52 protein-coding genes, 2 rRNA genes and 1 pseudogene (1 of these 55 only partly in view) are annotated in these 56,352 nt (G+C 67.8%); 30 read left to right on the top strand and 25 right to left on the bottom strand.

What is annotated here, in order from left to right:
* Positions 1-1,406: the 3' portion of an NAD(P)-binding protein gene (locus AC6LKG_RS11385; protein ID WP_498164471.1), read on the top strand. It extends 232 nt beyond the left edge of the window; 1,406 of the gene's 1,638 nt are visible here — the last part of the coding sequence; its start codon lies off the left edge, out of view; it ends in the stop codon at positions 1,404-1,406.
* 147 nt (positions 1,407-1,553) lie between these two features.
* Entirely contained in the window at positions 1,554-2,804 is a 1,251-nt protein-coding gene (locus tag AC6LKG_RS11380) for an NAD(P)/FAD-dependent oxidoreductase (protein WP_498164469.1), read from the top strand.
* 26 nt (positions 2,805-2,830) lie between these two features.
* Here AC6LKG_RS11380 and AC6LKG_RS11375 read toward each other — a convergent pair whose 3' ends face one another.
* From AC6LKG_RS11375 to AC6LKG_RS11365, 3 genes are all read right to left on the bottom strand, one after another.
* Positions 2,831-3,625, bottom strand: coding sequence for an ABC transporter ATP-binding protein (locus AC6LKG_RS11375; RefSeq protein WP_175141872.1), 795 nt, complete (start codon positions 3,623-3,625; stop codon positions 2,831-2,833).
* A gap of 1 nt (position 3,626) precedes the next feature.
* Entirely contained in the window at positions 3,627-4,517 is an 891-nt protein-coding gene (locus tag AC6LKG_RS11370) for an ABC transporter permease (protein WP_498164468.1), read from the bottom strand.
* A gap of 390 nt (positions 4,518-4,907) precedes the next feature.
* A complete protein-coding gene (locus tag AC6LKG_RS11365) occupies positions 4,908-5,879 on the bottom strand; it encodes an ABC transporter substrate-binding protein (protein WP_498164466.1) in 972 nt (323 codons plus the stop codon).
* Positions 5,880-6,121: 242 nt separating this feature from the next.
* Here AC6LKG_RS11365 and AC6LKG_RS11360 point away from each other — a divergent pair, with 242 nt between their 5' ends.
* The gene (locus AC6LKG_RS11360; RefSeq protein ID WP_498164465.1) at positions 6,122-7,078 is read left to right on the top strand and encodes an aldo/keto reductase; all 957 of its coding nucleotides are present in this window, start codon (positions 6,122-6,124) and stop codon (positions 7,076-7,078) included.
* Between the two features lie 25 nt (positions 7,079-7,103).
* Here the strand turns inward: AC6LKG_RS11360 and AC6LKG_RS11355 are convergent, their stop codons facing one another.
* The 7 genes from AC6LKG_RS11355 to bktB all read right to left on the bottom strand — a co-directional run bounded on the left by AC6LKG_RS11355 (position 7,104) and on the right by bktB (position 14,862).
* Entirely contained in the window at positions 7,104-8,078 is a 975-nt protein-coding gene (locus AC6LKG_RS11355; RefSeq protein WP_498164464.1) for a Bug family tripartite tricarboxylate transporter substrate binding protein, read from the bottom strand.
* A 157-nt stretch (positions 8,079-8,235) separates the two neighbouring features.
* Complete coding sequence (locus tag AC6LKG_RS11350; protein WP_498164463.1) at positions 8,236-9,777, bottom strand: malonate--CoA ligase; 1,542 nt, start codon at positions 9,775-9,777, stop codon at positions 8,236-8,238.
* A 5-nt stretch (positions 9,778-9,782) separates the two neighbouring features.
* A complete protein-coding gene (locus tag AC6LKG_RS11345) occupies positions 9,783-10,574 on the bottom strand; it encodes an enoyl-CoA hydratase/isomerase family protein (protein WP_498164462.1) in 792 nt (263 codons plus the stop codon).
* Between the two features lie 46 nt (positions 10,575-10,620).
* A complete protein-coding gene (locus AC6LKG_RS11340; protein ID WP_498164461.1) occupies positions 10,621-11,934 on the bottom strand; it encodes a malonyl-CoA decarboxylase domain-containing protein in 1,314 nt (437 codons plus the stop codon).
* Positions 11,885-12,631: a GntR family transcriptional regulator gene (locus tag AC6LKG_RS11335; RefSeq protein WP_498164460.1), complete on the bottom strand. Its 747-nt coding sequence runs from the start codon at positions 12,629-12,631 to the stop codon at positions 11,885-11,887. Before AC6LKG_RS11335 ends, AC6LKG_RS11340 begins: the two co-directional genes overlap by 50 nt.
* Before the next feature lie 118 nt (positions 12,632-12,749).
* Complete coding sequence (locus tag AC6LKG_RS11330; RefSeq protein WP_498164458.1) at positions 12,750-13,520, bottom strand: class I SAM-dependent methyltransferase; 771 nt, start codon at positions 13,518-13,520, stop codon at positions 12,750-12,752.
* A 160-nt stretch (positions 13,521-13,680) separates the two neighbouring features.
* Positions 13,681-14,862 (bottom strand): beta-ketothiolase BktB, encoded by a 1,182-nt coding sequence (gene bktB, locus AC6LKG_RS11325; RefSeq protein ID WP_498164457.1) that lies wholly within the window; start codon positions 14,860-14,862, stop codon positions 13,681-13,683.
* 182 nt (positions 14,863-15,044) lie between these two features.
* Here bktB and AC6LKG_RS11320 point away from each other — a divergent pair, with 182 nt between their 5' ends.
* Both AC6LKG_RS11320 and AC6LKG_RS11315 read left to right on the top strand, forming a co-directional pair.
* Positions 15,045-16,196, top strand: a complete 1,152-nt coding sequence (locus tag AC6LKG_RS11320) for an acyl-CoA dehydrogenase family protein (RefSeq protein WP_498164455.1) — start codon at positions 15,045-15,047, stop codon at positions 16,194-16,196.
* A gap of 11 nt (positions 16,197-16,207) precedes the next feature.
* The gene (locus AC6LKG_RS11315) at positions 16,208-17,221 is read left to right on the top strand and encodes an acyl-CoA dehydrogenase family protein (protein ID WP_498164453.1); all 1,014 of its coding nucleotides are present in this window, start codon (positions 16,208-16,210) and stop codon (positions 17,219-17,221) included.
* Positions 17,222-17,269: 48 nt separating this feature from the next.
* On the opposite strand, the gene AC6LKG_RS11310 is transcribed toward AC6LKG_RS11315, so the two are convergent.
* Positions 17,270-18,166: a LysR family transcriptional regulator gene (locus AC6LKG_RS11310; RefSeq protein ID WP_498164451.1), complete on the bottom strand. Its 897-nt coding sequence runs from the start codon at positions 18,164-18,166 to the stop codon at positions 17,270-17,272.
* Between the two features lie 71 nt (positions 18,167-18,237).
* On the opposite strand from AC6LKG_RS11310, the gene AC6LKG_RS11305 reads away from it, so the two are divergent.
* The 3 genes from AC6LKG_RS11305 (at position 18,238) to AC6LKG_RS11295 (ending at position 21,004) form a co-directional block, all read left to right on the top strand.
* The gene (locus AC6LKG_RS11305) at positions 18,238-19,482 is read left to right on the top strand and encodes a CaiB/BaiF CoA transferase family protein (protein WP_498164449.1); all 1,245 of its coding nucleotides are present in this window, start codon (positions 18,238-18,240) and stop codon (positions 19,480-19,482) included.
* Complete coding sequence (locus AC6LKG_RS11300) at positions 19,479-19,952, top strand: MaoC family dehydratase (protein ID WP_498164447.1); 474 nt, start codon at positions 19,479-19,481, stop codon at positions 19,950-19,952. Before AC6LKG_RS11305 ends, AC6LKG_RS11300 begins: the two co-directional genes overlap by 4 nt.
* A gap of 86 nt (positions 19,953-20,038) precedes the next feature.
* Complete coding sequence (locus AC6LKG_RS11295) at positions 20,039-21,004, top strand: Bug family tripartite tricarboxylate transporter substrate binding protein (protein ID WP_498164445.1); 966 nt, start codon at positions 20,039-20,041, stop codon at positions 21,002-21,004.
* 28 nt (positions 21,005-21,032) lie between these two features.
* On the opposite strand, the gene AC6LKG_RS11290 is transcribed toward AC6LKG_RS11295, so the two are convergent.
* The 5 genes from AC6LKG_RS11290 to AC6LKG_RS11270 all read right to left on the bottom strand — a co-directional run bounded on the left by AC6LKG_RS11290 (position 21,033) and on the right by AC6LKG_RS11270 (position 26,640).
* Entirely contained in the window at positions 21,033-21,407 is a 375-nt protein-coding gene (locus AC6LKG_RS11290) for a tautomerase family protein (protein WP_498164444.1), read from the bottom strand.
* Positions 21,408-21,551: 144 nt separating this feature from the next.
* A complete protein-coding gene (locus tag AC6LKG_RS11285; RefSeq protein WP_498164443.1) occupies positions 21,552-22,832 on the bottom strand; it encodes a quaternary amine ABC transporter ATP-binding protein in 1,281 nt (426 codons plus the stop codon).
* Positions 22,829-23,686: an ABC transporter permease gene (locus tag AC6LKG_RS11280; RefSeq protein WP_498164442.1), complete on the bottom strand. Its 858-nt coding sequence runs from the start codon at positions 23,684-23,686 to the stop codon at positions 22,829-22,831. The genes AC6LKG_RS11285 and AC6LKG_RS11280 overlap by 4 nt, the downstream gene beginning before the upstream one ends.
* Before the next feature lie 262 nt (positions 23,687-23,948).
* A complete protein-coding gene (locus AC6LKG_RS11275) occupies positions 23,949-24,950 on the bottom strand; it encodes an ABC transporter substrate-binding protein (RefSeq protein WP_498164440.1) in 1,002 nt (333 codons plus the stop codon).
* Between the two features lie 415 nt (positions 24,951-25,365).
* Positions 25,366-26,640 (bottom strand): class I SAM-dependent methyltransferase, encoded by a 1,275-nt coding sequence (locus AC6LKG_RS11270; RefSeq protein WP_498164439.1) that lies wholly within the window; start codon positions 26,638-26,640, stop codon positions 25,366-25,368.
* Positions 26,641-26,828: 188 nt separating this feature from the next.
* Here AC6LKG_RS11270 and AC6LKG_RS11265 point away from each other — a divergent pair, with 188 nt between their 5' ends.
* From AC6LKG_RS11265 to AC6LKG_RS11240, 6 genes are all read left to right on the top strand, one after another.
* Positions 26,829-27,998: a Bcr/CflA family multidrug efflux MFS transporter gene (locus AC6LKG_RS11265; protein ID WP_498164506.1), complete on the top strand. Its 1,170-nt coding sequence runs from the start codon at positions 26,829-26,831 to the stop codon at positions 27,996-27,998.
* 431 nt (positions 27,999-28,429) lie between these two features.
* Complete coding sequence (gene rpmB, locus AC6LKG_RS11260) at positions 28,430-28,666, top strand: 50S ribosomal protein L28 (RefSeq protein WP_006385639.1); 237 nt, start codon at positions 28,430-28,432, stop codon at positions 28,664-28,666.
* A gap of 37 nt (positions 28,667-28,703) precedes the next feature.
* Positions 28,704-28,871 (top strand): 50S ribosomal protein L33, encoded by a 168-nt coding sequence (rpmG, locus tag AC6LKG_RS11255; protein ID WP_003810296.1) that lies wholly within the window; start codon positions 28,704-28,706, stop codon positions 28,869-28,871.
* A gap of 209 nt (positions 28,872-29,080) precedes the next feature.
* A complete protein-coding gene (locus tag AC6LKG_RS11250; RefSeq protein ID WP_498164438.1) occupies positions 29,081-30,310 on the top strand; it encodes an ABC transporter substrate-binding protein in 1,230 nt (409 codons plus the stop codon).
* Positions 30,310-32,187 carry an ABC transporter permease gene (locus AC6LKG_RS11245; protein ID WP_498164436.1) on the top strand — a complete coding sequence of 626 codons (1,878 nt, stop codon included), beginning with the start codon at positions 30,310-30,312 and terminating at the stop codon, positions 32,185-32,187. Before AC6LKG_RS11250 ends, AC6LKG_RS11245 begins: the two co-directional genes overlap by 1 nt.
* Positions 32,184-32,948: an ABC transporter ATP-binding protein gene (locus AC6LKG_RS11240; RefSeq protein ID WP_498164435.1), complete on the top strand. Its 765-nt coding sequence runs from the start codon at positions 32,184-32,186 to the stop codon at positions 32,946-32,948. Before AC6LKG_RS11245 ends, AC6LKG_RS11240 begins: the two co-directional genes overlap by 4 nt.
* 7 nt (positions 32,949-32,955) lie before the next feature.
* On the opposite strand, the gene AC6LKG_RS11235 is transcribed toward AC6LKG_RS11240, so the two are convergent.
* The 4 genes from AC6LKG_RS11235 to AC6LKG_RS11220 all read right to left on the bottom strand — a co-directional run bounded on the left by AC6LKG_RS11235 (position 32,956) and on the right by AC6LKG_RS11220 (position 37,470).
* Complete coding sequence (locus AC6LKG_RS11235; protein WP_498164505.1) at positions 32,956-34,740, bottom strand: SulP family inorganic anion transporter; 1,785 nt, start codon at positions 34,738-34,740, stop codon at positions 32,956-32,958.
* 41 nt (positions 34,741-34,781) lie between these two features.
* The gene (locus tag AC6LKG_RS11230) at positions 34,782-35,654 is read right to left on the bottom strand and encodes a phosphonopyruvate hydrolase (RefSeq protein ID WP_498164434.1); all 873 of its coding nucleotides are present in this window, start codon (positions 35,652-35,654) and stop codon (positions 34,782-34,784) included.
* Positions 35,655-35,748: 94 nt separating this feature from the next.
* Positions 35,749-36,297, bottom strand: a complete 549-nt coding sequence (locus AC6LKG_RS11225) for a hemerythrin domain-containing protein (protein ID WP_498164432.1) — start codon at positions 36,295-36,297, stop codon at positions 35,749-35,751.
* Between the two features lie 12 nt (positions 36,298-36,309).
* Complete coding sequence (locus tag AC6LKG_RS11220) at positions 36,310-37,470, bottom strand: D-alanyl-D-alanine carboxypeptidase family protein (protein WP_498164430.1); 1,161 nt, start codon at positions 37,468-37,470, stop codon at positions 36,310-36,312.
* 375 nt (positions 37,471-37,845) lie between these two features.
* Between AC6LKG_RS11220 and AC6LKG_RS11215 the strand changes: the two genes are divergently transcribed.
* From AC6LKG_RS11215 to AC6LKG_RS11170, 10 genes are all read left to right on the top strand, one after another.
* Positions 37,846-38,322, top strand: coding sequence for an HU family DNA-binding protein (locus AC6LKG_RS11215; protein WP_498164428.1), 477 nt, complete (start codon positions 37,846-37,848; stop codon positions 38,320-38,322).
* Between the two features lie 216 nt (positions 38,323-38,538).
* The gene (locus AC6LKG_RS11210; protein WP_498164427.1) at positions 38,539-39,051 is read left to right on the top strand and encodes a MarR family winged helix-turn-helix transcriptional regulator; all 513 of its coding nucleotides are present in this window, start codon (positions 38,539-38,541) and stop codon (positions 39,049-39,051) included.
* Between the two features lie 35 nt (positions 39,052-39,086).
* A complete protein-coding gene (locus AC6LKG_RS11205; protein WP_498164425.1) occupies positions 39,087-40,301 on the top strand; it encodes an MFS transporter in 1,215 nt (404 codons plus the stop codon).
* Positions 40,302-40,387: 86 nt separating this feature from the next.
* Complete coding sequence (leuS, locus tag AC6LKG_RS11200; protein ID WP_498164424.1) at positions 40,388-43,045, top strand: leucine--tRNA ligase; 2,658 nt, start codon at positions 40,388-40,390, stop codon at positions 43,043-43,045.
* Positions 43,046-43,056: 11 nt separating this feature from the next.
* Positions 43,057-43,719, top strand: a complete 663-nt coding sequence (locus AC6LKG_RS11195; protein WP_498164422.1) for an LPS-assembly lipoprotein LptE — start codon at positions 43,057-43,059, stop codon at positions 43,717-43,719.
* A gap of 3 nt (positions 43,720-43,722) precedes the next feature.
* Complete coding sequence (gene holA, locus AC6LKG_RS11190; RefSeq protein ID WP_498164420.1) at positions 43,723-44,781, top strand: DNA polymerase III subunit delta; 1,059 nt, start codon at positions 43,723-43,725, stop codon at positions 44,779-44,781.
* Between the two features lie 91 nt (positions 44,782-44,872).
* The gene (locus tag AC6LKG_RS11185) at positions 44,873-46,153 is read left to right on the top strand and encodes a glutamate-5-semialdehyde dehydrogenase (RefSeq protein ID WP_498164419.1); all 1,281 of its coding nucleotides are present in this window, start codon (positions 44,873-44,875) and stop codon (positions 46,151-46,153) included.
* Between the two features lie 53 nt (positions 46,154-46,206).
* Complete coding sequence (locus tag AC6LKG_RS11180; RefSeq protein ID WP_498164418.1) at positions 46,207-46,587, top strand: hypothetical protein; 381 nt, start codon at positions 46,207-46,209, stop codon at positions 46,585-46,587.
* Between the two features lie 5 nt (positions 46,588-46,592).
* Complete coding sequence (locus AC6LKG_RS11175; RefSeq protein WP_498164416.1) at positions 46,593-47,375, top strand: 2-keto-4-pentenoate hydratase; 783 nt, start codon at positions 46,593-46,595, stop codon at positions 47,373-47,375.
* Positions 47,376-47,404: 29 nt separating this feature from the next.
* On the top strand, positions 47,405-47,938 hold the full coding sequence (locus tag AC6LKG_RS11170) for a GNAT family N-acetyltransferase (protein ID WP_498164415.1): 534 nt from the start codon (positions 47,405-47,407) through the stop codon (positions 47,936-47,938).
* Between the two features lie 90 nt (positions 47,939-48,028).
* Here the strand turns inward: AC6LKG_RS11170 and AC6LKG_RS11165 are convergent, their stop codons facing one another.
* Together AC6LKG_RS11165 and AC6LKG_RS11160 are read right to left on the bottom strand one after the other, a co-directional pair.
* Positions 48,029-49,432: an amidase family protein gene (locus tag AC6LKG_RS11165; RefSeq protein WP_498164413.1), complete on the bottom strand. Its 1,404-nt coding sequence runs from the start codon at positions 49,430-49,432 to the stop codon at positions 48,029-48,031.
* A gap of 112 nt (positions 49,433-49,544) precedes the next feature.
* Positions 49,545-50,411, bottom strand: a complete 867-nt coding sequence (locus AC6LKG_RS11160) for a LysR family transcriptional regulator (protein ID WP_498164411.1) — start codon at positions 50,409-50,411, stop codon at positions 49,545-49,547.
* Between the two features lie 132 nt (positions 50,412-50,543).
* Here AC6LKG_RS11160 and AC6LKG_RS11155 point away from each other — a divergent pair, with 132 nt between their 5' ends.
* The 4 genes from AC6LKG_RS11155 to AC6LKG_RS11140 all read left to right on the top strand — a co-directional run bounded on the left by AC6LKG_RS11155 (position 50,544) and on the right by AC6LKG_RS11140 (position 53,726).
* Positions 50,544-51,944: an MFS transporter gene (locus AC6LKG_RS11155; RefSeq protein ID WP_498164410.1), complete on the top strand. Its 1,401-nt coding sequence runs from the start codon at positions 50,544-50,546 to the stop codon at positions 51,942-51,944.
* Between the two features lie 82 nt (positions 51,945-52,026).
* Entirely contained in the window at positions 52,027-52,971 is a 945-nt protein-coding gene (locus tag AC6LKG_RS11150; RefSeq protein WP_498164408.1) for a 3-hydroxyacyl-CoA dehydrogenase NAD-binding domain-containing protein, read from the top strand.
* Between the two features lie 78 nt (positions 52,972-53,049).
* Positions 53,050-53,334: a GNAT family N-acetyltransferase gene (locus AC6LKG_RS11145; RefSeq protein WP_498164406.1), complete on the top strand. Its 285-nt coding sequence runs from the start codon at positions 53,050-53,052 to the stop codon at positions 53,332-53,334.
* Positions 53,331-53,726 (top strand): YchJ family protein, encoded by a 396-nt coding sequence (locus AC6LKG_RS11140; RefSeq protein WP_498164405.1) that lies wholly within the window; start codon positions 53,331-53,333, stop codon positions 53,724-53,726. Before AC6LKG_RS11145 ends, AC6LKG_RS11140 begins: the two co-directional genes overlap by 4 nt.
* On the opposite strand, the gene AC6LKG_RS11135 is transcribed toward AC6LKG_RS11140, so the two are convergent.
* Complete coding sequence (locus AC6LKG_RS11135) at positions 53,718-54,428, bottom strand: LysR substrate-binding domain-containing protein (protein ID WP_498164403.1); 711 nt, start codon at positions 54,426-54,428, stop codon at positions 53,718-53,720. The genes AC6LKG_RS11140 and AC6LKG_RS11135 overlap by 9 nt on opposite strands.
* On the opposite strand from AC6LKG_RS11135, the pseudogene AC6LKG_RS11130 reads away from it, so the two are divergent.
* Together AC6LKG_RS11130 and AC6LKG_RS11125 are read left to right on the top strand one after the other, a co-directional pair.
* Positions 54,378-54,707 (top strand): annotated as a pseudogene (locus AC6LKG_RS11130) (HAD family hydrolase); the annotation flags it as partial. The gene AC6LKG_RS11135 and the pseudogene AC6LKG_RS11130 overlap by 51 nt on opposite strands.
* A gap of 117 nt (positions 54,708-54,824) precedes the next feature.
* Complete coding sequence (locus AC6LKG_RS11125; protein WP_498164401.1) at positions 54,825-55,589, top strand: aldolase; 765 nt, start codon at positions 54,825-54,827, stop codon at positions 55,587-55,589.
* Positions 55,590-55,744: 155 nt separating this feature from the next.
* Here the strand turns inward: AC6LKG_RS11125 and rrf (AC6LKG_RS11120) are convergent.
* Positions 55,745-55,857 (bottom strand): 5S ribosomal RNA (rrf, locus tag AC6LKG_RS11120).
* Between the two features lie 174 nt (positions 55,858-56,031).
* Positions 56,032-56,144: ribosomal RNA gene (gene rrf / locus AC6LKG_RS11115) — 5S ribosomal RNA — on the bottom strand.
* Positions 56,145-56,352 lie beyond the last annotated feature (208 nt).

Below are 56,352 nucleotides of genomic sequence, written 5' to 3'. Positions count from 1 at the left end.
CGCGCGAGGGCTTCACTGATTTCGTGGTGGTCGAAGGCCCCGAGTACGGCGGCAATGCCGCCGCCGGCACGCGCGACGGGCTCGACTATCCGCTGGGCGCGCACTACCTGCCGCTGCCATCGATGCAGTCCACCCACGTGCGCGAGATGCTGGGCGACTTCGGCATCGCCGAACGCGACGCCTTCGGCGAGCGGCCCTACTACGACGAAGCCATCCTGGCGCACTCGCCGCAGGAACGCCTGCTGCGCGACGGCCGCTGGGAAGACGGCCTGCTGCCGATGCACGGGCTGCCCGAGGCCGATATCGAACAGCACCGCAAGTTCCTGGCGTTGGTCGACCGGCTGCATGGCGCGGCCGGCAACGACGGCCGCAAGGTCTTTGCCATCCCGATCGTGCTGTCCTCGCGCGACCCGGCCTGGCGCGCGCTGGACGCGCTGACCTTCAGGCAATGGCTGGAGCGCGAGGGCTATACCTCGCCCGCGCTGCACTGGTACCTGAACTACTGCTGCCGCGACGACTACGGCGCGCCCTACGACCGGGTCTCGGCCTGGGCCGGCCTGCATTACTTCGCCAGCCGCGACGGCCATGCCGCCAACGCCAACGACGGCGCCGTGCTGACTTGGCCGGGGGGCCTGGCGCCGCTGGCGCGGCGGTTGCGCGACGCCATCAGCGCCCGCCTCGGCCATGCGCGCTGGCTGGTGTCCGGCACCGCGGTGCGGCTGCGGGAAAGCGCCATGGGGCCGCACATCGATTGCCTCGCCCCCGGCGCGGCCGCGCGCGTATTCACCCTGGAAGCGCAACGCGCCGTCTGCGCCATGCCGCTGTTCGTGGCGCAGCGCATTCTGCCGGACATCCGCGCCTATGGCTACGATCCGGCCACGCATGCCTCACCGCACGCGCCCTGGCTGGTATCGAACTTCGTCATGGACGGCTATCCCCGCGAAGCGCCGGGCGAACCCCTGTCCTGGGACAACGTGGTCTACCAGGGCCAGGCGCTGGGCTACGTGGTCTCGACCCACCAGTTGCTGCGCGTGGCGCGTTCGCCGCGCACGGTGTTCACCGCCTACCACGCCCTCAGCAACCAGACGCCCCGGGCCGCGCGGCAATGGCTGGCCGACGCCCGCCCCGAGGCGCTGCGCGACGAGGCCGCCGCCGACCTGATTGCCGCCTATGGCGACGAGTTCTGGCGCCGCGCGCGGCAGTTGGAGATCACGGTGCGCGGCCATGCCATGGCCTCGCCCTATTGCGGCTATCTGTCGAACGCCGGCCTGGCGGCGCTGCGCGAGGTCGACGGCCCGGTGCTGTTCGCCCATGCCGACCTGTCCGGCTATTCGGTGTTCGAAGAGGCCGCCTGGTGGGGCGTGGCGGCGGCCGGCCGCATCCTGGGGCAGCGGCCCGCGGCCTGATGCAATGGCCCGGCGCCATGGCCCGCCCCCGCGGCGGCCAAACGGCGGCGCGTGGCCGGCCGCCGCTCGTCGACCGCGGCCGTCGCGCGGCGCCCATCCGTGCCCTACAATCGGCCGCTACCCCCTGGACTCGCCGTAACAACCACGATGGGAAAGCAAGTCATAGTGCTCGGCGCCGGCATCGTCGGCGTCTGCTGCGCGCTGGAACTGCAGCGGCGCGGCATGGACGTCACCCTGGTCGACCGCCAGGAGCCCGGCCGGGAAACCTCGTCCGGCAATGCCGGCGTGCTGGCCCGCAGCTCCCTCATGCCCTTCAACCATCCCGGCCTGTGGCGCCAGTTGCCCCGACTGCTGCGCAATGACACGGTTCAATTCCGCTATCGCGCCTCTTACCTGGCCCGCAACGTGGGCTGGGCGGCGCGCTTCCTGGCGCGCGCCCGGCCGTCGGTGTTGCGCGAGACGACGGCGGCACTCGACGGCCTGATCCGGCTTTCGGCGTCCGAACACCTGCGCCTGCTGGACGCGGCGGGCGCGCGGCAGCGCCTGCGCGACAGCGGCTGGATCTTCCTGTTCCGCAGCGAGCAGGCCTGGCAGGGCGGCGCCCTGGCGCGCGAGGCCTACGCCCGCCACCAGGTGCCGACCCAGGCGCTGGCCCCGGCCGAACTGGCGCAACTGGAGCCGGCGCTGGCACCGATCTTCCCGCGCGCGCTGTGGATCCAGGGCTCTTATTCGGTGGACGATCCGGGCGCCGTGACCTCGGCCTATGCCGACCTGTTCCAGCGCTCGGGCGGCGCCTTCCGGCGCCTGCGGGCCGCCGCCATCCGCCACGACGGCGGACGCGGCTGGATCGTGCAAGGCGAGACGGATTCGGAAACGCTGACAGCGCCCGACCTGGTCGTGGCGCTGGGCCCGTGGTCCAAGGCGCTGCTCAAGACCACCGGCATCGACCTGCCACTGGCGTTCGAGCGCGGCTATCACATGCATTACGGCGCCGCCGATGGCCCGGCGCTGGGCCGCCCCATCTACGACACCGGCGGCGGCTACGTGCTGTCACCCATGGCGCGCGGCCTGCGGCTGACCACCGGCGTCGAGCTGGACGACTGCGACGCGCCCGCCCGCCCCGTGCAACTGGACCTAGCCGAGACGCGGGCGCGCGAGGCCATCGGCCTGGGCGAGCGGTTGGACCCGCAGGCCTGGCTGGGCCGACGCCCGACGCTGCCGGACAGCCGCCCGATGATCGGCCAGGCGCCGCGCCATCCGGGCCTGTGGCTGGCGCTGGGCCACCAGCACATCGGTTTCAGCACGGCGCCAGGAACGGCGCAGATACTGGGCGAATTGATGACCGATGGCGGCGCCGCCAGCCGCCATGGCGCCTTCCGTCCGGAACGCTTCCTCTAGGCCGCCCCGGCGCCCGGATCGTCCGTTCAACCCAGCAGCAAGGCGTCGTCCGACAGCTTCTCGCCGCGCACGCGCTCGAACATGGCCAGCAGGTCGGGCACGTCCATGCCGCGGCGCTCATCGCCCGACACGTCCAGCACCACCTGGCCCTGGTGCAGCATCACGGTGCGGTCGCCCACATCCAGCGCCTGACGCATGCTGTGCGTGACCATCATGGTGGTCAGCTTGCTTTCGGCCACGATGCGCGCCGTCAGTTGCAGCACGAAGTCGGCGGTGCGCGGGTCGAGCGCAGCGGTGTGTTCGTCCAGCAGCAGGATGCGCGACGGCTGCAGCGCCGCCATCAGCAAGCTCACGGCCTGGCGCTGGCCGCCCGAGAGCAGGCCGATGCGGTCGCTCAGGCGGTTTTCCAGCCCCAGGCCGAGCGTGGCCAGGCGTTCGCGGAACCCTTCCTTCATCGAAGCCTTGACCGCGCGGCCGTAGCCGCGGCGCGCACCGCGCAATTGCGCCAGCGCCATGTTCTCTTCGATGGTCAGGTCTTCGCAGGTGCCGGCCATGGGATCCTGGAACACGCGCGCCACGCGGCCGGCGCGGCCCCACACCGGCTGGCGCGTGACATCGGCGCCGTCGATCTCGATGCGGCCGGAATCGACCGGCAGGTCGCCCGAGACAGCATTCAGGAAGGTCGACTTGCCGGCGCCGTTGGAACCGATGACGGTGACAAACTGGCCTGAGGGGATCTCCAGCGACAGCCCGCGCAACGCGCGCGTTTCGATCGGCGTGCCAGCGTTGAAAGTGATCTTGAGGTCTTTTGCGGACAACATATCAGCGCCCCTTCTTGCCGACCAGCCGGCGCTTGAGCATGGGAATGACCAGGGCGATCGTGACCAGCACCGCGGTGACGAGGTTCAGGTCCTGCGCCTTCAGGCCGATGAAGTCGCTGTTCAGGGCCAGCGCAATGAAGAAGCGGTAGACGATGGCGCCGATGATGACGGCCAGCGTGGCCAGCACCAGCTTGCGCGACGGCAGGATGCTTTCGCCGACGATCACCGCGGCCAGGCCGATGACGATGGTGCCGATGCCCATGGAGATGTCCGAACCGCCCTGGGTCTGCGCGAACAGCGCGCCGGCCATGGCGACCAGCGCGTTCGACAGCGCCATGCCGCCCAGGATCATGCGGCCGGTGTTGACACCCTGCGCGCGGGCCATGCGGCCGTTCGAGCCGGTGGCGCGCACCGCCAGGCCGGTCTGGGTGGCGAAGAACCAGTCCAGCGCCAGCTTGGCCAGGATCACGATGACCACCAGGATCAGCGGCCGGGCCACGTAGTCCGACAGCCATGCCGGCTGCAGGATGGTGAATACGGTGGGCTCGGTGATCAGCGGCACGTTGGGCTTGCCCATGATGCGCAGGTTCACGGAATACAGCGCGATCATCATCAGGATGCTGGCCAGCAGATCCATGATCTTGAGCTTGACGTTGAGCCAGCCGGTGACCAGCCCGGCCGCCGCGCCGGCCAGGGTGGCGGCGATGGTGGCCAGGAACGGATCGGTGCCCGCGGCGATCAGCGTGGCACAGACGGCGCCGCCCAGCGGGAAACTGCCGTCAACGGTCAGGTCCGGAAAACGCAACAGGCGAAAGGAGATAAATACGCCCAAGGCCACCAGGCTGAAGATCAGGCCGATCTCCAGCGCGCCTAACAACGAGAACAATGACATGGGACAAATCCAATCAGGTAAGGAACGAGCATATTAGAGATTTGGAACGTCCAACTTCTTGCGTTTCGGGATCAGTTTTACCCGAGCTTTCGCAATAAACGTTTCCTGCCGTGCGATTTTCTCTCGATTCCTGCCAAGGCGTTGCCGGGCTTGGCGGCCAGGGCCGCAAGCGGGCTGCTTGAGGGACGCTCCGGGGAGCAAAACGCGGCATGCGGCCTGCGGCCGACGTGCCGTTCAAGGCAAACGCCATCGCGCCGGGCCGCGCGCATCTTGTGGATGCTGCGGCCCTGTGGCCCCCGCGTACCGGCGCGGGGCAAACACAAGAAAACAAGATAAAACAAAACCCCGCTCATGCCGGGTGGGCAGGAGCGGGGCCGGACGACTTGCGATTTACTTTACCACCACCGCGGCCGACTTGAGGATCCCGTCGGGCAGCGTCACGCCCTGCTTGGCGGCGGCGCCGGGATTCACGTAGAGTTCCAGCTTGGAGATGGTTTCGGACGGGATCGCGCCGGGCTTCTCGCCCTTGAGGATGCGCACCACGATCTTGCCGGTCTGCACGCCCAGGTCGCGGTAGTTGATGCCCAGGGCGGCGATGCCGCCGCGCTTGACGCTATCGGTGTCCGAGGCGATCAACGGGATCTTGGCGTCGTTGCCCACCTTCACCAGCGACTCGTAGGCCGAGACCACGTTGTTGTCGGTGTTGGTGTAGATGACGTCGACCTTGCCGATCAGGCTGCGGGCGGCGGAAGCCACGTCGACCGAACGCGGCGCGGCGGCCTCGACCAGGCTCATGCCCGACTTGGGCAGCAGTTCCTGCAGCTTCTTGACCACCACGACCGAGTTGGCCTCGCCCGGGTTGTAGACCATGCCGACGCGCTTGGCGTTGGGCACGATCCTCTTGATCAGTTCGACCTGCTTGTCCAGCGCCAGCAGGTCCGACACGCCGGTGACGTTGGTGCCCGAGGCGTCCATGCTGGACACCAGTTGGGCGGCGACCGGGTCGGTCACGGCGGAATACACCACCGGCACGTCCTTGGTGGCGGCCACCACGGCCTGGGCCGACGGGGTGGCGATGGCGACGATGGCGTCGGGCCTGTCGCCGACGAACTTGCGCGCGATCTGGGCCGCGGTGCCGGTGTTGCCCTGGGCGCTCTGGTATTGCCACTTGAGGTTCTTGCCCGGCTCGTAGCCGGCCTGCTTGAGGGCATCCTGCACCCCGTCACGCACCGCATCCAGCGCCGGATGCTCGACGATGGCGGTAACCGCTACCGACTTCTGCTGCGCCGCCACCGGCGCGGCGATAGCCAGCGCCAGCGCCATCGCGCCAACCGTCAGAAAATGTTTTTTTCCGATCAGCATAGGTAAGCTCCTTGAACCCTTCGTATTGTTCATTATTACGGCTGTTCCGCGGGCTTCCCCGCGGGTCCGGACAGCCGTAAAGCCGTATAGTCTAACGTGTCGCCACCCAAATTCACTTGGGGGGAATCCCTGAAATGGTGCATGCGCGGCACGCCGGCCCCATGGCGGGGCGGGCGGCGCCAATATACTAAACGCGCCGCGCCCGGGCGACACGACATCCGCGACATCCAAAGGGCCTCACCATGATCAAACGCGCATTGGGCCGTTCCGGCCTGCAGATCCCTCCCCTGACCTTCGGCGGCAACGTCTTCGGCTGGACCGTCGACGAGGCCGGCACGTTCTCGCTGCTGGACGCGCTGGTCGACGCGGGCCTGAATTTCATCGACACCGCCGACGTCTATTCGCGCTGGGTGCCCGGCAACCAGGGCGGTGAATCCGAAGCCCTGATCGGCAAGTGGCTCAAGCGCTCGGGCAAGCGCGACCGCGTGCTGATCGCCACCAAGGTCGGCATGGAGATGGGCCCAGGCGCCCAGGGCCTGGCGCCGGCCTATATCCGGCGCTCGCTGGAGGCCTCGCTGGCGCGGCTGCAGACCGACCATGTCGACCTGTACCAGTCGCACCAGGATGACCCCGATACGCCGCTGACCGCCACGCTGGGCGAATACGCCAAGCTGATCGAGGCCGGCAAGGTGCGCGCCATCGGCGCCTCCAACTACACCGCGGTGCGCCTGTCCGAAGCGCTGATCGCAAGCGAACGGCATAACCTGCCACGCTACGAGAGCATCCAGCCGGAATACAACCTGTACAGCCGGGAGCCGTTCGAGGCGCACCTGCAGGCGCTGGTCAAGGCGCAGGATCTGGGCACCATCAACTATTACGCGCTGGCCAGCGGCTTTCTCAGCGGCAAGTACCGCGGCCCGGCCGATGCCGGCAAGAGCGCGCGCGGCAAGAAGATCGTCGACACTTACCTGAACGACCGCGGCTACCGCATCCTCAAGGCACTGGACGAAGTCGCCGAGGACGCCCACTGCACGCCCGCCCAGGCCGCGCTGGCCTGGCAGATCGCGCAGCCGGGCATTACCTCGCCGATCGTCAGCGCCACATCGCTTGCGCAACTGGACGAGCTGGTCAAGGCCGCCAGCCTGACGCTGACGCGGGACCAGCTCGCCAGGCTCAGCCTGGCCAGCGACTGGCGCTGACGCGCTCGCGCCAACGCCGCGGGCGTCAATCCAGCTTGACGCCCGAGTCCGACACCACCTTGGCCCAGCGCGCCACTTCGCTGTCGACGAACTTGCCGAAGGCCGGGCCGGTCAGGGTCGGAATGGCCGAACCATTGCCTTCCCACGTTTCCTTGAGCTTGGGCGTGTTCAGGGCCTTGGTGATTTCCGCCGCCATGCGGTCCACGGCTTCCTGCGGCGTGCCGGCGGGCGCCCAGACCGCGTACCAGGTCGACACCACATAGTTCGGCACGCCGGCCTCGGCCGCCGTCGGCACGTCGGGCAGCGATGGCGAACGCTTGTCCGCGGCCACCGCCAGCGGCTTGATCGCACCCGCCCGGATATGGCCGGCGGACGAACCCAGGCCATCGAACGCCAGATCCACCTGCCCGCCGATAAGGGCCGACAGCATCGGCCCCGCGCCCTGATAAGGCACGTCGACCAGCTTGATGCCGGTCTGCATGGCGAACAGTTCGCCGGCCAGGTGATGGGTGCTGCCCTTGCCGGCGGTGCCGAAGTTGATGTCGCCGGGGTGCTTCTTGGCGTAATCGACGAATTCCTGCACCGTCTTGACCGGCAGCTTGGAGGAATTAATGACAATCACCTGCGGCGGCTGCGCCACCAGCGCCACCGGCACGAAGTCCTTCTGGATGTTGTAGTTCAGGTTTTTGTACAGCGACGGCGCCAAGGCATGGTGCGCGCCGCCCATGAAGAACGTGTAGCCATCGGGCCGAGCCTTGGCGGCCACGCCGGCGCCGACGGTGCCGCCCGCGCCGCCCTTGTTGTCGATCACCACCGACTGGCCCAGTTGCATGGTCAACTGCTGGGCCAGGGGACGGGCAAAGGTATCGGTGCCGCCACCGGCGGGAAAGGGCACGATGAGCGTGATGGGCCGTTCCGGCCAGGATGCGGCGCCGGCGCCAGCGGCAAAACCGGCGGCCAGCGTGGCCAGCACGGCCACCGCGAATGTACGGTATTTCATATTGTCTCCTCTTGCTGCAGCGTGGGGACGGCGCGTTTCCCGCGTCTCGTCTCTTGTGTTCTTGGGTTGGAATGCTGCCTGAATGGGGAATGGTTCTGGGGATCGGGCTCCTCGAAAAAAATGGCCGGCCCTGGCGGACCGGCCCGGCATGGCGCCGCTACAGCGCCTGATAGGTTTCGCGCAGCACGTTCTTCTGCACCTTGCCCATGGTGTTGCGCGGCAACTGGTCAACGATATGCACGCGCTTGGGCACCTTGAAATTGGCGATACGCGCCTTCAGTTCCGCCTGCATTGCGGCAGCGTCCAGCGTGGCGCCGTCCTTGGGCACCACCACCGCCACCACGGCTTCGCCGAAGTCGGGATGCGGCACGCCGATGACCGCCGATTCGGCCACGCCCGGCATGTCGTCGATCAAGGTCTCGATCTCCTTGGGATAGACGTTGTAGCCGCCGGAGATGATCAGATCCTTGCTGCGGCCGACGATCGACAGGTAATCCGCCGGCACGTCATGGCCTGCGGATTCACCGCCCCAGCGGCCCACGTCGCCGGTCTTGAACCAGCCATCCGGCGTGAATTCCTCGCGGGTCTTTTCCGGCATGCGCCAATAGCCCGAGAACACGTTGGGCCCGCGCACCTGCACGTTGCCGATCTCGCCCGGCGCCAGCGCGATGCCGGCGTCGTCCACCACGCGCACCTGCACGCCCGGCAGGGCGCGGCCCACGGTGCCGGCCAGGCGCTCGCCATCGGCCGCATCGTAGGGATTGGACGTCAGCATGACGGTCTCGCTCATGCCATAGCGTTCCAGGATGGCGTGGCCGCTGCGCTCGCGGAAATCGTTGAAGGTCTCGGACAGCAGCGGCGCCGACCCCGAAATGAACAGGCGCATGTTGGCGCACACGTCGCGGTTGAAGCGCTTGTCGGCGAGCAGCCGCACGTAGTACGTCGGCACGCCCATCATTACGGTGCTTTGCGGCAGGTAGCGCAAGGCCTGGTCGGCGTCCAGCCTGGGCAGCCAGATCATCTTCGCGCCAGCCAGCAGCGCGCCGTGCGAGGCCACGAACAGGCCATGCACGTGGAAGATCGGCAGCATGTGCAGCAGCACGTCGTCCGAACGCCAGCCCCAGTACTTGTGCAGCACCTGGGCGTTGGACGCCAGGTTGCCATGCGACAGCATCGCACCCTTGCTGCGGCCGGTGGTGCCGGACGTGTAGAGGATGGCCGCCAGGTCGTCGGGCTTGCGCTTGACGGTCTTGAAGCGCTGCGACAGGCCGCCCGCGGCATCCAGCAGGGTGCCGCTGCGGTCTTCATCCAGCGTGTAGACGTGCGCGCAGCCGGCCTTGTCGGCGGCGCGCTGGACCCAGTCGCGGTTCTTGCTGGCGCAGACCACCACGGCCGGCTCGGCGTTGCCCAGGAAATACTCGATTTCAGCTTCGCGATAGGCGGTATTCAGCGGCAGGTAGACCAGGCCGGCGCGCAGCGTGGCCAGGTACAGCAGCAGGGCCTCGGGCGACTTCTCGACCTGCACCGCCACCCGCGCGCCCTCGGGCAGCTTGAGCGATGCGAGCAGATTGGCCAGGCAGGCCGTGGCGCGGTCGATGTCGTCCCAGGTGTATTTCAGCTCGGGAGTTTCGAGCGCGACCTGTTTGCGATCGGCGGGAAACCCGCCCTCCAGCACAGCGTATAGATTGGCGTTGCTCACCGTTTTCAGTCTCCGGAAAAATGGGGGTCCACGCCGGCCAGGAAAGCGCGCACGCCCTCCTTGTGGTCCCGGCTGTCGGCGTAAGAGAAATAATCCTGGTACTCGGCTTCGGTCAAGGCGCCGCCCCGCATCAGGCGGGCGGACAGGCGCTTGTTGATGCGCGCCGCCAACGGCGCGCCCTGGCAGATGCGTTCGGCGCTGCGCAGAGCCTGCGCGGCCACGTCGGCGTCGGCCACGATGCGCGTCAGCAGGCCCAGGTCGCGCGCCTCGGCGGCGCCGAAGACGCGGCCTTCGAGCAGGATGGCCAGCGTCGCGGCGCGCCCGGCCAGCGCCAGCAGGCCGCGCATCTCGTCGGGCGCCATGGGAAAGCCCAGCCGGTTGATCGGAACGCCGAACCGCGCCGATTCGCCGGCGATGCGCAGGTCGCACTGGCAGGCGATCTCCAGCCCGCCGCCGACGCACACGCCTTCTATCTGCGCCACCACCGGCTGCGGGCATTGCGCCACGGCATGCAGGGCCGGCGCCAACACCTCGCGGTGATAGCGCTGCACGCCCGCCGCGTCGGCCCGTTCGACCGGAAACTCGCGGATGTCCGCGCCCGCGGCGAAATTGCCGCCCTCGCCGCGCACGATCACGCAGCGAACGCCGTCGTCCGCGGCAATACGCGTGAAGACGTCGCCTAGTTCGCGCCACATATCCACGGTGATGGCGTTCAGGCGCCCCGGGTGCGACAGCGTCACCCGGGCCAGTTGCCCGTCACGCTGCAGCAGCACACGGCCTGCCGTGTTGTCCGTCATGTCCCCTCGCTGGTTGTCGGTTTTCTTATTGTCGACGCGCCGCCGCTCAGGCCGCGCGTCCCACGCTGCGGCTCACTTGCGGCTTGCCGTCATGCAGGCGCGCCAGGTTGCCGTCCAGTTCATCCAGGTCGTACAGGTAATTGACCATCAGGCCGCAGGACTGCTTGAGTCCCTTGGCCGAAGTGTCCGCCGCCCAGTTCAGGCGTTCGATGCGCGCGCCGTTGCCCAGGTGGAAACGCGCCACCGCGTCCAGCGGCAGGCCGTTCTTCATGGCCTGCAGATAGTGCGCGGCCAGGCGGAAGGCGGCGCGCTTGACCACGTCGGGCGTCTTCTTGCCCAGCGCCGCGCGCGCCAGCCGCGCCACCCAGCGCCGGCCGTCGGGCACACCGGCGCGCTGGCGCGCCTTGGCGCGCGACTTGTCCTCGCGCAGGACCGCTTCGACCGCATCGCCGTCCAGCTTGCCGAGCCAATCGGCGAAGCCGGGAATCGGCGACAGCGTGGCGAATGACTTGAGCTTGGGCAGTTCCTCCAGCAATTGCTCGACCACGCGCTTGAGCAGGAAATTGCCGAAGCTGATGCCCTTCAGGCCCGGCTGGGTGTTGGAGATGGAATAGAAGATCGCCCAGCGCGCCTTGTCCAGATCCTGCGGCGGCGCGCTGCTGTCCAGCAATGCCTGCACGTTGTCGGCCATGCTTCCGGCAAACGCCACCTCGACGAAGATCAGCGGCACGTCCGGCAATTGAGGATGGAAATAGGCGTAGCAGCGGCGGTCCGGCGCCACGCGGTGGCGCAGGTCGTCCCATGACTGGATCTCGTGCACGGCTTCATAGAGGATCAGCTTTTCCAGCAACGAGGCGGGCGAGTCCCAGGTGAGCGGCCGCAGCTCCAACAGGCCGACGTCGAACCAGGCCGACAGCAGGCCTTCGAGGTCCTTGTCCAGCGCCTGGATGCCGGCGACCTGCTTGCGCCAGCGCAGCATGTCGGCGCGCAACTCGACCAGGAAGCGCAGACCCATCGGCTGCGCGTTGAAGCGCTTGAACAGGCGCGCGCCCTCGCCGGCATCGCTCGCGAAGGTGCCGCGCACCTGCGCCAGGGCGGCCAGCATCAGGCGCCGGTCCTTGCCGTCGGCGGCGCTGTAGCGTTCGCACCAGCGCCGCGCCAGCTTGTTGGCGGCCACGTCGGTCAGGCGCGCCTCGAACAAGCGCCGCACCTCGGACTCGCTGGGCAGCCGGCCGCGCTCCCACAGGCGCCCCAGGCGCGTGATCAGGCTATCGCCGTCGGCGGCCGTGTCGATGGGTTCGGCATCGGGCTCAGGCGTGCGTGCGCCGCGCGCGGGAGCGAGATTGGCGGGTGCGTTCATGGGCGGGTTCCTCGGCTGCGGGAAGATCGGAAAGCGGCGGCGTGTCGTCGGCGGCCAATGCGCGCAGGACCTCGAGCTGGCGCATCAGATGATGGCGCGCCAGCGCCTCGGCGCGCTCGGGGTCGCGAGCCTGGAGGGCCACGAAAATGGCCTGGTGCTCGGCACAGGATTCCTGGATGCGGCCGGGCCAGGCCAGGCTGCGATGGCGGGACAGGCTAAGCACCTTGCGCAGGTTGCCCACCATGTCGACCAGCCACTGGTTGCCGGCCAGCGCCTGCACCGCTTCGTGGATCAGGTAATTGGTCTGGTAGTACGCATCGATGCGGCCAGCGGCGGCGTGGCCGGCCAACGCCTCGTGCAAAGGCGCCAGCGCCGCCAGTTGCGCGTCCGACGCCTTGCACGCCGCCTCGTGGGCGCAGCGCCCTTCGAGCATGGCCATCAGCGGGAAGATGTCTTCCAGGTCCTGCGCCGACAGTTCATTGACGAAGCAGCCGCGGCGCGGCTCCAGCCGCACCAGGCCCTCGGTGGCCAGCACTTTCAGCGCCTCGCGCAGCGGCGTGCGCGAAATCCCCAGTTCGCCGGCCAGGCGCAGTTCGTCGATCCATTCGCCATTGCGCAGCGCGCGCGCATGGATCATGCCGCGCAGGCGATCCGCGACTTCCAGATACAGGGCTTGCCGGACGATGGGTGAGGTCATGGGCAGACGGCCTGAAGGCTCCGTAATTCATAATTATGAATAAACCCATCATATCCCCGCCCGGCAAATCCGGCCTAGCAAAAAATCGTAAGGAGTTGCCCTAACCGGCGGCCGGCAATCAGAAATGCAGAACGCCGTCGACCGCGTGGCGGCTGAGGGACCGCGCCCAGCGGCGCGCCGGCAAGCCATAGCGGGACTCGACCACCTCGGCGCGCGCCAACAGCTCGGCCGGCGTGACCGCCAGCCGCGGGCCGGAAAACGCCAGCACGATCTGGTTGCCGGCATCGATCTCGGGCAGCAGCACCACCCGGTCGTCGAAGGCCTTGGACAGATTATCGATGTTCCTGCCGAAGCTCTCGTGGCGGCCGAACAGATTCACCGCCAACACCCCGACCTCGCCCAGCACCCGGCGGCAGTCACGGTAGAACTTGACGCTGTCGCGCACCGGCCCTTGCGCCGAGGCGTCGTACAGGTCAACCATCAGCACCGGGCAACGGCCGGCGTTGAGCGGATCCGCGGCCCATTCGGCGGCATCGGCGTGCTCGACCCGCAGGCGGTTCTCGCCCGGCAGGCGGAAGAACATGTGGCAGGCGGCGGTGACGCGCGGGTTCCATTCCACCGCCAGCAACGGCGCGCGCGTCTGCTTGGCGCAGAACCGCGCCAGCGAACCGGCGCCCAGGCCGAACATGCCGATGGCCTCGTCCTTCGGAGGTTCCAGGAACAGCAGCCAGGCCATCATCTGGGCGGTGTATTCCAGTACCAGTTCCGACGGGTTCTTGATGCGCATCGCGCCCTGGACCCATTCGGTGTTGAAGTGCAGATAGCGCACGCCGTCCACTTCGGAAAGGGTCGGCTGGTCGAGTTCGGAGGGGAATTTGGATTTGTACATGGGCGCGATTGTAGGCCCGGCGCGCACAGCCATCGGCGCCACGCCGCCATGCGACCGGAATGCCGGCCGGCGAACGCCGCCGGGCCGGCGCGGGCGGACCGTTGCGGCCCGACCCCGGGGCTAACGATGCACGGTCAACGCCGCACCGGCGAGGCGTCGCTCAGATGCGCTCGAAGATCGCGGCGATGCCCTGGCCGCCGCCAATGCACATGGTCACCAGCGCGTAGCGGCCCTGCACCCGCTGCAGTTCGTGCAGCGCCTTGACGGTGATGATCGCGCCCGTGGCGCCGATCGGGTGGCCCAGGCCGATACCGCTGCCGTTCGGATTGACCTTGGCCGGATCCAGCTTCAACTCGCGGCTCACGGCGCAGGCCTGGGCGGCGAAGGCTTCGTTGGCCTCGATCACATCCAGTTGGTCCACGCTCAGACCGGCGCGCTTGAGCGCGGCCTGCGTGGCAGGCACCGGACCGATGCCCATGATGCTCGGGTCGACGCCGGCATGCGCGTAGGCCACCAGGCGCGCCAGCGGCTTGACGCCGCGCTTGGCCGCGACCGAAGCGTTCATCAGCACCAGCGCGGCGGCGCCGTCGTTCAGGCCCGAGGCATTGCCGGCGGTGACGGTGCCGTTTTCCTTCTGGAACACCGGCTTGAGCGCGGCCAGGCTGTCGGCGGTGACGTCGCGGCGCACGTGCTCGTCGGTGTCGAACACCACTTCGCCCTTGCGCGTCTTCTGCACGATCGGCACGATCTGGTCGCGGAAGTAGCCGGCCTCGATGGCGTTGGCGGCGCGGCGGTGCGATTCGGCGGCCAGCGCGTCCTGGTCCTGGCGGCTGATGCCGAACTGGGCGGCGACGTTCTCGGCGGTCACGCCCATATGCATGCGGCCGAACGGATCGGACAGCGCGCCGGTCATCATGTCCTGCATGATGCTGTCGCCCATGCGCGCGCCCCAGCGCTGCGCCGGCGCGATGTAGGGCGCGCGGCTCATGCTCTCGGCGCCCGCGCCGACGGCGATGTCGGCATCGCCCAGCAGGATGGTCTGCGCCGCCGACACGATGGCCTGCAGGCCCGAGCCGCACAGGCGGTTGACGTTGAAGGCCGGGGTTTCCTTGGCGATGCCCGCATTCATCGCGGCCACGCGCGACAGATACATGTCGCGCGGTTCGGTATTGATGACATGGCCGACGGCGACATGGCCAACTTCGTCGCCCTTGACGGCGGCGCGTTCCAGCGCGGCCTTGATGACGCTGGCGCCCAGGTCGCAGGGCGGCACGTCTTTCAGCGCGCCGCCGAAATCACCGATGGCGGTGCGGACGGCGGATGCGACGATGACTTCGTTCATGATGTTTCCTCCTGATGGATCCCTTCATCATACTCGCGCGGCTTGCTCCCCCGCCGGCCCCGGGGCGCCGATATCCGATCCTTATCGCCAGGCAAAAATTTACTATTGGACAGCCCGCGCGCGGGTCGCGGATAGTGGCCAGCGGCGCGCCGCCCCCGGCGTCCGCCTGACCGGAACCACCCATGATCGATACGCTGGAACTGACCGCCATCCCCCCGCAGGACGAAGCGCTACGCGCCGAAGTACGCGGCTTTCTCGCCGAGGCCCTCGATGGGCTGGAACCCGATGAACGCGCCCGCTCCTGGATGGGCTACGACGCCGGCTTCAGCCGCCAACTGGCCGAACGCGGCTGGCTCGGCCTGACGCTGCCGCGCGAATACGGCGGCGCCGAACGCGGCCATTTCGCGCGCTTCGTGCTGTCCGAGGAACTGCTGGGTGCCGGCGCACCGGTATCGGCGCACTGGATCGCCGACCGCCAGAGCGCGCCGCTGATCCTCAAGCTCGGCACGCCCGCGCAGAAGGCCTTCTACCTGCCGCGCATCTGCCGCGCCGAGGCCTTCTTCTGCATCGGCATGAGCGAACCCGGGTCTGGCTCGGACCTGGCCAGCATCCGCACCCGCGCCGAACCCATGGCGGGGGGCTGGCGCCTGAACGGCAGCAAGGTCTGGACCACCAACGCGCACCGCTCGCACTACATGATCGCGCTGGCGCGCAGCTCTGGAACCCCTGACGACCGCCACCAGGGCCTGTCGCAGTTCATCGTCGACCTGTCGTTGCCGGGCGTGTCGATCCGGCCCATCCAGGACCTGGCCGGCGACGCGCACTTCTCCGAAGTCTTCTTCGATAACGTCGAACTGGCGCCGGACGCGCTCATCGGCCAGGAGGGCGCGGGCTGGGCCCAGGTCAATGCCGAACTGGCGTTCGAGCGCAGCGGACCGGAACGCCTGTACTCCAGCATCGCCTTGCTGCAATGCTGGCTGGCGCACGGCCGCGACGGCGCGGCGCGTGACGATGCCGACCACGCCCTGCTGGGCGCCCTCCTGTCGCAAATGGCGGTACTGCGCGCGCTCTCGCTGGCGGTCGCCGGCAAGCTGGCGGCGGGCCAGAGTCCCGCTATCGAAGCGGCCCTGGTCAAGGACCTCGGCACCGAGCTTGAGCAGGACATCCCGCGGTTGATCGCTGACGCGCTGGGCCGCCGTCCCGAGAGGCCGCCGCCGTTGCCGCTGCTGCGCACCCTGGCCTACCTGGAACAGGTCGCCCCCACCTTCTCGCTGCGCGGCGGCACCCGCGAAATCCTGCGCGGCATCATCGCGCGCGGCCTCGGCCTTCGATAGGAACTCCCATCATGGATTCGATTTTTGGCGACGCCGTCGAACGCCTGTTCGCGCAGACCTGCCCGCCCAACGTGATACGCAAGGCCGAACAGGGGCAGCCGCCCGCGCAAGCCTGGCAGGCCTGCGAGGCCGCAGGCTTCGCCAACGCGCTGATGCCGCAACACCAGGGCGGCGCCGGCCTGGCACTGGCCGATACGTTGCCTCTGGCGGTCGCCGCCGGCCGCCACCTGTGCCCCTACCCCTTCGTCGACACCCTGCTGGCGCGCGCCTGGCTGGCACGCGCCGGCCAGACGCCCGCGCCCGGCTCAATCGCGCTGGCGCCGCATGGCTGGCAAGTGCGGGGCCGGCAAGCCATCGGCGCCAATGTGCCCTGGATTCGCAGCGCCGACGCGGTGCTGGCACGTATTGGCGAACACGCCTGGCTGCTGCCCGCCCGCGCCGCCACGGTCGAACCCAGCGGTGTGCACGGCAGCCTGGACGCGCCGGCCCGCTGGTCGCTCGACGATGGCGTGCGCATCGACGCCGACACCGCACTGCCGTCGCTGGCAGAGCTGGCGGCCACCGCCTGCGCCGGCCTGATCGCCGGCGCCATGGAACGCGTGCTGGCCATGACGCTGGACTACGCCAGCCAGCGCCAGCAGTTCGGCAAGCCGATAGGCCGCTTCCAGGCGGTGCAGCAACAGATCAGCGTGATGGCCGAACAGGTCTGGGCGGCGCGCATGGCGGCGCAACTGGCATTCCAGGGGCGCGACGGCCTGCCACAGCCCTTGTTGGCCGCGCTTGGCAAGGCCCGCGCCAGCCTGGCAGTAGCGCGCGTGGCCGACATCGCGCACGCGGTGCATGGCGCCATCGGCGTCACCGAGGAATACGATTTGCAGTTGTACACGCGCCGGCTGCGCGAGTGGCGGCTGGCGGCAGGGTCCGAATCCTACTGGCACGCACGCATCGGCGCGCATGCGCTGGCGGACGGCGGCGACGCCGTGTCCTACCTGCGCACAGCGCTGTTCGATCGCGAAGCCGCCTGAACCACCGCCACCTGGCGCGCCGCCCGCTCACGGCGCGGCGCGCGCGATTCAATCCATCTGCGCCAGCATGCTGTCGCGCAGGCGCAGCACCGCCGCGCAGGACGTGGCCCGGTGCGTCACCAGCGACAACGACAAAGCCTCGCGCGCCTCGGCATCGGCCAGCGGCACGAACGCCACCAACGGCGTGCTGTAGGCCCGCGTCACGCCCGGCACCAGCGCCAACCCCATGCCACTGGCCACCAGGCTGACCAGCGTCTGCACCTGGATCGCCTCCTGGCTGATGCGCGGCGAGAAGCCGGCCTTGCGGCACAACGCCTGCGCCACGCCATGCAGGCCCGGCACCTTGGCGGGCGAGTACATCACGAAACTTTCGCCGCGGGCGTGGGCCAGGCTGACCGGTCCGCCGCCGGCCAGCGCGTGACCGGCCGGCACCGCCAGGATCAGGTCATCGCGTTCGACCACCCAGGATTCCAGCGCCGGATCCTCGGCCAGCGGACCGCGCACCAGGCCGGCATCGATATCGTTGGCGCGCAGCATCGCCGCCAGGCCGACGGTGCTGTCCTCGCGCAATTCCAACTGCACGTCCGGATACTGCGCGCGAAATACCGGCAGGCTGCGTGGCAACAGGGTATAGGTCGCCGAACCGACGAAACCCAGCCGCAGCGTGCCCCACTCGCCCAGCGCCACCCGGCGCGCGGCCTGGCGCGCCTGCTCGGTATGGAACAGCGCGCGGCGGGCGTCGGCCATCAGCGCCTCGCCCGCCGCGGTAAGAGTCACACCCCTGGCGCCGCGCGCCAGCAGTGGCACGCCGACCGCGTGCTCCAGTTTCTGGATCGACACCGACAGCGCGGGTTGCGCAATGTGCAGCGTGTCGGCGGCGCGACGGTAGCTGCCCAGTTCGGCGATGGTGACGAACTGGCGCAACTGCCGTAGATCGATAGCCATAACAGATTCCATATCAAGCAATACCGAAGCCATATTAGACGGGTATCAACCGCACCGATAGGATTCCCGCCATGACTTCCGCTTTCCTCCCCCAAGCCTCCGCCCTCGGCGGCCTGCGCGTGCTGGACCTGACCTCCGTGGTGTTCGGCCCCTACGCCTCGCAGATCCTGGCCGACTACGGCGCCGACGTCGTCAAGATCGAAGCGCCCGCGGGCGACTCCACCCGCAATACCGGTCCGGCCCAGGAGCCGGGCCTGGCCGCCATCTTCCTGGGGTTGAACCGCAACAAGCGCAGCGTGGTGCTGGACCTGAAACAGGCCGCCGCCCGCGAAGCGCTGCTGGCGCTGGTGGACGGCGCCGACGTGCTGATGCACAGCATGCGCCCGGCCAAGATGGCCGCGCTGGGCCTGGCCCCCGACACACTGTGCGCACGCAACCCGCGTCTGGTGTATGCCGGACTGTATGGCTTCGGCGCTAACGGCGCCTACGACGGCCGGCCGGCCTACGACGACATCATCCAGGGCCTGGCCGGCTTTGCCGACCTGGCCGATCGCCAGACCGGCACGCCGCGCTACCTGCCGACGGTGGCGGCGGACAAGACCTGCGGCCTGATCGCCGCGCACGCCATCCTGGCCGCGTTGTTCCAGCGCGAGCGTACTGGCCTGGGCCAGCACCTGGAAGTGCCCATGTTCGAAAGCATGGCCTCGTACGTGCTGGTCGAGCATTACTACGGCCGGCACCTGGCGGACACGCCCGGCGAGGCCGGCTACCCACGCGTGCTCACTCCCTGGCGGCGGCCCTGCCGCACCGCCGACGGCCATGTCTGCCTGATGCCGTACACCGACGCCCACTGGCGCAGCTTCTTCGAGGCCGCCGGACGCCCCGACCTGGCGGCCGATCCACGCTTTGCCGACATCGCCGCGCGCACCCGCCACATCGAAGCGCTCTACGAGCTGCAAGCGGGCATCGTCGCCGCGCACGACACCGCCCATTGGCTGGCGCTGTGCGAAAGGCTGGAGATCCCCGCCGCCCGCGTCAATCGCCTGCAGGACCTGGAGGCCGACCCGCACTTGCGCAGCGTGGATTTCTTCCAGCCGCTGCAAAGCGCCGCTGGCGGCCACTACCGCTTCCCGCGCAACCCCGTGCGGCTGCAGCGCTCGCAAGTGCCGCCCGCGATGCCGCCGCGGCTGGGCGAGCACACCCGCGACGTGCTGGCGCAGGCCGGCCTGGCCCCCGCCGCCATCGACGCATTGCTGCAAACCGGCGCCGCCCGGCAAGCCGGCGCCCCTTCCGCTTCCACCAAGGACCCAGCATGACCCAAGACCGCACCGCCCCCGCCCAACTCGGCCAGGGCTACTACTGGCAGGACCTCGCCGTGGGCCAACGCTTTCGCACATTCCGCCGCACGGTCACCGAGACCGATATCGTCAACTTCATCAGCGTCACCGGCATGCTGGAGACGATCTTCATCGACGCCACCTACGCGCACGGCGCGATCCAGGGCCGCCCCGCCCCGGGCGCGCTGACCTATGGCCTGATCGAAGGGCTCATCATGCAGGGCATGGTGCAGGGTACCGGCCTGGCGTTGCTGGAAGTGCACAAGAAGATGCTGGCGCCGGTGGTCGCAGGCGACACCATCTGGGCCGAGATCGAAGTCACCGGCGTGCGCCCGACCTCGCAGCACAACCGTGCCGTGGTCAGCTCGGCCATCGACGTTTTCAACCAGCACGGCAAAGCCGTGATGGCCTACACCGCGACGCGCATGCTGGCCGGCCGGCCGGACTGACGCGGCGCGCGGCGGACAGGCGTCCCGCGCAGAGGACGCCGCCGCCATGGGGCTGCGGCCCCATCCACCAAAGCAAGGAGACACCCATGAAAAAAGCATTGCTCGCGGCCAGCCTGGCCGCGCTGGCGCTCGGAGGCGCCGCCACCGCCCAGGCCGCCTGGCCCGACCGCCCCATCACCATGGTGGTGCCCTTCCCGCCGGGCGGCCCCACCGACCTGGTGGCGCGGGTGCTGGCCAAACAACTGACCGGCCAACTGGGCCAGACCGTGGTGGTGGAAAACAAGGGCGGCGCGAACGGCAACATCGGCATGCAGTACGCGGCGGCCGCAAAGCCGGATGGCTACACCGTGCTCTACAACACCTCGTCGATCGCGCTCAGCCCCAATCTCTATCGCTCGCTGGCCTTCGACCCGGTCAAGGACTTCACGCCGGTTTCGTCCACCGCCGTGATTCCGCTGGTGCTGCTGGTGCATCCATCAGTGCCGGCACGGGACGCACAAGGCTTTGTCGACTATGCCCGCCAGCATCCCGGCAAACTGTCGTATGGATCGGCGGGCGCCGGCAACGTCACGCACCTGGGCGCGCTGCTGCTCCTGCGCTCGTTGAACATCGACGCCGTGCATGTGCCGTATCGCGGCAGCGCCCCCGCCATGACCGATCTGGTCGGCGGGCAGGTGCAGGTCATGACCAACACCCTGAACGATTCGCTGGGTTTCATCCGCGAGGGCAAGCTGCGCGCGCTGGCCGTGACCAGCCGCGCGCGCAGCGAGCAATTGCCAGAAGTGCCAACGGCGGCCGAGACCGTGGTCCCCGGCTTCGAGATGGGTGCCTGGCAAGGCGTGGTGGTGCCGGCGGGCACCCCGGAAGCGGTGGTTGGGAAGCTCAACGCCGAAATCCGCCGCGCTCTGCAATCGGACGAGATGCAAAAACAGCTCAAGGCGCAGGGCGCGCAGGCCCTGGGTTCGACCCCGCAGGAGTACGGCGCCTACATCCGCGGCGAGATCCAGCGCTGGGGCGCGGTGATCAAGGAAGCCGGCGTCAAGCTCGACTAGGTCCAGGCCGCAGCGCTGGCCCGCGGCTTCAGCGGCCGGCGGCTTTGGCGCTCAGGCCGTTGGCCACGCCCATGTCGGTCTTGGGCACGTCGCGGATCAGCACCCGCACGTCCTCGCCGGACATGCCGAGGGTGTCGCATACCGCCTGGTTCAGCGCCGCGATCAGCGCCGACTTCCTGGCCTCGTCGCGGCCCTCGATCAGGGCCGCGTCGACACGCGCCATGGGCTTGCCGATCTCGCCGGCCACGATCACATGTTCGGCGGGAATTTCCTGCAGCACGATGCGCACGCTGGACAGCGGCGCGGCGATGCTCTCGACCACCGCCTGCGAAGCCGCCTGCAGCAACGCGGTCTTCTGGGCGGCCGAATGGCCCTGCATGATCTGGACGTTCAGGATTGGCATGACGGGTTCCGATGTTCCGAATAGTGGCGAACCGGCGATCATTGCCGGCCAGCCATCATATCCGGACTGGCCCCGGGCGCAAGCCTGCCGCCCGGGAACCTGGCCATGGCAACGGGTCGTCCCGCCGCCGCGCGGCTCGCGCCGTCAGGCGGCCTCGCCCCGCTGCGCGGGTTGGGGCTGGCCTTGCAGTTCGGCCTGCGCCGGGTCGCCGTCGGCGGCCTCGGCGGCCTGCGCCGCGGGCGCGGTCTCGGCCAGCACCGGCGTCACCAGTTCGACCACCTTCTTGCGCGAGAGCATGCCGATGAACTCGTCGTTCTCGCCCGTCACCGCCACCGGTTGGTCGCTGTGCACCAGTTGCGCCAGCACCTCGCCCAGGCCGGCCGTGGCCGGCACCGATGCCAGGTCCTCGACGAAGCGCGACACATCGCGGCCGCCTTCGTTCACGGCCTGCTCGGCCGCCCGCAGCGTCAGCACGCCGGCCAGGCGCTTGCCGTCCAGCACGGGCGCATACTCGTAGCTCAGCGCCCGCATCCGATCGACCGCGTGGGCCGGACGCGAACGCATGGTCAACGTCAAGCGCGCCGGATTGACGGCATGGGTGGCATTCAGCACCTTGGTGCGGTTGACGTCCTGCAGGAACGACTGCACGTAATCGTTGGCCGGATTCAGCAGGATGTCTTCCGGCGTGCCTTCCTGCACCAATTCGCCGTCTTTCAGGATGGCAATGCGGTTACCCAGGCGCAACGCTTCGTCCAGGTCATGGGTGATGAAGACGATGGTCTTGTTCAGCTTGGATTGCAGTTGCAGCAGTTGGTCCTGCATCTCGCGGCGGATCAACGGGTCGAGCGCCGAAAACGCCTCATCCATGAGCAGGATCTCGGCATCCGTGGCCAGCGCCCGCGCCAGGCCCACGCGCTGCTGCATGCCGCCCGACAACTGATGCGGATACTGCTGCTCGAAGCCCGACAGGCCGACCTGCTCCAGCCAATCGCGGGCCCGCCGTTCGCGCTCGGCACGGCCCACGCCCTGCACGGCCAGGCCGTAGGCGGCGTTGTCCAGCACGGTGCGGTGCGGGAACAGGCCGAAGCGCTGGAACACCATGCTCATCTTCTTCTGGCGGAATGTCTCGAGGTCGCGCTTGTTCAGGCTGACCACATCGACGCCGTCGACCAGGATATGGCCCGCGCTGGGTTCGATCAGGCGATTGAAGTGGCGGATCAGCGTCGACTTGCCGGAACCCGACAGGCCCATGATGACGTAGATGCTGCCCTCTTCGATCGACAGGCTGATGTCGCGCAGGCCCAGCGTATGGCCGCTTTCGGCCAGCAGCGCTTCCTTGCTCATGCCGCCCTGGGCGGCCTGCAGCCACTTCTGCGGATGCGGCCCGAAAATCTTGTAGATGTTCTTGACTTCGATCTTGCTCATCGCTGGCCTCCCTTGCGCATGCGCTGTCCATACGATTGCGTGATCCGGTCGAACAGCACGGCCAACACCACGATGCCCAGGCCCGCCAGCAGGCCGCGGCCCACTTCCAGGCGGTTGATGCCGAGCAGCACTTCATACCCCAGGCCGCGCGCGCCGATCATGGAGGCGATCACCACCATCGACAGCGCCATCATCGTGGTCTGGTTGATACCGGCCATGATGTTGGGCAGGGCCAGCGGCAGTTGCACGCCGAACAGCTGCTGGCGCGGATTGGCGCCGAACGCGCGCGACGCTTCCAGCACTTCGCGGTCGACCAGGCGGATGCCCAGGTCGGTCAGGCGGATCAGCGGCGGCACGGCATAGATCACGGTGGCGATGATGGCCGGGATCTTGCCCAGGCCAAACAGCATCACCACCGGGATCAGGTACACGAAACTGGGCATGGTCTGCATCACATCCAGCACCGGCAACATGAGCGAGCGCAGCCAGTTGACGCGCGCCATCAACACGCCCAGCGGAATGCCGATGACCACCGACAGCCCGGCCGCCATGATCATCAGCGCCAGCGTCTGCATGCCGGCGTCCCACAGGCCGAGCACGCCGATCACGCACAGCAGCGCGCCCATGGCCAGGCTCAGGCCGATGCGGCGGCTGACCAGCCAGGCAATCGCCACGGTCACGACGACCACGGCCCACCAGGGCGAACTGCGCAGCACCTGCTCCAGCCACACCAGGGCGTGCAGCACGGGCTGGGACAGCGTTTCCAGGGTATCGGCGTAGTTGGTTACCAGGTGATCGACGAATCCATCGATGGCCCCCCGCACCTGGCGGGCGGGAATGATTTCAGGAAACATGTTTTGACTCCATTTCAGCGTGTGCGCCACGGTCCGGCGCGCGGCAGTGGCCACGGTCCGCCGGGGCCACCGAAGGCATGGGTGGCGGCGACACGCTTACAGTCCGGCGCAGGCGGGAACAGCCTGCGCGTAGCCCGCCTGTGCGGGCATTCCGCCTGCCGGAGGGCTTTTTCCCCTTGGGGGCGTCCCAAGGGGAAAAAGTCCACGCCGGTGGCCCGCTCCAGTTGGCCGGAGCGGGCCGCCGCCGGGAAGGCGGCGGGGGTTACAGCGCGCTTTGCACGCGCCCGGCGACGTCCGCGGGGACCCACTTGGTCCAGACGTCGGGCTTGCTCTTCAGGAACCACTTGGCCACCGCGGCGGATTCATCGCCGGATTCTTCCATGTGGGCCAGGGTTTCGTTCATCACGGGCAGCGGCACCGAGACCTTCGACAGGAACGCGGTCAGCACCGGCGCCTCCTGCGAGAACTTGGTGTTCACCGCGGTGAAGACGGGATTGTCGGGGTAGGCGCTGGCCTCGGGCTTGGCGCACTTGGGCGACGTCAGGCACTTGTGCTTGGCGGCGTCGTAGGGCGGCAGTTCGAGCTTGACCAGATCCAGGGCCCCCACCAGCGGCGTGGGCGACCAGTAGTAGAACACCACGTTCTGCTTGCGCTTGTAGGCCGACATCAGGGCCGCCTTCTGCGCCGCGCCGGTGCCCGGCGAGTACAGCGTGAAGCTGTCGCCCAGCTTAAGGGCATGGAACAGATTGGTGCTGGTGACCTCGCACCCCCAGCCCGCCGGGCAGCCATAGAAGCGGCCCTTGCCCGGTTCCTCGGGGTCCTTGAACTGGTCCTTGAACTTGGGCAGGTCGGCCGCCGACTTCAGTTCAGGCAGGCGTTCGGCGGTGTAGCGCGGGATGTACCAGGCCTCGCCGCCCATGTACAGATCGCCGATCCGCTTGACGCGGCCGGTCTTCTCGGCGCGCTCCCAGGGGTCGGCGACGCTGTTCAGCCAGACTTCGGTGTTGATGTCCAGGTCGCCGCGCTCGAGCGCGGCCAGGGCCGGGAGGGTTTCAGTGGGCAGGGTTTCGGTCTTGCAACCATAGCCCTTTTCCATGATGAAACGCTCGATATCAACCAGGACCAGATTGGATTCCCAGTTCATGCCGCCGAAATTGATCGGGCGCTTGAGTTCGCATTGCGCCGCGTCGGCGGCTTGGGCCGAACCGGCGAAGGCGAACAACATGGCCGCGGCGGCCAGGGTCTTGACGGGGGTGAAACGCATTGGCTTTTGCCTCCATAGGTTCAGGGACACGACGGCGCTGGTCCGGCCGTGCCATGGAGCTAAGGGGGTTGTGCGGAAGACGGGCAGAACCGCCAATACAAACCGACACTAGCAACAAGAGGATCCGCGAAGTGCGGGTTCTTGCAAGACAGGAGTCTCGAAACAGGATTTTCGAGAACCCACAGATAGTGAACAAACTGAAAGAAGAAGGCAGCATCTTAACCGAAATTAATGCACACCCCAAGCCCAAGACTGAACAAAACAGATACATTCAGCCCGAAAAACGTCCGGACAAACCCTGATTCCCAAGAGGCAATTCACCATTTTTCCCTGGGGAAGCCCCACTCGAAAACAATGATACATTCAGTTAACATTTTATTCTTATGAATACATCCCAGTCCCGAAAACGGCGTCTTCATGCGGTCTGTCCGGGCTTGTCGCGGTACATGTAGTCGCGCCGCCAGGGATAGGCCAGGTCGGGCGGGTCGTCCAGTTCGTCGGCGCGCCCCGTGGCCGGATGCTGGCCCAGCACCTGGTGCAGCGCAATCCAGCCGTGCTCGAAGCCCATGGCGCATCCGGCCAGGTACAAGCGGTAGGCGCGCAATGACCGCGCGCCCTGCTCGCCGCCCAGGATCTGCGCGGCTTGCGGCAGGCGCGCCTCGAGCGCGTCGCTCCAGGCCCAGAGCGTACGGGCATAGTGCGGCCGCAGGTTCTCGACATCGACCTCCTCCAGGCCGCCATTGGTCAGGGCCTCCATGACCACGCTGATGTGGGTCAGTTCGCCGCCCGGGAAGATGTACTTCTCGATGAACTCGCCCATGCCGCTGCCCAGTTCAGCGTTATAGACGCCAGCCGCGGTGATGCCGTGATTCAGGATCAGCCCGCCCGGCTTGAGCAGCCGCCGCAGCTTGGCGAAATAGCCTTCCAACTGGGCCCGGCCGACGTGCTCGAACATGCCGACAGAGGCGATCTTGTCGAACGGCGCGGTCTCGTCGAGCTTGCGGTAGTCCAGCAATTCCACCCGCACCCGCCCGCCCAGGCCCTTGTCCTGGATCAGCTTGCCGACGTGGGCGTGCTGGTTGCGCGACAGCGTGATGCCGGTGGCATCCACCCCGTAGTGCTCGGCCGCCCACAGCAGCAGCCCGCCCCAGCCCGCGCCCACGTCGAGGAAACGCTCGCCGGGACGCAGCCGCAGCTTGCGGCAGATGTGATCGAGCTTGGCTTCCTGGGCCTGCGCCAGGGTCATGCCCGGGTCGCGGTAATAGGCGCAGGAGTAGACCCGGCGCGGGTCCAGCCACAGGGCATAGAAGTCATCGGACAGGTCGTAGTGGAACTCGATCTGCCGGGCATCGCGTTCGACCGAGTGGCGCCATACCGACATCACCTTGCGCACCAGTTCGGTCAGCCAGCCGCCCCGCGCCGCATCCACCGGCGAGCCCGGCAGCAGCGCGGCGGCGGCCGCCATTACGTCGCGCATCGACCCGTCGATGTCGATGCGCCCTTCGACGTAGTCCTGGCCCAGCACGCCGACCGCGCCCTCGGCCAGGTGGGCCAGTGCGGTCTTGTCGTGCGTCACGAAGCGGACCCTGGGCTCCTGCGCCCCCAGCACCGCGCCATCGGGCAGCACCAACTGCACCGGCACAGGCAGCGCCTGGAGCTTGCGTTCCACCACAGACAACAAAGGATTCACGACCTCTCCTCTGGAATACGTACGGACACGACAGACTGTATCGGAAATTCCCTGCCATTTGCGTGTAAGGCGGCACGTGATAAAGTCATCGGCTTGGTGCAAAACGCGCAATACAGCGCGCCGCGCCCTGCCCCTGCGCGACCTCCCTCGCGATCCACATGCCCCCTACACTTTCCCCACGCGGCGCCATGCCGGGCTGGCTCATCCTCATGGGCGCCCTTACCGCGATCGGCCCCTTCGCCATCGACATGTACCTGCCCGCCTTCCCGACGATCGCCGCCAATCTCGGCGTGCCGCGCGGCGACGTCGAACGCACCCTGGCCGCCTACCTGATCGGACTGGCGCTGGCACAGGTGTTCTACGGGCCGATGGCCGACCGCTACGGCCGCAAGCCGCCGCTGATGGTGGGCCTGGCGCTGTTCATGATCGCCTCGCTGGGCTGCGCCCTGGCCGGTTCGGTCGAGGCCTTGACCGGCTGGCGCGTGATCCAGGCGATGGGCGGCGCGGCCGGCATCGTGATCCCGCGCGCCGTCATCCGCGACCACTATGAAACCCACGAGGCGGCGCGCGCCATGTCGCTGCTGATGCTGATCATGGGCCTGGCGCCAATCCTCGCGCCGCTGGCCGGCGGGCAACTGCTCGGCATCGCCAGTTGGCGCAGCCTGTTCTGGGTCATGCTGGCGGGCGGCGCCATGCTGATGACGGCGGTGGTGATGATCATGAAGGAATCGCTCGCGCCCGAACGCATGGTGCCCCTGCGCCTGCGCACCATCATGCAGAATTACCGCGCGCTGTTCGCGCATCGCGGCTTCATGGCGCACAGCCTGGCCGGCGGTTTCGGCCAGGCCGGCATGTTCGCCTACATCATCGGCTCGCCGCGGGTCTTCATCGAACTGTACGGCGTCGATCCGAAATACTACGGCCTGCTGTTCGGCACCAACGCGCTGTCGCTCATCATCTGCTCGCAGATCAGCGCCCGCCTGTTGCGCTCCCGCACACCGCGCCAACTGCAGCGCCGCGCCCTCACCTCGCTGGCCTGCGCCAGCCTGGCCGCGGTGGCGCTGACACTGGCCGGCTGGATGACGCTGCCGCTACTGATGGCCTGCCTGATCTGCTACATGGGCAGCCAGGGCTTCGTGAATCCCAACTCGGCGGCGCTGGCGCTGTCGGACCAGGGCAAGCGGCTGGGCGCGGCCTCGGCGCTATTGGGGACACTTCAACTATCCTGCGGCGCCCTGGCCGGCTTTGCCGTCAGTGCCTGGCAGACCGACAGCGCCCTGCCCCTGACCACCACCCTGGCCACCTGCGCCTGCCTGTCGTGGCTGTCCGGCCGGGTGGCGCAATCCCACGGCGCCTGAATGCACTCTCCCATCCGCGCCCGCCGCTACGATGGGTCCCTGCGCGCTACGCTCGCCCGCCGCGCCGCCATCGCCGGCGCGGCGCCGGAACCACGGTTGCGACGGCCAGCATGCCTTGTCACTTGATTTGTCGGGATTTTTCGTATTAGAATCTACGTCTTCACATGAAGTTTCCCGTGCTGAGCCACTATGCTTTGTGACTCAACACTCTGACCCCCAAGCGCATTTTTGCGGATGGCAGGCAGCGGGTATAAGCACAGGGCGGAATCCCGGGTTTGAATCTGGATTTCCCCCCTCATCCACTAAGACTGGGTGGCCGGCAGGATGGCAGGACGTCGTGGCAAGACCGCGATGGCACTGAGTCCGACAGCCCGGCGGCTGACACCCCGTCTACCTCCCCGGTGATGCGCAAGAATAAATGAGGTGCATCCATGGCACGCGTATGCCAAGTGACCGGCAAAGGCCCGATGGTGGGCAACAACGTTTCGCACGCGAACAACAAGACCAAGCGTCGCTTCCTGCCCAACCTGCAATCGCGCCGGTTCTGGGTTGAAAGCGAAAACCGCTGGGTGCGCCTGCGCGTCTCGGCCAAGGCCATCCGCACGATCGACAAGAACGGCATCGACGCCGTGCTGGCCGAAATGCGTGCCCGCGGCGAACTGGCCTAATCGGCCCCCCGCCAATCTGACATACTAGGAGCACGACATGGCCAAAGGTATCCGCGAAAAGATCAAGCTCGAGTCGACCGCCGGCACGGGTCATTTCTACACGACCACCAAGAACAAGCGCAACATGCCCGAGAAGATGCTGATCAAGAAGTTTGATCCGGTCGCTCGCAAGCACGTCGACTACAAGGAAACCAAGCTGAAGTGATTCAGCCGGTCTCCGGATAGCCAGAAAGGCCCTGCATCGCAGGGCCTTTTTCATTGGCGGAAACCAGCGCGGCCCGGAACCGGGCCGGCCGGCACCCTTGCCGTTTTCCTTGGCGCGCGGGCGCCGCGCATGCTTCAATTGGGCCGAACTGCAATCGTGTCCCACACAGGCCCGGTTTCGACCGGCCGCTCTTGCCTGCGATATCCGCCATGTTCCTTCCCTGCCTGCCCCTGTTGCGCCGCGCGCTCGCTCCCGCGCTCCTGGCCCTGGCGCTGACGCCCGCCGCATCCGCCAAAGACACCCAGGAAAAGCAACCGCCGATCCGTATCGGCGAAATCAACAGCTACAAGGCCATTCCCGCCTTCCTGGGGCCGTACAAGAAGGGTTGGCAACTGGCGCTGGAAGAAGTCAACGCCTCGGGCGGCGTCCTCGGCCGCAAACTGGAGGTGTTCTCGCGCGATGACAACGGCAACCCGGGCGACGCAGTGCGGGCCGCTCAGGAACTGCTGGCGCGCGAAAAAGTGGATCTGCTGTTCGGCGGCTTCCTGTCCAACACCGGCCTGGCGCTGACCGACTTCGCCAAACAGCAGCAGGTGTTCTTCCTGGCCGCCGAGCCCCTGACCGACAAGATCACCTGGCAGGAAGGCAACCGCTACACCTGGCGCCTGCGCCCGTCCACCTGGATGCACGTCGCCGCCCTGGCGCCCAAGGCGCTGGCCCTGCGTAAAAAGCGCTGGGCCATCGTCTATCCCAACTACGAATACGGACAGTCCGCCGTGGCCACCTTCAAGGCCATGATGAAGTCGTTCCAGTCCGATGTGGAGTTCGTCGCCGAGCAGGCCGTGCCGCTGGGCAAGGTGGACGCCGGCGCGGTGGTGCAGGCCCTGGCGGACGCCAAGCCGGATGCCATCTTCAACGTACTGTTCGCCGCCGACCTGACGCGCTTCGTGCGCGAAGGCAACACCCGCGGACTGTTCGAGAACCGCGCCGTGGTCTCGCTGCTGTCCGGCGAACCCGAGTACCTGGAGCCGCTGGGCGCCGACGCGCCCACCGGCTGGATCGTCACCGGCTACCCCTGGTACGCCATAGACACCCCGGCCAACAAGACCTTCGTCGACGCCTACCGCAAGCGCTACAACGAAACGCCCAAAGTCGGCTCAGTGGTCGGCTATGCCTCGCTGATGTCGCTCGCCCAGGGCCTGAAGGCCGCAGGCGACGTCGACACCGACAAGCTGATCGACGCCTTTGGCGGACTGAAAGTGGACACGCCCTATGGGCCGATCCAGTACCGCAAGATCGATCACCAATCGACCATGGGCGTCTACGTCGGCGTCACCGCGGTCGAGAATGGCAAGGGCATCATGAAGGACTTCGCCTACATCGACGGCGCGCGCCTGCAGCCGCCCGACGAGCAAGTACACAAGATGCGTCCTCGCTGATGAGCCTGTCCGGGCTGCTGTCGCAGTTGCTCAACGGCCTGGCCGACGCCAGCGCGCTGTTCCTGGTGGCGGCCGGCCTGTCGCTTATTTTCGGCGTCACGCGGGTGGTGAATTTCGCCCACGGCTCTTTCTACATGCTGGGCATCTACCTGGCCTGGAGCTTCACCCGGTATTTCGGCGACGGACCCGGCTATTGGGCCGGGCTGCTGCTGGCGGCGCTGGCGACCGGCCTGGTCGGCGCCGCCGCCGAACTGCTGGTGCTCAAGCGCCTGTACCGCGCGCCGGAACTGTTCCAGTTGCTGGCGACCTTCGCGCTGGTGCTGATCATCGGCGATGCCGTGCTGGCCCTCTGGGGCCCGGAAGACCTGTTCGCCGCGCGCGCACCGGGCCTGTCGGGCGCGGTCGAAATCCTCGGCCGGCGCTTCCCACAATACGATCTGCTGCTGATCGCCGCCGGCCCGCTGGTGCTCGGGCTGCTGTGGCTGCTGCTGATGCGCACGCGCTGGGGCCGCCTGCTGCGCGCCGCCGCCGAGAACCGCGACATGCTGGCGGCGCTCGGCGTCAACCAGGCCTGGCTGTTCACCTCGGCGTTCACCCTGGGCGCATTCCTGGCCGGGCTGGGCGGGGCGCTGGCCGCGCCGCGCGTGCCGGCCACGCTCGGACTCGACCTGGAAGTCATCGCCAGCGCCTTCGTGGTGGTAGTGGTCGGCGGCCTGGGCTCCATCCCCGGCGCCTTCCTGGCGGCACTGCTGATCTGCGGCGTCAAGGCGCTGTTCGTGTTCCTGGGCCAGGTCCATATCGGCCCCTGGGCCTTCAATCTTTCGAAACTGACCCTGCTGGCCGAATTCGCCGTCATGGCGGTGGTGCTGGTGGCGCGCCCCTGGGGCCTGCTGGGGCAGCCGCCTGCGCCCTCGTCGCAAGCGCAGGCGGCCGAACGCCCGCTGGTCCGCGCCGGTCCGGGCCTGCGGCGCGCCTATGGCGCACTGCTGGCGCTGTTGGCATTGGCGCCCCTGGCCGCCACGCATGCGCCGTACCTCGGCATCCTGCTGATCGAGATCCTGATCGCCGCCCTGTTCGCCGCCAGCCTGCATTTCCTCACCGGCCTGGCGGGCATGACCACGTTCGGCCATGCCGCCTGGTTCGGCCTGGGTGCCTATGGCGCGGCCCTGCTGCTGAAACTGGCGGCGCTGCCGATGGAAGCGGCATTGCTGCTGGGGCCATTCGCCGCCATGCTCGGCGCCGTGGTGTTCGGCTGGTTCTGCGTGCGCCTGTCGGGCGTGTACCTGGCAATGCTGACGCTGGCGGTGGCGCAGATCCTGTGGGCGCTGGCCTATCAATGGGATGACGTGACCGGCGGCAGCAACGGCCTGATCGGATTGTGGCCGTCGAGCTGGCTGGCGCGCGGCCCCTGGTTCTACTACCTGACGCTGGCGCTGAGCGCGCTCGGCATTGCCTGGTTGCGGCGCCTGGCATTCTCGCCGCTGGGCTATGCGCTGCGCGGCGTGCGCGACTCGCCCCTGCGGGCCGAGGCGTTGGGAATGGAAACGCGCCGCATCCAATGGGCTGGCTTCGTCGCGGCGTCACTGACGGCCGGCCTGGCCGGATCGCTGTACGCCTTTTCGAAAGGCAGCATCGCCCCCGACGTGCTTGCCGTCAGCCGCTCGGTCGACGGCTTGGTGATGGTGCTGCTCGGCGGCCTTCAGACCCTGGCCGGCCCGCTGGTCGGCGCGGCCGCCTATACCTGGCTGCAAGACACCGCGGCCCGCGGCACCGAGTACTGGCACGCGGTGCTGGGCCTGGCGATCCTGGCGCTGGTGATGCTGTTTCCCGCCGGCCTGGCGGGCGCGGCCGCGCGGCTGCGGAGCAGACGCGCATGACGGCGGCCGCTCCCTTACTGCGGGTCCAGGGACTGCGCAAATCCTTCGGCGGCATCGACGCGCTGGCGGAGGTCTCGTTCCAATTGGAAGCCGGCCGCATGCTGGCGCTGATCGGCCCGAATGGCGCCGGCAAGTCCACCTGCTTCAACGTGTTGGGCGGACAATTGCGGCCCGACGCCGGCTCGGTCCGGCTGGACGGACAGGAACTGGTCGGCCGCCCGCCCAGCGCGATCTGCCGCCTGGGCGTGGGACGCACGTTCCAGACCGCCGCTACATTCCGCTCGATGACCGTGCTGGAGAACGTGCAGACCGCCTTGCTGTCGCGCGACCGCCTGCTGTTCCGGCCGTGGCGCCGCGCCGCCTCGCACCGCGCCGAAGAGGCGCTGGCATTGCTGGAGCAGGTGCGCATGGCCGGCCAGGCCGGTGCTCATTGCGGCGCGCTGGCCTATGGCGAGGTCAAGCGGGTGGAACTGGCGATGGCGCTGGCGCATCGGCCGCGATTGCTGCTGATGGACGAACCCACCGCCGGCATGGCCACCAACGAGCGCCACGCGCTCATGCGCCTGACCCGCGAATTGGCCGATACCCAGCACATGGCGGTACTGTTCACCGAGCACAGCCTGGATGTCGTCTTCAAGCACGCCGACCGCATCGCCGTGCTGGTGCGCGGCAGCCTGCTGGCCGAAGGTCCGCCCGACCGCATTGCGGCCGATCCCCGCGTCAGGGCGGCCTACCTGGGCAGCGACGCGCCGCCGGCCTGAGCGACGCTCAGCCGCCGGCCCGCGGGCCGTCCGGCTGGCACTCGCGGAATATCCTGGCACTGCAGCCCGCGCAGATGGCACGGTCCAGGCGGGCATAGATGGTGCTCAGCGCGGTGGCCTTGTCCGGAAACACGTGGTCCGCGCCCAACCGGTCCAGGAAGCCGGTGCGACGCCACATCGCCAGCACCTCGGGGCGCGGCCGGTGAAAATACAGGTCGCCGCCCATCGCGCGGCGCGCGGCCAGTTCATCCTCCCAGACCTGGGCGCCGGCCAGATCGATGAAATTCATGCTCTTGGCCATCACCAGCAGATGGCGCGGCGCGTGCGGCGCGGCGCGCAATTCCTGCAAGCGTTGCGCCACATGCGCGGCGGCGCCGAAATAGACCGACCCCTCCATGCGCAGCAGCTTGAGCTGAGGACATTCCGGCAAGGCGTCGGGCTGCTGCTCCAGCACCACGAAGCGGCGTTCCCGCCCGCGCGAATCGAAGCCCATGGTGCGCATCGCCGGCCGCGAGGTGCGGTGCAGGTAGGCCATCAATGACAGCACCGTGCCCAGCAGGATCGCCACTTCCATGCGGATGGTCACGGTGGCGGCCAGCGTGGCCGCGGCGATGACGCTTTCGCCCCGCTGTCCGCGGATCAATTGGCGCCAGCGCGGCACATCCAGCAGGGTCCACGCCACCAGCAACAGCAAGCCGGCGATCGCGGCGTGCGGAATCCGCGCCAGCAAGGGCCCGCTCAGCGCCACCAGCAGCATCAGCAGCAATGCCGAAAACACCGCCGCCAGCGGCGTCTTCGCACCCGCCTCGTAATTGGGCATGGAACGGTTCAGCGAGCCGCACGACAGATAACAGGAAAAGAATCCACCCACCACGTTCGACAGCCCCTGCCCGACGAATTCCCGGTTGGCGTCGATACGCTGGCCCGAGCGCGTGGCGACGGCTTTCGCGATCGAAATGGACTGCGCCAGCGCCACGATGGTCAACGCGAAAGCGAGACTGAGCAGATCCGGCAAGGCACGCCAATCGACCCGGGGGATATGGAATGGCGGCCATGGCTGCGCCAGGTCGCCCAGCACCGGCACGGCCGCGGCGCCGAACCGCGACGCCATGGCATTGAACGCGGCCGCGGCCAGCGTCCCCGCGGCCAGGCCTGCCAGCATGTAAGGCTTGCGCTTGTCCAGCCGCTTGAGCAGCAGCGCCACCGCGATCGTCACCGCCGTCACCAGCAGCGCGCCCGCTTGCGCCTGCCCCAGGCTGGCGGCCAGGTTCAACAGCAGGGCGCCGGCGCCGTGCGCGGCCGGCGCCGGCAATCCGAGCGCGTCCTTCAAGGCGTGGACAGCGATCAGCAAAGCCGCGCCGCTGGTGAAACCGAACAGCGCCGACGGCGAGATGAAATGCGCCAGCGACCCCAGGCGCAACGCCCCAACCAGCCACTGCATCAATCCGACCAACACCGTCACCGCCAGGGCCAGCTCGATGTAGCCCGGACTGCCCGCCACCGCCAGCGGCGTCAACACCGCGAACAACGCCAGCGAGTTGGCATTGGTGGGGCCGGACATGACGTGGCGGCTGGAGCCGAACAGCGCCGCCACGATACAGGGCACGATGGCGGAGTACAGGCCATACTGCGCCGGCAGACCGGCCAGCGTGGCAAAGGCCACGCCCTGCGGCAGCACCAGCAAGGCGCCGAGCAGCCCTGCAGCCAGGTCGGCGCGCAGGGTTGCGGGGCCGACTTCCGGCACCCAATCGCCAAACACCCGCACCAGCCACGCCCTGCGTCCCGCCGCCATCATTCCCCGTCCTCGTGTGTTCTTGTCGATGCCGGGCGCGATCAGCGCAGGAACCTGCGCTCCAGTTCGCGCATGCCGGCGTCGCCCTGCAGGCCGATGATATCGCGCACAGTGGGCAGGCCGGCATCCACGCCATGGATGCCGCCGTCGGCGCGGATGCGGGCAAAGACCTCGCGCATCGCCCCCACGGCGGCGCGAATCGCGTGATTGCCGTAGATCACCAGCCCCACCTTGCCCAGCGCCTGGATGTCGGCCTCGCGCAACTGGGGATAGGCGGTCGGCACCAGCACCAGCGGCGCGCGCCCGGACCAGGCCGCGATGAAGGCCAGGATCTCGTCCGGCGAAGTCTGCCTGGAATGGATCAGGATGGCGTCGGCGCCGGCTGCCTCGTAGGCCGCCGCCCGCGCCAGCGCCTCGGCCTGGCCGAGCCCGGCGATCAGGGCCTCGGTGCGGGCGATGACGCAGAAATCCGGATCGCGGCGCGCGGCACAGGCGGCCTCGATCTTGCCCTGGAATTCGGCGACGCGCACCAGCTCCTGGCGGCCGTCGACGCGCAGGCTGGTGTCCTTGGGAAAGGTCTTGTCCTCCATCACCACGGCCGACACACCCGCCGCCTCGTACTGCGGCACGGTGTAGGCAACATTGATGGCATTGCCGAAACCCGTGTCGATGTCGGCGATGACCGGCACGTCAACGGTGGCCGCGATGGCCCGCATCATCTCCAGGTGCTGGCCGGCCGACAGGATGTTGGCATCCGGCACCGCGTAACTGGCCGACAGTTCGAAACCGCTGCCCCAGATCGCATCGAAGCCCGCCTCGGCCGCCAACTTGGCCGACAGCGGATTGTGCGCGGACATGGCATGCATCAGGGCGGAAGCCTGCAATTTCTGGCGAAAGCGTGCGTGGCGGGGCATGGCGTGACGGCCTGGAGATCCGGCGCGAAGAGCCCCGGCTGGGGTCATTTAACACCAAATGCGGCTGCCGCTCCCACCCCGGATTCGCCGCCGTTCAACCCGCCCCGCCGCCGCGCCGCGCTTTCATCGCCCGGCTGACCGTCGCCAACGCGTCATCCGAAACAAGACGCGCAGCCAGCGGCAGCAACTCGTCCTCTTCGCGCCGGATGTGCGCGGCATAGGCCGTGGCGAACGCCTCCACCTGCGCCATCGGCAGCTCGACGGCATGGCCTTCGGCAATCGCCTGCAGAATTCGGCGCAACGGCGCCCACAGCGCCGCCAGACGCAAATGATCCGCGATCAGCCCGTCCACCAGCGCACGCAGGCAAACCGCGTCCGACCCGGCCATGGATTCGATCAAGGCCGGGAACAGATCCTCCTCCTCGTCCTCGTGGTGATGCCGCGCGGCGGTCTCGAAATAGCGCGCGACCGCCGCCGCGGCGGTCTGGGCCGCGGCATCGCTGCCATGCGCCGGCAGATGCGCGGCCAGCCGGCGCAGGGTTTCGCACTGGCGTGCAATACGGCCATGGCAGGCCGACAACAGGCCCAGCGGATCATCGGGCGTCGGCGCCGCCGCCGGTCCGCCGGGAAAGCTCACTGCCATGGCAACCCTCCGTCAGCCCGAGTGGCCGCGCCACCACAGGCGTATTGAATCCCAGGTGCGCCCGGCCAGGCCGGCCTCGGCCACCGGCTCCAGCGCCACCACCGGGAACTGCATGGCGGGCTTACCGTCGACCATCACACGCAGCGAACCGACCGTGGCCTGGGCCGCGATCGGCGCCACCAGCGGGTCTTGCGGCGCCCACACCGACTCGACCTTGGCTCCAGCGGGCACGGTGACATAGGCATCCCGCGCGAAACCGGCCTTGAGCGTGTCGGCCTGGCCTTTCCAGACCTCGGACGTGGCCACCGCCTGGCCCTTTGCATAAAGCTTGATGGTATTGAACCCCTGGAACCCCCACTCCAGCAACTCACGGCTTTCCTGCGTGCGCAGCTTGTCCGACGCGGTGCCCACCACCACGGTGATCAGGCGACGCTGCTCCTTGCCGTTGGGTCGGTGCGCGGTGGCCACGATGCAATAGCCGGCCGCGTCGGTATGGCCGGTCTTCAGGCCATCGACGCTGGGATCGAGCCACAACAGCCGATTGCGGTTGGGCTGGGTGATGTTGTTGTAGGTGTAGGTCTTGGCCGAATCGTAGGCCTTGTACAACTCGGGATAGTCACGAATGAAGCGCGTGGCCAGGATCGACAGGTCGCTGACGGTGGAATAGGTGCCCGGATCCGGCAGGCCATGGGGGCTGGCGAAATGCGTGCCGTGCAGACCCAGTTGCACGGCGGTGGCATTCATACGCGCCACGAAGGCCTCGACACTGCCCGACACCGCTTCGGCCAACGCGATCGCCGCATCGTTGCCGGACTGGATCATGAGGCCGCGCAGCAACTGGTCCACCGAAACCTGCGACCCGGGCTCCAGGAACATCTTGGAACTGCCGGCCGGCACTTTCCAGGCACGCGTCGAAATCGTCACCTTCTGCTGCGGCGACAGCGTCTTGTCGTGGATGGCGCCGAACACCACGTACGCCGTCATGATCTTGGTGAGGGAGGCCGGCTCGATCCGCGCACTGGCCGCGTGCGATGCGATCACCTGGCCGCTGGTTTCGTCGAGCAGCAGCCAGGCCTTGGCCGACAGTGCAGGTTGAGGCATCGACTGCGCCATGGCGCCTGAGACACACGCGGTCGCAACGAGCAGGCTCGCCGCCAACTTCTTCATCAACATATGAGGGATTCGCTTCCATGCAGGGTAAGAATGGCGCGCCGGCGATGCGGGCGGGCAGCCGCAACGCCGCGCGCACCGCACGCCGATGCGCGGCGCGAAGCATTGGAACACGTTGGCCACGGATGGTTCAAAACCCGCTGCGCAGGCACTTTGCGCACCGCGTGCGGCGCTGAAAAAATCGCAGCGATTGTCACTGCATTTTGCAGAACACCTTGTAGAAGGGGTTTTTCCGCCTGGAAAACAACAAAGATTGCGCGAAAGGCCCTGCGAAAGCCGCTACAACCGCCACTCTTCCGCTATTATCGGGCGCGTAGCGTTAAACGCCGATACCCGGCGCGCGCGCTGCCCCATGTCCTCAACATACGGATTTTGACCATGGCCACGAAAGCTAAAGCTCCTGCCAAGAAAGTCACCAAGCCCGCCGCCAAGGCGCCCGCAAAGAAGGCTACCGCCGCCAAGCCCGCCGTGAAGCCGGCAGCCAAGAAGGTCGTCGCCGCCAAGAAGGTCGTTGCCGCCAAGAAGGTTGCCGCCGCCCCCAAGGCCATCAAGGCCGCGCTGAACAAGACCCAGCTGATCGCCTACATCGTCGAGCAGTCCGGCGTCGAAGCCAAGGCGGTCAAGGCCGTCCTGGCCAGCCTGGAAACCTCGGTGCTGAGCTCCGTGGACAAGAAGGGCGCCGGCGAATTCACGCTGCCCGGCCTGTTCAAGGTTGCCGTGCAGAAGGTTCCCGCCAAGGCCAAGCGCTTCGGCAAGGATCCGTTCACCGGTGAAGAGCGCTGGTTCCCCGCCAAGCCGGCTTCGGTCAAGGTGAAGGTTCGCCCGCTCAAGAAGCTGAAGGACGCCGCGCAGTAATTCCGCACGGATCTTCCGGTCAAACCGGAAAGGGCCTGCCCCGCTAGGGGCGGGCCCTTTCTTTTTTTCCGCCACGTTCTCGCGCCGCCTCGTGCGACGCCGTTGCGCAATACCCCGTCGCGCAACCGCCGGCCCAGGTGGTCACCTGCCTTGCCCGATCGATGGCCAGCCTGCTAGAATTTATCTTCACGTAAAGATACTTTATATAAAAACACCATGAACGATCTGGTCGATACCGTGCTGGCGCAATGGGAACAGGAATGCCCCAACCTGGACATTTCGCCGATGAGCGTCCTCAGCCGCATGTTCCGCTTCCATGCTTTCGCCGCGCGCGACGTGGGCCGCGCGTTCAAGCGCCACAACCTGCACCAGGGCGAATTCGACGTGCTCGCGACCCTGTACCGCAGCGGCGCGCCGCACGCCATGAATCCACAGAAGCTGGTCGCCGCGCTGTTGCTGACCTCGGGCGCCATGACCAACCGGCTGGATCGCCTGGAGCAGGCCGGCCTGCTGACGCGCACGCCCAACCCCGATGACCGCCGCGGCGTCATCGTCGCGCTGACCGCCGAGGGACTGCGCGTCATCAAGCTGGTCCTGAAGGACTACCTGCGCGAACTCGAAACGCTGCTCGCCCCCTTGAATGCCACCGAACGCCGCCAGATGGCCGGCCTGTTGAAGAAACTGCTGATCCCGCACGACCAGGACACGCCCGGCGGCATCGCCGCCTGAGCCTTTCCCTCCCCGCCACATTCCGCCTGCCTCACATGAACGCCACGCCCGCCCAACCCGCCCCACTCACCGCGCCCGTCATCCTGCTGATGTCCGTCGCCACCGGCCTGGCGGTGGCCAGCAACTATTACGCGCAACCGCTGCTGCACACCATCAGCCAGCAATTCTCGCTGTCCAATGCCACCGCCGGCAGCATCGTCATGATCGCGCAGCTCAGCTACGCGCTCGGCCTGATCCTGCTGGTGCCTCTGGGCGACCTGTTCGAGCGCCGCGGCCTGATCGTGCTGATGACCCTGCTGTCATCCGGTGGCCTGCTGCTGTCGGCCTTCGCCCCCAACATCCAGATGCTGATGCTGGGCACCGCCGTGACCGGCCTGCTGTCGGTGGTGGCACAGGTGCTGGTGCCGTTCGCGGCCACCCTGGCCGCTCCGCATGAGCGCGGCAAGGCCGTCGGCACGGTCATGAGCGGCCTGCTGCTGGGCATCCTGCTGGCCCGCACAGCGGCCGGCGTGCTGGCGGACCTGGGCAGTTGGCGTACCGTGTACTGGGTCGCCGCGATCCTGATGCTGGCCATGTCCTGCGCCCTGTGGAAGGTATTGCCGCGCCACAAGAGCCAGGCCGCCATGAGCTATCCGCGCCTGCTCGGCTCGATCTTCCGCCTGTTCGCCGAAGAACCGCTGCTGCGCGGCCGTTCGCTGCTGGGCGGCCTGCTGTTCGCCGCCTTCAGCATGCTGTGGACGCCGCTGACCTTCCTGCTGTCGGGACCGGACTACGGCTTCAACAACACCACGATCGGCCTGTTCGGGCTGGCCGGCGCGGCTGGCGCCTATGCCGCCAACCGCTTCGGCCGCCTGGCCGACCGCGGCCTGGGCAACCAGGCCACCCGCATCGGCCTGCTGTTGCTGCTGGCCTCCTGGGGGCTGATGGCCTTTGGCCAGGCATCGGTGATCGCACTGCTGGCCGGCATCCTGATCCAGGACCTGGCGATCCAGGGCGTCCACGTCACCAATACCAGCTCGCTGTACCGCACCCGGCCCGAGGCGCGCAGCCGCCTGACGGCCGGTTACATGACCAGCTACTTCATCGGCGGGGCGACCGGATCGCTGGTATCGTCCTGGCTGTACTCCCATTACGGCTGGCCCGGCGTGGTCACCGCGGGCGCGGTTCTGGCGGCCATAACCCTGGCCTACGGCATGCTCGGGGCCAGCGCCCGCATCCCGGAAACCGCCCCGCCCCCTATCCGCGCCTAGCACCTCCTATAATCAGGGGTTTTGACCGCCCCCGCGCCTGGCGCGCGGGGGCGGTTCACCCATTTTTCGCCATCGCGCACGAGCCCATGCAGGAACGTTACCTCCCCACTACCGTCGAAGCGGCCGCCCACCAAGACTGGCAGGCACGCGACGCCTATCTGGTCCATGAACACGCGAAGAACCCGGACGGCTCCGAGAAGCCGAAGTTCTACGCCTGCTCGATGCTGCCCTATCCCAGCGGCAAGCTGCACATGGGCCACGTGCGCAACTACACCATCAACGACATGATGGCGCGCCAGCTGCGCATGCGGGGCTACAACGTGCTGATGCCGATGGGCTGGGACGCCTTCGGCATGCCGGCCGAGAACGCCGCCATCAAGTCCAAGGTGCCGCCGGCCAAATGGACCTACGACAACATCGCCTACATGAAAAAGCAGATGAAGGCGATGGGCCTGGCGATCGACTGGTCGCGCGAAATGTGCGCCTGCGATCCCGAGTACTACAAGTGGAACCAGTGGCTGTTCCTGAAGATGCTCGAAAAGGGCGTCGCCTACCGCAAGACCCAGGTCGTTAACTGGGACCCGGTCGACCAGACCGTGCTGGCCAACGAACAGGTCATCGACGGCCGCGGCTGGCGCTCGGGCGCCCCGGTCGAAAAGCGCGAGATCCCCGGCTACTACCTGCGCATCACCGACTACGCCGACGAACTGCTGGGCGCGGTGCAGAACGACCTGCCCGGCTGGCCAGAGCGCGTGCGCCTGATGCAGGAAAACTGGATCGGCAAGTCCGAGGGCCTGCGCTTCGCCTTCCCGCACCAGATCGCCGGCCAGGATGGCCAACTGATCCAGGACGGCAAGCTGTACGTCTTCACCACCCGCGCCGACACCATCATGGGCGTGACCTTCTGCGCCGTGGCGCCGGAACACCCTCTGGCCACCCACGCCGCGCAGTCGAATCCGGCGCTGGCCGCCTTCATCGAACAGTGCAAGCTGGGCGGCACCACCGAGGCCGAAATGGCCACGCGCGAAAAGGAAGGCCTGCCCACCGGCCTGTTCGTGACCCACCCGATCACCGGCGACGAGGTCGAAGTCTGGGTCGGCAACTACGTGCTCATGACCTACGGCGACGGCGCCGTGATGGGCGTGCCCGCCCACGACGAACGCGACTTCGCCTTCGCCAAGAAGTATGACCTGCCGATCCGCCAGGTCGTGGACGTGGCCGGCAAGGCCTACTCCACCGACGCCTGGCAGGAATGGTACGGCGACAAGCAGAGCGGCCGCACCATCAACTCGGGCAAGTACGACGGCCTGTCGCACAAGGAAGCCGTGGACGCCATCGCCGCCGACCTCGGGGCGCGAGGCCTGGGCGAAAAGCAGACCACCTGGCGCCTGCGCGACTGGGGCATCTCGCGCCAGCGCTACTGGGGCACCCCGATCCCCATCATCCACTGCGCGGATTGCGGCCCGGTGCCGGTCCCCGAGAAGGACCTGCCGGTGGTGCTGCCGGACGACCTGATCCCGGACGGCAGCGGCAACCCGCTGGCCAAGAACGAAGCCTTCCTGTCGTGCGCCTGCCCCAACTGCGGCAAGCCGGCGCGCCGCGAGACGGACACGATGGACACCTTCGTGGATTCGTCCTGGTACTTCATGCGCTACACCTCGCCGGGCAACAACAACGCCATGGTCGACGCGCGCAATGACTACTGGATGCCGATGGACCAGTACATCGGCGGCATCGAGCACGCGGTCCTGCACCTGCTGTACGCGCGCTTCTGGACCAAGGTCATGCGCGACATGGGCCTGCTCAACTTCGACGAGCCATTCACCAAGCTGCTGTGCCAGGGCATGGTGCTGAACCACATCTACTCGCGCAAGAACGCCCAGGGCGGCATCGAGTATTTCTGGCCCGAGGAAGTCGAGAACGTCTACGACGCGCGCGGCGCCATCACCGGCGCCAAGCTCAAGTCCGACGGGTCGGAAGTGACCTACGGCGGCGTGGGGACGATGTCCAAGTCCAAGAACAACGGCGTCGACCCGCAATCGCTGATCGACACGCTGGGCGCCGACACCGCGCGCCTGTTCGTGATGTTCGCCAGCCCGCCCGAGCAGACCCTCGAATGGTCCGATTCCGGCGTCGAAGGCTCGAACCGCTTCCTGCGCCGCCTGTGGTCGATCAGCTACGCGCAGCGCGACACCGTCGCCCGCGGCCTGGCCGCCGGCGCCGACTGGACCGACGCCCCCGCCGCCGTCAAGGATCTGCGCCGCGAGGTCTACAACCTGCTCAAGCAGGCCGACTACGACTACCAGCGCATCCAGTACAACACCGTCGTGTCGGCGTGCATGAAGATGCTCAACGCCATCGACGACGCCAAGCTGCCGGAAGGCAAGCACGCCGACGCCGCCTACGCCGAAACGCTGGGCGTGCTGCTGCGCGTGCTGTATCCGGTGGTGCCGCACATCACCTGGCACCTGTGGCGCGACCTCGGCTACGCAAACGAGCTGGGCGACCTGCTCGACGCGCCCTGGCCGCACGTCGACGAGGCCGCGCTGGTGGCGGACGAAATCGAACTGATGCTGCAGGTCAACGGCAAGCTGCGCGGCTCGATCCGCGTGGCCGCCAAGGCCGCCAAGGAAGACATCGAGAAACTTGCCGCCGCCCAGGATGAAGTCGCCCGCTACCTGGAAGGCCGCCCGCCCAAGCGGGTCATCGTGGTTCCGGGCAAACTGGTCAACGTCGTAGGCTGATGAGGTCAAGCATGTACTTCGCCGGGCAACACACGCAATCCCCCCGCCAATCCTGGCTGCTGCGCGGCGCCTGCCTGGCGCTGTTCATGCTGATCTCGGCCTGCGGCTTCACGCTGCGCGGGGTCACGCCGCTACCGTTCGATACCCTGTATATCGGCATCCCGGACAATACCCAGTTCGGCGCCGACGTGCGCCGCGCCCTGCGCGCCGCATCGCCGAACACCAAACTGGTGCCCGTGCCCAAGGATGCGCAGGCCATCCTGCAGCAGGTCTCCAACGAACGCACGCTGCGCGAAGTCTCGCTGAACGCGCAGGGCCGGGTGGAGGAATACGAGCTCGGCATCAACTACACCTTCCGTCTGATCGATGCCCAGGGCCGCGCCCTGATCCCGGACACCACCCTGTCGATCTACCGCGAAATGCCGTATGACGACCAGATCGTCCAGGCCAAGCAAGGCCAGATCGAAACCCTCTACAACGCCATGCAGCGCGATCTGGTCTCGCGCCTGCTGCGCCGCATGACCGCGCCCGAAGTGCGCAAGGCGTTCGAGAACCGCGAACAGCGCGGCGAAGACGGCGAGACTCCGCTGTACGATCCGACCGCGCCGATGCCGCGCAGCACCCCGGCCCCGTGGCAGACGCCGTCCACCACCGACCCGGCCTATACGCGCTGACCGATGGCACACCCCCTGGATGCGGATCGCCTGGCCGACCACCTGCAACGGGCAGGCAACCGCCTCGCCCCGTTGTATACGGTGTCGGGCGACGAACCTCTCCTGGTGACCGAAGCGGTCGACGCGCTGCGCGCCGCCGGCCGCAACGCCGGCTACACCGAGCGCCTGTCGATGGTGATGGACGCGCGCAGCGACTGGAGCGCGGTGATCGCCGCGACCCAGAGCGTGTCGCTGTTCGGCGACCGCCGCATCCTCGAACTCAAGATCCCCACCGGCAAGCCCGGCAAGTCCGGCGCGGACACGCTGGCGCGGCTGGCCGAACAGGCGGAAAAACAGGCAGACAATCCCGACACCCTGATCCTGGTGGCCCTGCCGCGGCTCGACAAGGCCACCCGCGAAAGCCGCTGGATGCAGGCCTTGAACCGCGGCGGCATGACGGTCGACATCGCCAGTGTCGAACGCGGCCGCCTGCCCGCCTGGGTCGGCCAGCGCCTGGCACGCCAGAACCAGCGCACCGACAACGCCACCCTGCAATGGATGGCCGACAAGGTAGAGGGCAACCTGCTGGCCGCGCACCAGGAAATCCAGAAGCTCGGCCTGCTCTATCCCGAAGGTCAACTGGCCGCCGAAGACATCGAACGCGCCGTGCTCAATGTGGCCCGCTACGACGTCTTCGGACTGCGCGACGCCATGCTGGCCGGCGATATCGCCCGCACCATCCGCATGATCGACGGTCTGCGCGCCGAAGGCGAAGCCCTGCCGCTGGTCCTGTGGGCGGTGGGTGAGGAAATCCGCCTGCTGGCGCGCGTGGCCGAAGCCCGCAGCCTGGGTCAGGACGTCAACGGCCTGATGCGCCGCCTGCGCATTTTCGGCGCCCACGAACGCCTGGCGCTGCAAGCGCTGGGCCGGGTGCGTCCCGATGTCTGGCCTGCCGCGGTGCAACATGCGCACGAGGTCGATCGCCTCATCAAGGGCCTGTCGGTGCAGGGAAGGCTGTCCGACCCCTGGGAAGAAATGACCCGCCTGGCCCTGCGCGTGGCCGCAGCAGGCACCCGACCGTGAAGGCGGCCCCGGCCGCCACCTCGTTCCCCGGCCTCGGGCCGGATAAACTACTCCAATCCGCAAGCGGCTCTCGCGCCGCCCATTTTTCACTATGAACGACGCCGTCATGTCCTCGTCCTCCATCGAACAAGCCATGCTGACCCTGGGCGAGAATGCGCGCCGGGCCTCGCGCTCCATGATGCGCGCCCACAGCGCCGCCAAGAGCCAGGCACTGCTGGCCATGGCCGAGGCGCTGGCCGCCAACCAGGCCGAGTTGCTGGCCGCCAACGCCAAGGACGTCGCCGCGGCGCGCGCCAACGGCCTGGAGCCGGCCCTGCTCGACCGCCTGACGCTGTCGGAAAAGACCCTGGCCCACATGGCCGAGGGCCTGCGCCAGATCGCCGCGCTGCCCGACCCGGTCGGCAGCGTCAGCGCGACCAGCGTGCGCCCCAACGGCATGCGAGTGGCGCAGATGCGCGTGCCGCTGGGCGTCATCGGCATCATTTACGAGTCCCGCCCCAACGTCACCATCGACGCGGCCGCCCTGTGCCTTAAGTCCGGCAATGCCGCCATCCTGCGCGGGGGCAGCGAGGCCCTGCATTCCAATGTGGCGTTGGGCCGCATCGTCCAGCAGGGCCTGGCCGCCGCCGGCCTGCCGCAGGACGCGGTGCAGGTGGTCGCCACGGCCGACCGCGCCGCAGTCGGCAAGCTCATCACCATGACCGAACACATCGACGTCATCGTGCCGCGCGGCGGCAAGGGCCTGATCGCGCGCCTCTCGCAAGAGGCGCGCGTGCCGCTCATCAAGCACCTGGACGGCAATTGCCATGTCTACATCGACGCCGCCGCCGATCCGGACAAGGCCCATGCCATCGCCTTCAACGCCAAGACCTACCGCTACGGCATCTGCGGCGCCATGGAAACCCTGCTGGTGGACGCCGTGGCCGCCGTCTCGATCCTGCCGAGCCTGGCGGCTGCGCTGACCGAGCATGGTGTCGAACTGCGCGGCTGTCCGCGCACACTGGCGCTGCTGCCGCACGCCACGCCCGCCACCGACGACGACTGGGGCACCGAGTACCTGGGCCCTATCCTGGCGGTCCGCATCGTCGATTCGCTCGATGACGCCATTGAGCATATTGCGCGCTGGGGCTCCGGCCACACCGACGCCATCGTCACCGAAGACCTGTCGGCGGCCCAACGGTTCCAGCGCGAGGTCGATTCCAGCTCGGTCTACGTCAACCTGCCGACCTGCTTCGCCGACGGCTACGAATATGGCCTGGGCGCCGAGATCGGCATCTCCACCAACCGGCTGCACGCCCGCGGCCCGGTCGGCCTGGAGGGCCTGACCACGCTCAAGTGGGTGCTGACCGGCGAAGGCCAGACCCGCGGCTGAGCCGACTCCATCACCTTTTGTTCGCGGCAACGCCGCGCCTTATCGGAATTTCCATGCACTCACCCGCCATGGCCATGGCCTTCAGCCTTTTCGTGCTGTGTTTCATCACCTGTTCGCTGTGCGGGCTGATCCTGTTCTTCGTCAAAAGCAAGCAGATCAACGCCACGCTCAAGCATCCCTACCTGCAGCATCGGCCGTTCGAGCGCTATCCCATGGCGATCAAGGCGGCCATCATGCTGGACTATTTCTTCCGCCTGATGTTTCCGGGCACCCGGTTCTGGCTCATCGGCAATGCCAATGAGCTGCTGGCCCACGTCGACCCCAAGAAAACGCCGCTGTCCCTGAAATGGCCGATAGTCGGATTCTGGGGCGCATGCTGGCTGGGCCTGATCGCCATGATCGTCTTGTGGACCCTGTTGTTCCTGGGGACGTAACGCGCATGCAGCTCCAGATCGAGGACTACCCCGGCAGCACCGAAGCAGCCCGCATCCTGATCACCGCGCGCGAGACCGGTATCGCCGGCCCGCGCCTGCCCGCGAACTGCCGCCCGCAGAGCGCGGGCCAGGCCCTGGCGGTGCAACAGCGCACTGCGCAACTGCTGCGCGAAACACGCCAGGACGCGATCGCGGCCTGGAAAAGTGCATTGCCATCGCCCGAAAAAGCCGTGGTCGCGCCCATCTATGCGTCCACCGTGGCGCGCGGCGGCGTCGTTCCGGCCCGCACGCCCATCGTGCGCATCGAGCCCGAAATCGCATTCGAACTGGGGCGCGACCTGCCCGCCCGCGACGCGCCCTACGGCCCAGCCGAGATCGACGCCGCCATCGGCTCGGCCCGGCTTGCATTGGAAATCCTGGGCTGCCGCTACACCGCACCGGAACATACCAGCCTGTCCGAATTGCTGGCCGATCATATGTTCAATGCCGGTCTCGTGCTGGGGCCACAAATCGCCTCGCCCGACGCCGCCCCCGCCGCCATGACCCTCACCCTGTCGATCGACGGCGCCGAGGTCGAGCAGCACGCGGGCATCCATCCGAATGGCCATGCCAAGGCCGGCCTGTACTGGCTCGCCAATTTCCTGCGCGAACAGGGCCTGGGCCTGAGCGCCGGCCAACACATCATCACCGGCTCTTACGCCGGCTTCCTGGATGTTCCCGCCAACCGCGACATCGAACTCGCCTATGGAGATCTCGGCATCTTGAAACTGCGCTTCTCCACCGGCTAAGCTTGGGCCATTCCACCAAGGCCCCGCCCATGCTGACACTGCGACCCTTCTCGTCCTCGGACTACGCCCTGCTTGCCAGTTGGTTCAACAGCCTGGACGAGGTCGTGCAATGGGGCGGCTCACATGTGTCGTATCCCCTGACGCCGGCGGACATGGACGCCATGTTGCGCGAAGGCCAGCAACAACCACCGGCGCGGCGCTGCTGGATGGCTTGCCATGAGGGCCAGACCACCCGGCTACCCGTCGGCCATGCGCAACTGGCCTACGACTGGCGTGACGGCAACGCCCGGCTGGGCCGCGTCGTCATCGCCCCCGACGCCCGTGGCCAGGGCCTGGCTCGACCCATGGTGGCGCTGATGATCGACGAGGCTTTCAGCACGCCGGAAATCGAACGCCTGGAGCTGAATGTCTACATGTTCAACACCGCCGCGATCCGCACCTATGAAGCCCTGGGCTTCACGCTGGAAGGCGTGCGGCGATCGGCCACGCGTGCCGGCGAGGCCCGCTGGGATACCGGCATGATGGGGTTGTTGCGATCCGAATGGCGCGCCGCGCCCCGCTGACACCGCCAACCGGCGCGTGCGGGATTCCGCCATGGCTCGGCACGCGCGAACGCTGCGCGCTGCGGCTCGCCGCCCTCGATATGCCGCGCGTCAGCGCGCCACCGGCTCGGCCAGCATGATTGCGGGCCCACCGGCTTCGATTGCCTCGCCCGCCGCCAGGCAGAGGTCTTCACGATAGCGGCCCGCCACCACCTGCACCCCGACAGGCCGATCGCCGGCATTCCCCATGGCCACCGACAGGCCTGGCAGGCCCATGAAAGGCAGGCCGATCTGCGTCATCTGCGCGCGCCAGACGCGCTCGTAGGCCTCGTCGCCTTGCAGATCCAGGTTGTCGGTGAAAGGCAGCTCGGCGGACACCGGCAGCAGCAGCACCGGATATTCGGCGAGGAACACTTCCCACTCGCGCGTGAGGGTCGCCCGACGCGTGAGCACCCCCGAGAATTTCGCCATGTCCATGCCGGCCACGCGCGCGCGCTGCCCTTCCAGTGCCACCAGCGCGCCGCGGTCGCCTTCCTTGCGGGCCGCCTCGACCATGCCATCGTAGCCGTCGGCCATCCACATGCGAATCTGCAGGTCGGCGGCTTCACGCAGCGGCGGCACGCTGTCGACCGTGTCGACCGACCAGCCGGCTTCGCTCAGGCGCCGGGCCGCGTCCTGCAGGGCCTTGACCACCGCTGGCTCGGTGTCCATGCCATCGGGATTCAGGCACAGAGCCACCCTGCGCGGCACGACCGGGCCGGTCAGTGGCGCCGGCACCCACCAGGGGTCGCGCGGATCGGGCGCGGCCATGGCGGTCAGGCCCAGCCGCAGATCGGCGATGCTGCGGCCCAATGGTCCCGACACGGCAGTGATCTGGCCGCCGATGGTGCGTTCGGGCAGGGCTGCGTTATAGGCGGGCACGCGCCCCAGTGATGGCCGCAGGCCATGAACGCCGCAGGCATAGGCGGGATAGCGGATGGAACCAGCGATGTCGGTGCCGTGTGCCAGGTGTCCGATGCCTGCCGCCACCGCCGACGCCGCGCCGCCGGACGATCCCCCTGGCGTCAGGGCGGGATTGCGCGGATTCAATGTGTCGCCATGCAGCAGGTTGCCAGTGAACCAGCGCAGCGAGAACGCCGGCGTGTTGGTGCGCCCGACGATCACGGCGCCGGCGCGGCGCAGATTGTCGACCACGGGATTGTTGACACGCGCAAGCAGGTCTTTCTGCAGCGTCACGCCGTTGGTGGTGGCGTAGCCGGCCTGGTCCACATTGACCTTGACGGTCACCGGCACGCCCGCCAGCAAACCGGGATCGTCGCCGCGCGCCAGCGCCTGGTCGACCTCGGCGGCCTGGGCCAAGGCGTCGTCGGGACGGTGATCGACCACGGCGTTGATCAGCGGGTTCACGGCCTGCAGACGCGCCAACGCGCTTTGCGTGGCCTCGACTGCGGAAACATCGCGCCGGCGGATGCGGGCGGCAAGCTCTACTGCGGACAAACGCCAAAGATCGGACACGCGGCACTCCTGTTGCAAGCGGGGAAGCGGCGCCACCATGGCGCCGGATGAGCAACCTTAGCGCCCCTCGCCACGCGCCACAAGCCGCGGTTTACCGCAGCCCACGCGCGCGTCAGCCCGCCTCGAACACCTCGATGATGGCATCGGCCATGGCCCGCACACGCGCCGTTCGGTTCAGGTCGCCATGCATCACCAGCCACAGGTCATAGGGTTCGCTCCGGCTCGGCCAGATCCGCACCAGCTCCGGATACTGCGCTGCCATGTGAACCGGCAACTCGCCAATGCCCAGCCCCGCGGCCACCGCCTCAATGATCATCATGCCGGAATTCAGTTCCATCGCGATGCGGCCGTTGCCCGTCGGCTCGCCGCAGAAGGTGTCGGACCAGCCGGGCAGCACCGACTGCTGGTAGGTCACCAGCGTGTGTCCGGCGAACGCGGTGCCCGGGCGCGGCTCGCCATGCGCCTCGATATAGGGCTTCGACGCATACAGGCCCACCTCGCGCCGCGCCAGGTGGCGATGGATCAGGTCGGGGCTGTCCGGCTTGACGTTGCGGATCGCCAGATCTGCCTCGCGCCGCGTCAGATTGCTCAGTTGGATCGAGGTCGACAACGCAACGCGGATATCGGGATGCTGCCCGTGCAGCCGGCGCACGGCTTGCATGATGTAGTAGCTGGCGACGGTCTCGGAGGCCGCCACCCGCACCACCCCCGAGAGCCGGTGATCCAGCCCCTGCATCTGGCGCTGCAACTGATCGGCAGCCTGCTCCATGCGCTCGGCGGCGGCAAAGGCCTGTTCGCCCGCGGCAGTCGGCACGTAGCCCGACGGCGTGCGCAGGAACAGCCGCGCATCCAGCGACGCCTCCAGCGCCGCCAGGCGCCGCCCAGCCGTGGCCTGGTCGATCTGCAGCAGCGCGGCCGCGCCGCGCAGCGTGCCATTGCGATAAATCGCCAGGAAGATGCGTGCATTGTCCCAATCCATCGGTCTGGCCGCTCCACGAGGTCAGCATGTACGTGATGCAATTTTGCATTCCAACAAAGCAATTATTCCTCTTTTTTGCATCAATGAAACCTCCTAATCTGTGCGCCTTGGCAAGTTCCCCGAAAGTCCCCCATGCGTACCGCCTGCCCCGCCTCCCCCGTCCCTCCCGCGCCTGCCGCCACCACCACCACCGGACTGCTGCCCTTGGTCACGCTGGCCATCGGCTTCGTCATGGCCATGCTGGACGTCACGGTCGTCAATGTCGCCCTGCCAAGCATCGCGCAGCAGTTCACCGTACCGCTCACCGACCTGGTCTGGATCGTCGATGGCTATACCCTCACTTTCGCCGCCCTGCTGCTGGTGGCCGGCGCGCTGGCCGACCGCTACGGCGCCAAGAACATCTACCTTGCGGGCCTGTGCGTCTTCACGCTAGCGTCATTGCTGTGCGGCATCGCGCCGGACGGCGACCTGCTGATCGGCGCCCGCATGCTGCAGGGCCTGGGCGCCGCGCTGTTCATGCCCAGCTCGCTCAGCCTGCTGGCGCACGCCTACGAAGACGAACAGGTACGCAATCGCATGCTGGCGGCCTGGTCGGCCATTGTCGCCGTGGCCGGCGCCGCTGGTCCGCTGCTGGGCGGCGTGCTCATCCATCAATTCGGCTGGCGCGGCATCTTCCTCATCAACCTGCCCCTGGGCCTGGCGGGCCTGTGGCTGGCGCGGCGTCGCATCCTGCCCGCGCCGCGCCGGCCTCGCGCGCTCAACCCGCTGAGCCACGTGCTTGGCGTGACGGCGCTGGCATCGCTGTGCTTTGTGCTGATCCAGGGCAACGCTTATGGCTGGTCGTCGGCGCCCATCCTGGCGGCGGCGGCCGTCTGCGCGCTGGCCGGCGTGGCGCTGGTGCGGCGCGAGCGGCGCCACGCCGAGCCGATCCTGCCACGCGTCCTGTTCCAGACGGCGCAGTTTCCAGCGGCCAACGGCGTGGGCTTTCTGATCAATCTCGCGGCCTACGGCCAGTTGTTCCTGCTCAGCCTGTTCCTGCAGCATGCGCGCGGCGCCGACGCCTTGCAGACCGGCATCCAGTTGGTGCCGATGCTGGCGGTATTCTCTATCGGCAACCTGGTGTCGGGGCGGGTGTCGGCGCGCTGGGATGTCTCGGCCGCGCTGTTGGGCGGCATTGCGCTGGCGACGGCCATGAGCGCGGCCGGCCTGTTCATGTTCACGCCTGCCATGCCGTACTGGCCCTTCGCCACGATCGTGGCGCTGGCGAACCTGGGCGTAGGCATCGCGGTACCCGCCATGACCAGCGTCGTCATGCAGGTGTCGGGCAAGCACCACGCCAACAGTGCCGCCGCCGCGCTGAATGCCAACCGCCAGTCGGGCGCGCTGGTGGGTGTCGCCTTGATGGGCACCATCCTGCACCTGCTGCCGGACTGGCACAGCAGCCTGCCCGCCGCCTACGCCATCATCACCCTCGGCTATCTGGGCGCGGCGGCGCTGGTCTGGCGCTATCTGCGCCAGGCTCGCAACGCATAGTCCGGCGCGGCCGCCACGCATGGCAGCCGCGCCGCCTTTGCTTCACAATGGGCTCTCCTATCGACACTTCCCGGAGCGCCGCATGACCGATACGTCCCTCTTCCCCGCCATTCGCCGCGTCGCCATCGTCGGCGCCGGCACCATCGGTGCCAGTTGGGCCGCGCTGTTCCTGGCGCATGGACTCGAAGTCGTGGTCAGCGATCCGGCCGCCGACACCGAAGCGCTGACGCGCGCGCGGGTCGCCTCTGCCTGGCCGGTGCTGGCCGAGCTGGGCCGCGTCGCCGCAGGCGCGACGCCCGACGGCCTGCGCTTCGAACCCGACCTGGCCATCGCGCTGCGCGACGTCGACTTCGTCCAGGAAAACGCGCCGGAACGCGAGGACTTCAAAACCGAGCTGTTCGCGCGCATGGACGCCCTGCTGGCGCCGCATGCGATCGTCGCCTCCAGTTCGTCCGGACTCATCATGAGCCGCCTGCAGGCGCGCTGCGAAAATGCCGGACGCTTCGTCATAGGCCATCCGTTCAACCCGCCTCACCTGATCCCCCTGGTGGAAGTGGTGGGAGGCAAGCAGACCTCGGCGGCCACCATCGACCGTTGCATCGACTTCTACCGGCAACTGGGTAAATACCCGATCCGCGTCAACAAGGAAGTCCCGGGCCACATCGCCAACCGCCTACAGGCAGCGCTGTGGCGCGAAGCCATTCACCTGGCCGCGGAGAACGTCGCCAGCGTGGCCGACATCGACGCCGCCGTATCGCAGGGGCCAGGCTTGCGCTGGGCCCTGTTCGGTCCGCACATGACCTTCAATCTGGGCGGCGGCGCCGGCGGCCTGGCGCATTTCATGGAACACTTGCTGGGTCCGGTACAGTCCTGGTGGGACGACCTGGGGACCCCGGACGTCACACCCGAACTGCAGCAGCGACTCATCGAAGGCGTCAACGCCGAGGCCGGCACGCGCAGCATCGCCGACCTGGCGCAGGCGCGCGATGCGCAACTGACGGCGCTGCTGAAGGCGCTGCAACGCTGAAGCCGTCACAACGGGCTCGACTGCTATCCTATGTGGCAACGCCCTGCCAGGCAGGCCCGCCCCTCTCCAGGAATTTCCATGGTTTCCGTCACCCACGACACCCAGCACAGCCGCTACACCGCCACCGTCGACGGGGTACTGTGCGTGCTGGACTACCATCTGCGCGACGGCGTGATGACCATTGCCCATACCGGCGTTCCCAGCCAGGTCGGTGGCCGCGGCATCGCCGCGGAACTCACCCGCGCCGCGCTCGATGGCGCCCGCGCGCATGGCTGGAAAGTGCGCCCGCAATGTTCCTACGCCGAGGTCTACATGCAGCGCCACCCCGAATACAACGACCTGCTCGCCCGAGCCACGCCGTGACCACGTCAGACCAGACTGCCTGCCCCTGCGGCACGGCCAAGCCCTACGCCGCCTGCTGCGGGCGCTGGCATGCGGGTCCGGGGGCCCTGCAAGCGCCCACCGCACAAGACCTGATGCGCTCGCGCTACAGCGCTTTCGTGCTTGACCAGCTCGCCTACCTGCTCGACACCTGGCATCCCAGCACGCGCCCCGCGTCGCTCGAACCGAATCCGCCTGGCTTGAAGTGGCTCGGCCTGACGGTCAAGCGGGCCCGCGATAGCGATGCGGACCACGCCACTGTCGAGTTCGTCGCTCGCAGCCGCCTTGCCGGACGCGCCAGCCGGATGCATGAAGTCAGCCGATTCGTGCGTGAAGGCGGACGCTGGTACTACGTGGACGGCGACCTACGCTGACGCCAGCGGGCACGATGCGGCACTGTCCTCGCCCACCGCGCGCTTCAGCACCGCCACCAGGTTGGCCACCGCGCCACGCTCGGCGGCGCGCGCCTCGCCCACAATCGCCAGTTCGGAGGACGGCGGCGGCGCCAACCCCTGTGACGCGCCGAGTATCGCGTGCTGCGGCAGACAGGCAAACGCGGGCAGCAATGAAATCCCCAATCCCGCCGTCACCGCCGCCTGCACGCCCGCCAGGCTCTGACTGTGGTCGGCGGCGCGCCACGGACGCCCGGCGCTTTCCAACGCGTAAATCATGCGCTTGCGATAGATACAACCCTGCGGGAACAACACCAGCGGTACCGGCTCCGCCCTCTGTAACAAGCGCGGATTGCCCACCCACAACAAGCGTTCGGGCCATACCGCCAGGCAAGGGCCATCATTGGGCTCGCGCTTGATCAGCGCCAGATCGAGTTCGCCCGCGGCCAAGCCCGCCTTCAGATCAGCGCTCATCCCGCTGCCTGTCTCCAGACGGATATCCGGATGGCTGGCGGCAAAGCCCGCCAGCAGGGCTGCAAGGCGCGAAACATCGAAATCCTCGGGGATGCCCAGCCGGATCACCTGCGTCCGGCGCGGCGCCGACAACACCAACTCGGCCTCGTCCGCCATCCCAACACCGACGATGCCATCATCGCCGGCAATGTGGCGCAACTGGGTGGCCACGTCGACCGCGTCGTCACGGCGGAGCAGGCCGGCGCCTACAAGCCCTCGAAACGGATCTTCGCCCACGCGCATGACAGCCTGGGCGTCACGCCGGACGAGGTGGTACATATTTGCGCCAGTCCGCACCTGGATCACGCCGCCGCGCGCGATATCGGTTTGCGCTGCGTCTGGATCGACCGCGGCACCGGCCGTCAGCTCTTGCCGGACTACCGCCCCGACGCTACTGTATCCACGCTGGACAAAATTCCGGACCTGTTCCGGCAGGCCGGCTGGATGTAGGCCACGGCGGCTCGCCGACAGGACAGCACCCAGCCGGTGCCGGCTATCCGCCCGCGGCGCCGGCAGGCTGGCGGCCACCTATCCACTCCTCATCCTCGACTTCACCTCGGGCTAACCATGAACAAAGACCCTCACTTCGCCGATGCGCTGTTCCATGCCGACCGTGTCGCCGCCCTGCGTGCCGACCTGGCGCTGGCGCTGCGCGCGGCCGCCGCGCACGGACTTGGCGAAGGCGTATGCAACCATTTCAGCGTGGCCTTGCCCGGAGACACCGATCACTTCCTGTTGAATCCGCGCGGCCTGATGTGGCACGAGGTGCAGGCGGACGACATCGTGCTGGTCAACGCTCAAGGCTGCAAGCTCGCCGGCCGCCATGAGGTCGAGCCCACTGCGATGTTCATCCACGCAGCAATCCACCGCATCGCCGGCAAGGCCTGTGTGCTGCACACCCATATGCCCTACGCCACGGCCTTGACGCTCACTGCCGATCGCACGCTCGACACCACCCTGTCGCAGAACGCCATGCGCTTCCATGGCCGCATCGCCGTTGATGGCGAATACAACGGCCTGGCACTGGACGCGAGCGAAGGCGAACGCATCGCCCATGCCATGCAAGGCGCCGATATCGCCTTTCTCGGTAATCACGGCGTGGTAGTCTGCGGCGAGCGCCTCGATTACGCCTACGACGATCTGTTCTTCCTGGAACGCGCGTGCACCGCACAGGTGCTGGCACAATCCACCGGCCGGGCCCTGGCGCCCGTGGATCCTCGGATTGCCGCCAAGGTGGCGGCCCAAATCCAGAGCGAACGCCTGCAGTCCGAATTGTTTTTCATCGCCTTGCGGCGCCAACTGCCCGACGCCGCGCGACGCCAGACCACCTGAACCGGAAGGTTGTCCTATCCCCGCCATACTACAGGCACATCGCGGCATGACGCCGTGGTGCGGCGCGGGGATGTGATCAGGGGGAATGCCTTCAGACGCGGTAAAAGCAAAAACCCCACAGGCGTCAGCCTGCGGGGTTTTCTTTTGCAATAATTGCCTGATACTGACCTACTTTCACAGACGTCCGTCCACTATCATCGGCGCGAAGGCGTTTCACTGTCCTGTTCGGGATGGGAAGGAGTGGGACCACCTTGCTATGGGTATCAGGCTTGACTTGTCGAGCGTGCCGCCGCGAAAGCGGGAACTCCAATCCTGGGTACTGCCGCCCGCTTCGCATGCCACGACCAGAACCTGGCTCGATGGTCGCGCCGCGTAAAAAACGGGCCTCTCACAAAAACAAAACCCCGCCAGGCGAGCGCCTGCGGGGTTTTGAGCAATAAAAGCCTGACGATGACCTACTTTCACAGACGTCCGTCCACTATCATCGGCGCAAAGGCGTTTCACTGTCCTGTTCGGGATGGGAAGGAGTGGTACCACCTTGCTATGGTCGTCAGGCGTAACGGGTTGAGAGATTGTCTTTGAGGGACAACCGCTCCAATCTTGGAAGAAGCGCAACGTGTGGGGGATCAGAGACTAGCTCGATGATCCCGCACAGTGGGTGTAATTGGTGTTGGCTGGCTGCTGACGGGGCAGCCAGATTTTGTATTGAACGACACTTGGAACGCTATATCACCAGGTCATAACCATCAGTGTTATAGGATCA

The organism is Achromobacter sp. 46006, assembly GCF_059761975.1.
Note: the sequence above shows the minus strand (reverse complement) of the source record. Positions and strands in the feature narration are given on the sequence as shown.

Bases quoted from the DNA above. Each gene is read 5' to 3' on its own strand.
- leuS (WP_498164424.1), top strand. From the start codon at position 40,388: ATGCAGGAACGTTACCTCCCCACTACCGTCGAAGCGGCCGCCCACCAA.
- AC6LKG_RS11290 (WP_498164444.1), bottom strand. From the start codon at position 21,407: ATGCCAATCCTGAACGTCCAGATCATGCAGGGCCATTCGGCCGCCCAG.
- AC6LKG_RS11170 (WP_498164415.1), top strand. From the start codon at position 47,405: ATGCTGACACTGCGACCCTTCTCGTCCTCGGACTACGCCCTGCTTGCC.
- AC6LKG_RS11185 (WP_498164419.1), top strand. From the start codon at position 44,873: ATGAACGACGCCGTCATGTCCTCGTCCTCCATCGAACAAGCCATGCTG.
- AC6LKG_RS11125 (WP_498164401.1), top strand. From the start codon at position 54,825: ATGAACAAAGACCCTCACTTCGCCGATGCGCTGTTCCATGCCGACCGT.
- AC6LKG_RS11265 (WP_498164506.1), top strand. From the start codon at position 26,829: ATGCCGGGCTGGCTCATCCTCATGGGCGCCCTTACCGCGATCGGCCCC.
- AC6LKG_RS11175 (WP_498164416.1), top strand. From the start codon at position 46,593: ATGCAGCTCCAGATCGAGGACTACCCCGGCAGCACCGAAGCAGCCCGC.
- AC6LKG_RS11285 (WP_498164443.1), bottom strand. From the start codon at position 22,832: ATGAGCAAGATCGAAGTCAAGAACATCTACAAGATTTTCGGGCCGCAT.
- AC6LKG_RS11375 (WP_175141872.1), bottom strand. From the start codon at position 3,625: ATGTTGTCCGCAAAAGACCTCAAGATCACTTTCAACGCTGGCACGCCG.
- AC6LKG_RS11320 (WP_498164455.1), top strand. From the start codon at position 15,045: ATGATCGATACGCTGGAACTGACCGCCATCCCCCCGCAGGACGAAGCG.
- AC6LKG_RS11330 (WP_498164458.1), bottom strand. From the start codon at position 13,520: ATGTACAAATCCAAATTCCCCTCCGAACTCGACCAGCCGACCCTTTCC.
- AC6LKG_RS11340 (WP_498164461.1), bottom strand. From the start codon at position 11,934: ATGAACGCACCCGCCAATCTCGCTCCCGCGCGCGGCGCACGCACGCCT.
- AC6LKG_RS11280 (WP_498164442.1), bottom strand. From the start codon at position 23,686: ATGTTTCCTGAAATCATTCCCGCCCGCCAGGTGCGGGGGGCCATCGAT.
- AC6LKG_RS11225 (WP_498164432.1), bottom strand. From the start codon at position 36,297: ATGGCAGTGAGCTTTCCCGGCGGACCGGCGGCGGCGCCGACGCCCGAT.
- AC6LKG_RS11205 (WP_498164425.1), top strand. From the start codon at position 39,087: ATGAACGCCACGCCCGCCCAACCCGCCCCACTCACCGCGCCCGTCATC.
- AC6LKG_RS11215 (WP_498164428.1), top strand. From the start codon at position 37,846: ATGGCCACGAAAGCTAAAGCTCCTGCCAAGAAAGTCACCAAGCCCGCC.
- AC6LKG_RS11230 (WP_498164434.1), bottom strand. From the start codon at position 35,654: ATGCCCCGCCACGCACGCTTTCGCCAGAAATTGCAGGCTTCCGCCCTG.
- AC6LKG_RS11195 (WP_498164422.1), top strand. From the start codon at position 43,057: ATGTACTTCGCCGGGCAACACACGCAATCCCCCCGCCAATCCTGGCTG.
- AC6LKG_RS11355 (WP_498164464.1), bottom strand. From the start codon at position 8,078: ATGAAATACCGTACATTCGCGGTGGCCGTGCTGGCCACGCTGGCCGCC.
- holA (WP_498164420.1), top strand. From the start codon at position 43,723: ATGGCACACCCCCTGGATGCGGATCGCCTGGCCGACCACCTGCAACGG.
- AC6LKG_RS11220 (WP_498164430.1), bottom strand. From the start codon at position 37,470: ATGTTGATGAAGAAGTTGGCGGCGAGCCTGCTCGTTGCGACCGCGTGT.
- rpmB (WP_006385639.1), top strand. From the start codon at position 28,430: ATGGCACGCGTATGCCAAGTGACCGGCAAAGGCCCGATGGTGGGCAAC.
- AC6LKG_RS11310 (WP_498164451.1), bottom strand. From the start codon at position 18,166: ATGGCTATCGATCTACGGCAGTTGCGCCAGTTCGTCACCATCGCCGAA.
- AC6LKG_RS11380 (WP_498164469.1), top strand. From the start codon at position 1,554: ATGGGAAAGCAAGTCATAGTGCTCGGCGCCGGCATCGTCGGCGTCTGC.
- AC6LKG_RS11240 (WP_498164435.1), top strand. From the start codon at position 32,184: ATGACGGCGGCCGCTCCCTTACTGCGGGTCCAGGGACTGCGCAAATCC.
- AC6LKG_RS11360 (WP_498164465.1), top strand. From the start codon at position 6,122: ATGATCAAACGCGCATTGGGCCGTTCCGGCCTGCAGATCCCTCCCCTG.
- AC6LKG_RS11150 (WP_498164408.1), top strand. From the start codon at position 52,027: ATGACCGATACGTCCCTCTTCCCCGCCATTCGCCGCGTCGCCATCGTC.
- bktB (WP_498164457.1), bottom strand. From the start codon at position 14,862: ATGAACGAAGTCATCGTCGCATCCGCCGTCCGCACCGCCATCGGTGAT.
- AC6LKG_RS11160 (WP_498164411.1), bottom strand. From the start codon at position 50,411: ATGGATTGGGACAATGCACGCATCTTCCTGGCGATTTATCGCAATGGC.
- AC6LKG_RS11145 (WP_498164406.1), top strand. From the start codon at position 53,050: ATGGTTTCCGTCACCCACGACACCCAGCACAGCCGCTACACCGCCACC.
- AC6LKG_RS11180 (WP_498164418.1), top strand. From the start codon at position 46,207: ATGCACTCACCCGCCATGGCCATGGCCTTCAGCCTTTTCGTGCTGTGT.
- AC6LKG_RS11295 (WP_498164445.1), top strand. From the start codon at position 20,039: ATGAAAAAAGCATTGCTCGCGGCCAGCCTGGCCGCGCTGGCGCTCGGA.
- AC6LKG_RS11315 (WP_498164453.1), top strand. From the start codon at position 16,208: ATGGATTCGATTTTTGGCGACGCCGTCGAACGCCTGTTCGCGCAGACC.
- AC6LKG_RS11300 (WP_498164447.1), top strand. From the start codon at position 19,479: ATGACCCAAGACCGCACCGCCCCCGCCCAACTCGGCCAGGGCTACTAC.
- AC6LKG_RS11335 (WP_498164460.1), bottom strand. From the start codon at position 12,631: ATGACCTCACCCATCGTCCGGCAAGCCCTGTATCTGGAAGTCGCGGAT.
- AC6LKG_RS11275 (WP_498164440.1), bottom strand. From the start codon at position 24,950: ATGCGTTTCACCCCCGTCAAGACCCTGGCCGCCGCGGCCATGTTGTTC.
- AC6LKG_RS11210 (WP_498164427.1), top strand. From the start codon at position 38,539: ATGAACGATCTGGTCGATACCGTGCTGGCGCAATGGGAACAGGAATGC.
- AC6LKG_RS11235 (WP_498164505.1), bottom strand. From the start codon at position 34,740: ATGGCGGCGGGACGCAGGGCGTGGCTGGTGCGGGTGTTTGGCGATTGG.
- AC6LKG_RS11155 (WP_498164410.1), top strand. From the start codon at position 50,544: ATGCGTACCGCCTGCCCCGCCTCCCCCGTCCCTCCCGCGCCTGCCGCC.
- AC6LKG_RS11370 (WP_498164468.1), bottom strand. From the start codon at position 4,517: ATGTCATTGTTCTCGTTGTTAGGCGCGCTGGAGATCGGCCTGATCTTC.
- AC6LKG_RS11250 (WP_498164438.1), top strand. From the start codon at position 29,081: ATGTTCCTTCCCTGCCTGCCCCTGTTGCGCCGCGCGCTCGCTCCCGCG.
- AC6LKG_RS11365 (WP_498164466.1), bottom strand. From the start codon at position 5,879: ATGCTGATCGGAAAAAAACATTTTCTGACGGTTGGCGCGATGGCGCTG.
- rpmG (WP_003810296.1), top strand. From the start codon at position 28,704: ATGGCCAAAGGTATCCGCGAAAAGATCAAGCTCGAGTCGACCGCCGGC.
- AC6LKG_RS11245 (WP_498164436.1), top strand. From the start codon at position 30,310: ATGAGCCTGTCCGGGCTGCTGTCGCAGTTGCTCAACGGCCTGGCCGAC.
- AC6LKG_RS11345 (WP_498164462.1), bottom strand. From the start codon at position 10,574: ATGACGGACAACACGGCAGGCCGTGTGCTGCTGCAGCGTGACGGGCAA.
- AC6LKG_RS11305 (WP_498164449.1), top strand. From the start codon at position 18,238: ATGACTTCCGCTTTCCTCCCCCAAGCCTCCGCCCTCGGCGGCCTGCGC.